This window comes from Acidovorax sp. DW039 (assembly GCF_037101375.1).
GTDB lineage: Bacteria > Pseudomonadota > Gammaproteobacteria > Burkholderiales > Burkholderiaceae_C > Acidovorax.
This window is the reverse complement of sequence record NZ_AP029019.1, coordinates 4,383,810-4,441,480: the sequence shown is the minus strand read 5'-3', so window position 1 is coordinate 4,441,480 and position 57,671 is coordinate 4,383,810. Positions and strand designations below refer to the sequence as shown.

The 57,671-nt window shown below is 64.5% G+C and carries 47 protein-coding genes (2 of these 47 cut by a window edge); 26 read left to right on the top strand and 21 right to left on the bottom strand.

Going from position 1 to position 57,671, the window contains the following annotated elements; translation table 11 throughout:
- On the top strand, window positions 1-801 hold the 3' portion of the coding sequence (locus AACH87_RS19900; RefSeq protein WP_338796306.1) for a LysR family transcriptional regulator. It extends 123 nt beyond the left edge of the window; 801 of the gene's 924 nt are visible here — the last part of the coding sequence; its start codon lies off the left edge, out of view; it ends in the stop codon at window positions 799-801.
- Between the two features lie 48 nt (window positions 802-849).
- The gene (locus AACH87_RS19895) at window positions 850-1,518 is read left to right on the top strand and encodes a response regulator transcription factor (RefSeq protein ID WP_338796304.1); all 669 of its coding nucleotides are present in this window, start codon (window positions 850-852) and stop codon (window positions 1,516-1,518) included.
- 92 nt (window positions 1,519-1,610) lie between these two features.
- On the opposite strand, the gene AACH87_RS19890 is transcribed toward AACH87_RS19895, so the two are convergent.
- Window positions 1,611-4,298, bottom strand: coding sequence for a PAS-domain containing protein (locus tag AACH87_RS19890; RefSeq protein ID WP_338796303.1), 2,688 nt, complete (start codon window positions 4,296-4,298; stop codon window positions 1,611-1,613).
- 239 nt (window positions 4,299-4,537) lie between these two features.
- Between AACH87_RS19890 and AACH87_RS19885 the strand changes: the two genes are divergently transcribed.
- Window positions 4,538-5,905 carry a dicarboxylate/amino acid:cation symporter gene (locus AACH87_RS19885; RefSeq protein WP_338796302.1) on the top strand — a complete coding sequence of 456 codons (1,368 nt, stop codon included), beginning with the start codon at window positions 4,538-4,540 and terminating at the stop codon, window positions 5,903-5,905.
- A 173-nt stretch (window positions 5,906-6,078) separates the two neighbouring features.
- Entirely contained in the window at window positions 6,079-6,525 is a 447-nt protein-coding gene (locus AACH87_RS19880; RefSeq protein WP_338796301.1) for a DUF2214 family protein, read from the top strand.
- A gap of 91 nt (window positions 6,526-6,616) precedes the next feature.
- Here AACH87_RS19880 and AACH87_RS19875 read toward each other — a convergent pair whose 3' ends face one another.
- Entirely contained in the window at window positions 6,617-7,018 is a 402-nt protein-coding gene (locus tag AACH87_RS19875; protein ID WP_338796300.1) for a PsiF family protein, read from the bottom strand.
- Window positions 7,019-7,298: 280 nt separating this feature from the next.
- Here AACH87_RS19875 and argS point away from each other — a divergent pair, with 280 nt between their 5' ends.
- From argS to AACH87_RS19845, 6 genes are all read left to right on the top strand, one after another.
- Window positions 7,299-9,008, top strand: coding sequence for an arginine--tRNA ligase (gene argS / locus AACH87_RS19870; RefSeq protein WP_338796299.1), 1,710 nt, complete (start codon window positions 7,299-7,301; stop codon window positions 9,006-9,008).
- 11 nt (window positions 9,009-9,019) lie between these two features.
- The gene (locus AACH87_RS19865; RefSeq protein WP_338796297.1) at window positions 9,020-9,700 is read left to right on the top strand and encodes an SPOR domain-containing protein; all 681 of its coding nucleotides are present in this window, start codon (window positions 9,020-9,022) and stop codon (window positions 9,698-9,700) included.
- A 96-nt stretch (window positions 9,701-9,796) separates the two neighbouring features.
- A complete protein-coding gene (locus AACH87_RS19860) occupies window positions 9,797-10,453 on the top strand; it encodes a thiol:disulfide interchange protein DsbA/DsbL (RefSeq protein WP_338796296.1) in 657 nt (218 codons plus the stop codon).
- 101 nt (window positions 10,454-10,554) lie between these two features.
- The gene (gene lptA / locus AACH87_RS19855) at window positions 10,555-11,211 is read left to right on the top strand and encodes a lipopolysaccharide transport periplasmic protein LptA (protein ID WP_338796295.1); all 657 of its coding nucleotides are present in this window, start codon (window positions 10,555-10,557) and stop codon (window positions 11,209-11,211) included.
- 11 nt (window positions 11,212-11,222) lie between these two features.
- The gene (lptB, locus tag AACH87_RS19850; protein WP_338796293.1) at window positions 11,223-11,990 is read left to right on the top strand and encodes an LPS export ABC transporter ATP-binding protein; all 768 of its coding nucleotides are present in this window, start codon (window positions 11,223-11,225) and stop codon (window positions 11,988-11,990) included.
- Window positions 11,991-12,102: 112 nt separating this feature from the next.
- Window positions 12,103-13,728 (top strand): RNA polymerase factor sigma-54, encoded by a 1,626-nt coding sequence (locus AACH87_RS19845; protein ID WP_338796292.1) that lies wholly within the window; start codon window positions 12,103-12,105, stop codon window positions 13,726-13,728.
- A gap of 101 nt (window positions 13,729-13,829) precedes the next feature.
- On the opposite strand, the gene AACH87_RS19840 is transcribed toward AACH87_RS19845, so the two are convergent.
- Window positions 13,830-15,677: a methyl-accepting chemotaxis protein gene (locus AACH87_RS19840; RefSeq protein ID WP_338796291.1), complete on the bottom strand. Its 1,848-nt coding sequence runs from the start codon at window positions 15,675-15,677 to the stop codon at window positions 13,830-13,832.
- A gap of 190 nt (window positions 15,678-15,867) precedes the next feature.
- On the opposite strand from AACH87_RS19840, the gene AACH87_RS19835 reads away from it, so the two are divergent.
- Together AACH87_RS19835 and AACH87_RS19830 are read left to right on the top strand one after the other, a co-directional pair.
- Entirely contained in the window at window positions 15,868-17,160 is a 1,293-nt protein-coding gene (locus AACH87_RS19835; protein ID WP_338796290.1) for a THUMP domain-containing protein, read from the top strand.
- A complete protein-coding gene (locus AACH87_RS19830) occupies window positions 17,150-17,608 on the top strand; it encodes a putative toxin-antitoxin system toxin component, PIN family (RefSeq protein WP_338796289.1) in 459 nt (152 codons plus the stop codon). The genes AACH87_RS19835 and AACH87_RS19830 overlap by 11 nt, the downstream gene beginning before the upstream one ends.
- Window positions 17,609-17,951: 343 nt before the next feature.
- Here the strand turns inward: AACH87_RS19830 and AACH87_RS19825 are convergent, their stop codons facing one another.
- From AACH87_RS19825 to AACH87_RS19815, 3 genes are all read right to left on the bottom strand, one after another.
- Window positions 17,952-19,934, bottom strand: coding sequence for an IPTL-CTERM sorting domain-containing protein (locus tag AACH87_RS19825; protein ID WP_338796288.1), 1,983 nt, complete (start codon window positions 19,932-19,934; stop codon window positions 17,952-17,954).
- A gap of 393 nt (window positions 19,935-20,327) precedes the next feature.
- Complete coding sequence (locus AACH87_RS19820; protein ID WP_338796287.1) at window positions 20,328-21,161, bottom strand: hypothetical protein; 834 nt, start codon at window positions 21,159-21,161, stop codon at window positions 20,328-20,330.
- Between the two features lie 18 nt (window positions 21,162-21,179).
- Complete coding sequence (locus AACH87_RS19815; RefSeq protein ID WP_338796286.1) at window positions 21,180-22,841, bottom strand: FMN-binding glutamate synthase family protein; 1,662 nt, start codon at window positions 22,839-22,841, stop codon at window positions 21,180-21,182.
- Between the two features lie 211 nt (window positions 22,842-23,052).
- Here AACH87_RS19815 and AACH87_RS19810 point away from each other — a divergent pair, with 211 nt between their 5' ends.
- The 7 genes from AACH87_RS19810 to AACH87_RS19780 all read left to right on the top strand — a co-directional run bounded on the left by AACH87_RS19810 (window position 23,053) and on the right by AACH87_RS19780 (window position 30,985).
- Entirely contained in the window at window positions 23,053-23,898 is an 846-nt protein-coding gene (locus AACH87_RS19810) for a UPF0149 family protein (protein ID WP_338796285.1), read from the top strand.
- Between the two features lie 125 nt (window positions 23,899-24,023).
- The gene (locus AACH87_RS19805; RefSeq protein WP_338796283.1) at window positions 24,024-25,538 is read left to right on the top strand and encodes a SulP family inorganic anion transporter; all 1,515 of its coding nucleotides are present in this window, start codon (window positions 24,024-24,026) and stop codon (window positions 25,536-25,538) included.
- Window positions 25,539-25,772: 234 nt separating this feature from the next.
- On the top strand, window positions 25,773-26,075 hold the full coding sequence (locus AACH87_RS19800; RefSeq protein WP_338796281.1) for a hypothetical protein: 303 nt from the start codon (window positions 25,773-25,775) through the stop codon (window positions 26,073-26,075).
- 1 nt (window position 26,076) lies between these two features.
- Window positions 26,077-26,505 (top strand): sterol desaturase family protein, encoded by a 429-nt coding sequence (locus AACH87_RS19795; RefSeq protein WP_338796280.1) that lies wholly within the window; start codon window positions 26,077-26,079, stop codon window positions 26,503-26,505.
- 275 nt (window positions 26,506-26,780) lie between these two features.
- Complete coding sequence (locus tag AACH87_RS19790; protein WP_338796279.1) at window positions 26,781-27,302, top strand: sigma-70 family RNA polymerase sigma factor; 522 nt, start codon at window positions 26,781-26,783, stop codon at window positions 27,300-27,302.
- 29 nt (window positions 27,303-27,331) lie between these two features.
- Entirely contained in the window at window positions 27,332-28,351 is a 1,020-nt protein-coding gene (locus tag AACH87_RS19785) for a FecR domain-containing protein (protein ID WP_338796278.1), read from the top strand.
- A gap of 99 nt (window positions 28,352-28,450) precedes the next feature.
- A complete protein-coding gene (locus tag AACH87_RS19780; RefSeq protein ID WP_338796277.1) occupies window positions 28,451-30,985 on the top strand; it encodes a TonB-dependent receptor in 2,535 nt (844 codons plus the stop codon).
- A 30-nt stretch (window positions 30,986-31,015) separates the two neighbouring features.
- Here AACH87_RS19780 and AACH87_RS19775 read toward each other — a convergent pair whose 3' ends face one another.
- From AACH87_RS19775 to AACH87_RS19750, 6 genes are all read right to left on the bottom strand, one after another.
- Window positions 31,016-32,617, bottom strand: coding sequence for a hypothetical protein (locus AACH87_RS19775; RefSeq protein WP_338796276.1), 1,602 nt, complete (start codon window positions 32,615-32,617; stop codon window positions 31,016-31,018).
- A 93-nt stretch (window positions 32,618-32,710) separates the two neighbouring features.
- On the bottom strand, window positions 32,711-33,199 hold the full coding sequence (locus AACH87_RS19770) for a nuclear transport factor 2 family protein (protein WP_338796275.1): 489 nt from the start codon (window positions 33,197-33,199) through the stop codon (window positions 32,711-32,713).
- Window positions 33,200-33,292: 93 nt separating this feature from the next.
- Complete coding sequence (gene ssuD, locus AACH87_RS19765; protein WP_338796273.1) at window positions 33,293-34,441, bottom strand: FMNH2-dependent alkanesulfonate monooxygenase; 1,149 nt, start codon at window positions 34,439-34,441, stop codon at window positions 33,293-33,295.
- A gap of 186 nt (window positions 34,442-34,627) precedes the next feature.
- Window positions 34,628-35,188 carry a CinA family protein gene (locus tag AACH87_RS19760; RefSeq protein ID WP_338796272.1) on the bottom strand — a complete coding sequence of 187 codons (561 nt, stop codon included), beginning with the start codon at window positions 35,186-35,188 and terminating at the stop codon, window positions 34,628-34,630.
- Entirely contained in the window at window positions 35,185-35,730 is a 546-nt protein-coding gene (locus AACH87_RS19755) for a phosphatidylglycerophosphatase A (protein WP_338796271.1), read from the bottom strand. The genes AACH87_RS19760 and AACH87_RS19755 overlap by 4 nt, the downstream gene beginning before the upstream one ends.
- Window positions 35,727-37,283, bottom strand: coding sequence for a DUF4139 domain-containing protein (locus AACH87_RS19750; RefSeq protein ID WP_338799028.1), 1,557 nt, complete (start codon window positions 37,281-37,283; stop codon window positions 35,727-35,729). The genes AACH87_RS19755 and AACH87_RS19750 overlap by 4 nt, the downstream gene beginning before the upstream one ends.
- A gap of 335 nt (window positions 37,284-37,618) precedes the next feature.
- On the opposite strand from AACH87_RS19750, the gene AACH87_RS19745 reads away from it, so the two are divergent.
- On the top strand, window positions 37,619-38,914 hold the full coding sequence (locus AACH87_RS19745) for a ferric reductase-like transmembrane domain-containing protein (protein ID WP_338796269.1): 1,296 nt from the start codon (window positions 37,619-37,621) through the stop codon (window positions 38,912-38,914).
- 24 nt (window positions 38,915-38,938) lie between these two features.
- On the opposite strand, the gene AACH87_RS19740 is transcribed toward AACH87_RS19745, so the two are convergent.
- The gene (locus tag AACH87_RS19740) at window positions 38,939-40,735 is read right to left on the bottom strand and encodes a pectate lyase (RefSeq protein WP_338796268.1); all 1,797 of its coding nucleotides are present in this window, start codon (window positions 40,733-40,735) and stop codon (window positions 38,939-38,941) included.
- A gap of 446 nt (window positions 40,736-41,181) precedes the next feature.
- Between AACH87_RS19740 and AACH87_RS19735 the strand changes: the two genes are divergently transcribed.
- The gene (locus AACH87_RS19735) at window positions 41,182-42,132 is read left to right on the top strand and encodes a TRAP transporter substrate-binding protein (protein ID WP_338799026.1); all 951 of its coding nucleotides are present in this window, start codon (window positions 41,182-41,184) and stop codon (window positions 42,130-42,132) included.
- 20 nt (window positions 42,133-42,152) lie between these two features.
- Here AACH87_RS19735 and thiL read toward each other — a convergent pair whose 3' ends face one another.
- Entirely contained in the window at window positions 42,153-43,139 is a 987-nt protein-coding gene (thiL, locus tag AACH87_RS19730) for a thiamine-phosphate kinase (protein WP_338796267.1), read from the bottom strand.
- A 34-nt stretch (window positions 43,140-43,173) separates the two neighbouring features.
- On the bottom strand, window positions 43,174-44,082 hold the full coding sequence (locus tag AACH87_RS19725) for a LysR family transcriptional regulator (RefSeq protein WP_338796266.1): 909 nt from the start codon (window positions 44,080-44,082) through the stop codon (window positions 43,174-43,176).
- Between the two features lie 112 nt (window positions 44,083-44,194).
- On the opposite strand from AACH87_RS19725, the gene AACH87_RS19720 reads away from it, so the two are divergent.
- On the top strand, window positions 44,195-44,596 hold the full coding sequence (locus tag AACH87_RS19720; protein ID WP_338796265.1) for a tautomerase family protein: 402 nt from the start codon (window positions 44,195-44,197) through the stop codon (window positions 44,594-44,596).
- Between the two features lie 20 nt (window positions 44,597-44,616).
- Here the strand turns inward: AACH87_RS19720 and AACH87_RS19715 are convergent, their stop codons facing one another.
- The 4 genes from AACH87_RS19715 to apaG form a co-directional block, all read right to left on the bottom strand.
- Window positions 44,617-45,741, bottom strand: a complete 1,125-nt coding sequence (locus AACH87_RS19715; protein WP_338796263.1) for a YbdK family carboxylate-amine ligase — start codon at window positions 45,739-45,741, stop codon at window positions 44,617-44,619.
- Window positions 45,731-46,987, bottom strand: a complete 1,257-nt coding sequence (locus AACH87_RS19710) for a cation:proton antiporter (RefSeq protein WP_338796262.1) — start codon at window positions 46,985-46,987, stop codon at window positions 45,731-45,733. Before AACH87_RS19710 ends, AACH87_RS19715 begins: the two co-directional genes overlap by 11 nt.
- Window positions 46,988-47,379: 392 nt before the next feature.
- A complete protein-coding gene (locus AACH87_RS19705; RefSeq protein ID WP_338796261.1) occupies window positions 47,380-49,359 on the bottom strand; it encodes a site-specific recombinase in 1,980 nt (659 codons plus the stop codon).
- Window positions 49,356-49,763 carry a Co2+/Mg2+ efflux protein ApaG gene (apaG, locus tag AACH87_RS19700; RefSeq protein WP_338796260.1) on the bottom strand — a complete coding sequence of 136 codons (408 nt, stop codon included), beginning with the start codon at window positions 49,761-49,763 and terminating at the stop codon, window positions 49,356-49,358. Before apaG ends, AACH87_RS19705 begins: the two co-directional genes overlap by 4 nt.
- Window positions 49,764-49,852: 89 nt before the next feature.
- Here apaG and rpe point away from each other — a divergent pair, with 89 nt between their 5' ends.
- Window positions 49,853-50,536, top strand: a complete 684-nt coding sequence (gene rpe, locus AACH87_RS19695; RefSeq protein ID WP_338796258.1) for a ribulose-phosphate 3-epimerase — start codon at window positions 49,853-49,855, stop codon at window positions 50,534-50,536.
- 49 nt (window positions 50,537-50,585) lie between these two features.
- Here the strand turns inward: rpe and AACH87_RS19690 are convergent, their stop codons facing one another.
- Window positions 50,586-52,730, bottom strand: coding sequence for a HAMP domain-containing sensor histidine kinase (locus AACH87_RS19690; protein WP_338796257.1), 2,145 nt, complete (start codon window positions 52,728-52,730; stop codon window positions 50,586-50,588).
- 15 nt (window positions 52,731-52,745) lie between these two features.
- Window positions 52,746-53,465 carry a response regulator gene (locus AACH87_RS19685; protein WP_338796256.1) on the bottom strand — a complete coding sequence of 240 codons (720 nt, stop codon included), beginning with the start codon at window positions 53,463-53,465 and terminating at the stop codon, window positions 52,746-52,748.
- A gap of 230 nt (window positions 53,466-53,695) precedes the next feature.
- Here AACH87_RS19685 and AACH87_RS19680 point away from each other — a divergent pair, with 230 nt between their 5' ends.
- The 3 genes from AACH87_RS19680 to AACH87_RS19670 all read left to right on the top strand — a co-directional run.
- On the top strand, window positions 53,696-55,102 hold the full coding sequence (locus AACH87_RS19680; RefSeq protein ID WP_338796255.1) for an SPFH domain-containing protein: 1,407 nt from the start codon (window positions 53,696-53,698) through the stop codon (window positions 55,100-55,102).
- Between the two features lie 2 nt (window positions 55,103-55,104).
- Window positions 55,105-56,676, top strand: coding sequence for a hypothetical protein (locus AACH87_RS19675; RefSeq protein ID WP_338796253.1), 1,572 nt, complete (start codon window positions 55,105-55,107; stop codon window positions 56,674-56,676).
- Between the two features lie 436 nt (window positions 56,677-57,112).
- Window positions 57,113-57,671 carry the beginning of a glucose-1-phosphate adenylyltransferase gene (locus tag AACH87_RS19670; protein ID WP_338796252.1) on the top strand. It continues 755 nt past the right edge of the window, so 559 of the gene's 1,314 nt are visible here — the first part of the coding sequence; it begins with the start codon at window positions 57,113-57,115; the stop codon falls past the right edge of the window.

Here is a 57,671-nt window from a genome sequence, read left to right as displayed (position 1 = left end):
GCCCACCTGGGCGTGAAGCTGCTGGTGCGTACCACCCGGCGCATCAGCCTCACCCACGAAGGCAGTGCCTTTTTGGACGACTGCCAGCGCGTGCTGGCCGATGTGGCCAATGCGGAAGCCAGTGTGTCCGAGGGCGGTGTGAAGGCCACCGGGCATCTGCGCATCACCGCCCCAGCGGGCTTTGGCCGCCGCCATGTGGCTCCGCTGGTGCCGCGTTTTCGTGAGCTGCATCCGGATGTGACCATCTCGCTGAACCTCAGCGACCGCGTGGTGGACATGGCTGGCGAAGGCTATGACTGCGCCGTGCGAGTGGGCGACCTGCCCGATTCTTCGCTGGTGAGCGTGCGCATTGCCGACAACCGCCGTCTGTGCGTGGCCACCCCCGCCTATTTGCAGCGCCACGGCACTCCGCGCCATCCCAACGATCTGGCGCAGTTCGATTGCCTGATGCTGTCCAGCGAGGCCTCGCAGGTGCGTGGCTGGGCCTTTCGCATCCCGCTGGAGGATGGCGGCAGCGAGGTCGCCTACCTCAAGCCCGGCGGGCCGCTGGATTGCTCGGACGGACAGGTGCTGCACGACTGGTGCCTGTCGGGCTACGGCATCGCCTGGCGCAGCACCTGGGAGGTTGAGGCTGAGATCGCCGCCGGGCGCTTGGTAGAGGTGCTGGGCGAGTTTGCTGCCCCCCCTAACGGCATCTACGTCGTCTTTCCGCAGCGCAAGCACATGCCGCTGCGGGTGCGGTTGTGGATCGAATACCTCAAACAGCAATACGCGCAGCCTGCGTTCTGGCAGGGGCGGTGATGCCCCTTCTTCACACACAGGCAGCTCGTGCCGTGGCAGACTGCGCCCATGTCCGAGCCCACGCTCCTCGTCGCTGACGACCATCCCCTCTTTCGCGCTGCCGTGCTGCACGTGCTGCGCGAACGCTTTCCCCAGTTCCGCACGCTGGAGGCCGCCAGCGCCGCCACCTTGGGCCAGGCGCTGCAAGAGCACCCCGAGGTGGAGTTGGTGCTGCTGGACCTGAGCATGCCCGGCACGCGGGGCTTTTCGGCACTGCTGCATGTGCGCGGCGAATACCCTGAACTGCCCGTAGTCATCATCTCGTCCAACGACCACCCACGCGTTATTCGCCGGGCGCAGCAGTTTGGCGCAGCAGGGTTCATCCCCAAATCCGCCCCCGCCGAGGCGATGGGCGACGCCATCCAGGCCGTGCTGGATGGAGACAGCTGCTTTCCTCCCATCGCTGCCGAGCGCTCCGAGGCCGACGCCGAGCTGGCCGCCCGCCTGGCCCAGCTCACCCCCCAGCAGTTCCGCGTGCTGCTGTGCCTGGCCGACGGCCTGCTCAACAAGCAGATCGCCGCAGAGCTGGGGCTGGCCGAGAACACCGTGAAGGTTCACGTCACCGCGATTTTGAAAAAGCTGGAGTGCTACAGCCGCACGCAGGCGGCGGTGTTAGTCAAAAGCCTGGAGGCGGAGGATGGGCTGCCAGCTGAAGCGACGCCCACAGGTAGGGAGTAGTCTGCAACTTGCGGGATAGCGCTTATGGAATAAGCGCAGGCAGCTATCAAATCAGGAGCAAAAGGCATCGCCCAAGTCCCTTGCTGCCTTGATCAGGAAGACGAGCCTGGGCGAAGGCGTAGCAAGGTCTGGCTGACCAGTGCGCGCAAAGCGGGCGCCCTCACCGGTTTTGCTAGAAAGCCCCAGCCCCGCTCTGCCGCTTGGCGGCGCAAGGTGGCGTCGCGCTCAGCGGTGACGAGGATCACCGCCGGGCTTTGGCCCCAGCGCTGGCATAGCTCGGCATAGACATCTGGGCCGTGCTGGCCCGCGCCGAGGTGCACGTCCAGCAACACCAGCTGCGGTGCTTGGCCGGGTTGGGCCTGTTCCAGGGCCTCCAAGGCGCCGCCTGCCAGGGGGACGGCGCAGCCCCAGCGCTGCAGCAAGGCCTGGGTGGCCGCGGAGGTGGGGCCGTCGTCTTCAATCACCCAGGCGCTGCTGCCTTGCAAGGGGGCATCCTCTGCGGGCTGCTGGGTCGTGGCGGGTGGGGTGGCAGGGTGGATGGCTGCGGGGCTGCCCAGCGGCACGCACACCCAGAACACGCTTCCGCGCCCAAGTTGGGAGCGCAGACCGATCTCGTGCCCCAGCAGGCGGCCCAGGCGCTCGACAATGGCCAAGCCCAGGCCCGCGCCTCGGTCATCGGCGCGGCCCTCGTCCAGGCGGCGGAATTCTTCGAAGATTTCGCGCTGCAGCGCCTCGGGGATGCCGGGGCCCTGGTCGTGTACTTCGATGCGCAGGTGGCTTGCGCCCACCTTGCGACATCCCACCACGATGCGCCCGCGTCGGCTGTAGCGGATGGCGTTGGAGACAAAGTTCTGCAGGATGCGGCGCAGCAGGTTCTCGTCCGTGCGCACCACGGCGCGCGTGGGCACGCAACTGAGCTTCAGGCCCTGGCTTTCGGCCAGCACGCCAAAGTTATGGCCCAGCACCTGCAGCAGCGGGCCCAGGGCCACGTCGTGGATGCGCACATCGAGCTGGCCTGACTCCATGCGCGAGATGTCCAGCAGGCTGTTGAGGATGGCGTCCTGTGCGGCCAGTGCGCCTTCGATGCTGTCTGCGGCATGCTGCGCAGCATCGCCCTGCAGGTGGCTGCGCAGCAGCGAGGTGAACATGCGCGCGGCGTTCAGCGGCTGCAGCAGGTCGTGCACGGCGGCGGCCACAAAGCGGGTTTTGGATCGGTTGGCGCGCTCGGCCTCCTGCCGGGCCGCCTCTAGGTCGCGTGTGCGGTCGGCCACCCGCTGCTCCAGCGCATCGGCCAGCGATCGCAATTCGCGCGCGGCGTTCTTGTAGCTGGTGATGTCGGCATAGCTGGTCACAAACCCGCCTTCGGGCAGCGGGTTGCCGCGGATCTCCAGCACGGTGCCGTCGTCTTTGGCACTTTCATGCAGGTGGGGTGTGCCGCTGCGCAGGTGGGCCAGTCGGCGGGCAATGGCTTCTTCCACAGGGCCTGAGCCCAGCAGCCCGCGGCGGGCGTTGTGGCGCAGCAGGTCGGCAATGGGGCGGCCCACCTGCATCAGCTCGGCGGGGTAGCGAAACAGCTGCACATAGCGCGAATTCCAGGCCACCAGATTCAGGTCGGCATCGATGATGACCACGCCTTGCGGCAGGTGCTCCAGGCTGCGGGAGAGGCCTGTGTCGGTTTGCTGCGCTGCTTGCTGCGCGGCCTGCACGATGCCGTCCTGCGCGGTACGCAGCTCTTGTGCGTGCTGCCGCAGCACGGTTTCCAGCTCCTGGCGGCTGCGCTGGCGCAGCCGGGCCAGCCGCTGGCGCTGGCGGACAAACATCACCAGCAGCGCCACAGCCAGCCAGCCCCCTGCCCCGGCGGCGGCGGCCCAGCGGCTGTCTGTCACGCTGGTGTGGGTGTCGTGCACCAGGTGCAACTGCCAGGGGGTGCCGGGCAGAGGCTGTGTTTGCCATAACACCCGGCCGGGCAGGGCGGGTATGCCATGCAACGCTTGCACGCGCACCAGTCGCCCGCCGTTGTCCATGTGGTCGTCCACCCGCAGGTCCAGCGGGCGCAGGGGTTGGCCTGCATACTGCCGTGTGGCGTTGAGTTCACGGCGTTCCTCGTCGTCCAGCGGCTCCAGCAGGCGATAGCGCCAGGCGTCCTGACTGGCCAGGAAGACCACCCCGTGCGCATCTGACGCCAGCACGATGTCCGGTGTCTGCAGCCACTCGCGTTCCAGCTCCTGCAGGGCAATCTTGATGGCTACCAGTCCCAGGGTGTAGCCGCTGTCGTCACGAATGGCCTGCGACAGGAAGTACCCCGGTTCCCCCGTTGTCACTCCAATGCCGTAGAAGCTTCCCCGCCCTTGTGCCAGGGCCTGCTGCACGTAGGGGCGAAAGCTGTAGTCCTGCCCTACGTTGCTGTTGGCCGAGCGCCAGTTGCTGGCGGCCACGGCCAGACCATCGCGGTTGAGCAGGGTAAGGGTGGAAGACTGGCTCGCGCCATTGGCCCGCTCCAGCTTGAGGTTGAGGGCTTCGACCTCGGCCGTGCTGAGGGGGTGCAGCAGAGCGTCTTGCAGTTGTGCGTCCAGCGCCAGCACTTCGGGCAGGGTGCGGTAGCGGTCAATGCGCTGAGCCAGCGTCTGCCCGTACAGGGCCAGCTGGCGCTGCACGTTGTCACTTTCGTTGTGCAAAGACCGCTGCCAGGCCCACTGGCCTGCACCCAGCATGCAGGCCACGGTGCCTGCAAGTAGTACGAGCAGGGTCCAGAGTTGGCGGCGATAGGGAAACAGGGGCATGGTGGCGGGCGGGATTTCAAGCGTCAAAAAAACCCGGTAGGTGCTATCAGGCGGCGGGTGCACCGGTTTGGTAACTAAGTGTTTACCCTAGGTTTGAAGAGTGGTTCTCCTATGGAGACGCCTGCGCCTAATACCAATAGGTTATCGGCTGAAACAGAGTGCAACGGTACAAACGGCACCCTTGACGCGCGCCGGGTGCACCCCGGTGGTGCAGCCCCCCGATTTCTGGAGACCGTTCCATGCACATCCCATCCGCTCCCGCAGCCCCCGCCGTGCGGCTGCCTTTTTATCGGCAACTGTACTTCCAGGTGGTGTTGGCCATCGTCCTGGGCGTGTTGCTGGGTCATTTTGAACCCGCTTACGGCGAAGCGCTCAAGCCACTGGGCGATGCCTTCATCAAGCTGGTCAAGATGATCATCGCCCCGGTGATCTTTCTGACGATTGTCACCGGCATTGCCGGTATGTCTCAGCTGAGCGCGGTGGGCCGCGTGTTCGGCAAGGCCATGGCGTATTTCCTGTTCTTCTCGACGCTGGCCCTGGTGGTGGGCATGGTGGTGGCCAACGTGGTCCAGCCCGGGGCAGGCATGAACATCAACGTGGCGGACCTGGACCAGACGGCCGTGAAGGGCTACGTGGCCAAGTCGCACGAGATGACGCTCACAGGCTTTGTGATGGACATCATCCCCAAGACGCTGGTCAGCCCCTTCGTCGGCGACAACATTCTGCAGGTGCTGCTGGTGGCGGTGCTGTTCGGTGTGGGCTTGGCCATGGTGGGCGAACCCGGCCGCCCCGTGCTGAACTTTCTGGATGCGCTCACCACTCCCGTATTCAAGGTGGTTGGCATCGTCATGAAGGCCGCTCCCCTGGGCGCTTTCGGTGCCATGGCGTTCACCATTGGCAAGTTCGGCCTGGGCTCCCTCGTCAACCTGGCCTGGCTGGTGGGCTCGTTCTACATCACCTCACTGCTGTTCGTGCTGGTCATCCTCGGCTTTGTGTGTCGGCTGTGTGGCTTCTCGGTGCTCAAGCTGTGCCGTTACCTCAAGGCCGAGCTGATGCTGGTGTTGGGCACTTCTTCGTCCGAGTCGGCCCTGCCTTCGCTGATGGAGAAGATGGAGAAGGCTGGTTGCAGCAAGTCGGTGGTGGGTTTGGTGGTGCCAACGGGCTATTCGTTCAATCTGGACGGCACCAACATCTACATGACGCTGGCCGCTTTGTTCATTGCGCAGGCCACCAATACCGAGCTGACGCTGGGGCACCAGATTGCACTGCTGCTGGTGGCCATGCTATCGTCCAAGGGCGCAGCGGGCGTGACCGGCGCTGGCTTCATCACCCTTGCGGCCACCCTGGCGGTGGTGCCTGAAGTGCCTGTGGCGGGTATGGCGCTGATTCTGGGCGTGGACCGTTTCATGAGCGAATGCCGCTCGCTCACCAACTTCATCGGCAATGCCGTGGCGACGGTGGTGGTGTCCCGCTGGGAGAATGCGCTGGATCATCAGCGCCTGGATGCCGCACTCAATGGGCGTGCGTTGCCCGAACCCGTCGTGGCTGCCGCACCCGTGGCCGATGTCGCCGTGCCTGTCGGCGCAGCCACTCGCACAGCGGCCTGACGGTTTCTCGGTCGAACTTCCAAGCGGCGCATGCCTTGAGGGTATGCGCCGTTTCTTCTTTTGGGGACCTCCTGCTGAAGGGCGGGCTCATTCGGCTCAAGCACAATCACTACCCAGTGGCCGCAACAGCGGCTCCACCCATGGTGCCCGTGCTGATTTCCCAGGAGCTTTTCATGACCCTCGAAGCCTTTCTCGCTGCTTTTCACTTGCTGGCCATCCTCACCCTGGTGGTCTTCCTGACCAGCGAAGCCGCGCTGTGTCGCTCAGAGTGGATGAATGCGGCGGTGGTGAAGCGTCTGGCCCGGCTGGACCTGATCTACGGCATCACGGCCATCGTGTTGCTGGCCACAGGACTGGCGCGCCTGTACTTTGGCGTCAAGGGCGTGTCTTGGTATGTGTCTCAGCCGCTCTTTCACATCAAGGTGACCCTGTTCGTGTTGATGGGGCTGATCTCCATCAAGCCCACGCTCACCTTCCGCCGCTGGCTCAAGGCCTTGAATGCCACAGGCGCGTTGCCTGCTGAGGCGGAGGTGTGCAGCACCCGCCGCTGGGTGATGGTGCAATCCCACATCCTGCCTGTGATTGCGGTGATCGCAGTCTTCTGGGCCCGCGGCTGGTAAGCAGAATCAACGCTCAAAAAAAAGCCCGCCAGATTTGCGCCTGGCGGGCTTTTCTGTGTGGGTGGGCGGCTAGTGGGAACCGCCCAGTCCATCACTTCTTCAGGCACTCGCTCATGAAGGCCTTGCGTTCGTCGCCCTTGAGGGCCTTGGTCTTGGCATCAGCGTTGCAGGTTTTCATCTTGTCTTGCTGTGTCGCAGGCTTGTTGCTCAGGCAGCTCTTCATGAATGCCTTGCGCTCATCACCCTTCTTGTCGCCTGCTTCGGCGTTGCAGGTGGCCATCTTCGATTGCTGCTTGGTTGGCGTGGCGGCAGGGGCCGATGCAGGTGCTGCTGCAGCAGGTGCAGCTGTGGTGGTTGCTGGAGCCGCGGCGGGTGCTGGAGCAGTCTTGGCTGCAGGTGCTGCGGCCGGAGCAGCGGCCGGGGCGTCGGCCGCATGGGCTGCGCTGATCGAAAGGGCCAGGCTCAAGGCTGTCAGGGAGAGAAGCTTCTTCATAGGGGCTCCAGTAGGTAGGTCAACATCAAAACCAATCCGGTACGGATGGTAGGGTTTTAACGTGGCGTGGTTGCCGTCGGCTGACAGGCAAAACAAGTATCTCGCGATTTATTACGTTCTGTTGCGGCTGGGTGGCTTGCGTTGCAACTGTGAAGATCCTGTATCGCGACAAGCCACATGCCGCTCGGGTGGACGTTGCGGTTCGTGAGAACGGCGCGGTGTTGCGTGCATGCTCACAAGCCAAATCGTGCAGGCAGGGGCGGCCCCGTAAAATCCACCGATGCTCTCTGTCAAAAACGAACTCCTGGCTACCCTTGCTACCGCGCTGGATGCCCTGTCTCCTGGCGCTGGCGCAAAGGCCGCTTTTGAATCCCCCAAGGTGGCCGCTCATGGCGATTTCGCCTGTACGGCTGCCATGCAATTGGCCAAGCCTCTCAAGCTCAACCCTCGTGCTCTCGGCGAGCAACTCAAGGCCACGCTGGAGGCCACACCAGCCTACCAGCGCTGGGTTGAGGCCATTGAAATCGCCGGTCCTGGCTTTCTGAACATTCGTCTGAAGCCCGCTGCCAAGCAGGAAGTGGTGCGCGAGGTGCTGGGGGCGGGTGAGCGCTTTGGCTTTCAGCCCAGCAACGGTCAGCGTGTGCTCGTGGAGTTTGTCTCTGCCAACCCCACCGGCCCCTTGCATGTGGGCCATGGCCGCCAAGCGGCGCTGGGTGACGCCATCTGCAACCTGTTCGCAACGCAGGGCTGGAACGTACACCGCGAGTTCTATTACAACGATGCCGGTGTGCAGATCGATACGCTCACAAAAAGCACGCAGCTGCGCGCCAAGGGCTTCAAGCCCGGTGACGACTGCTGGCCCACCGACAGCGACAACCCGCTGGCCAAGAACTTCTACAACGGCGACTACATCGCCGACATTGCCGAAGCCTTCAAGGCCAAGGCTACCGTGAAGGCCGATGACCGCGAGTTCACGGCCAATGGCGATGTGGAGGACTACGACAACATCCGCCAGTTTGCCGTGGCCTACCTGCGCAACGAGCAAGACAAGGATTTGCAGGCCTTCAATCTCCACTTTGACCAGTACTACCTCGAGTCCAGCCTCTACACCAGCGGCCGCGTCGAAGCCACGGTGAACAAGCTCGTGGCCAACGGCAAGACGTACGAGCAGGATGGCGCGCTGTGGCTCAAGAGCACGGACTATGGAGACGACAAGGACCGCGTCATGCGCAAGCAGGACGGTACGTACACCTACTTCGTGCCCGATGTGGCTTACCACATCGCCAAGTGGGAGCGCGGCTTCACCAAGGTCGTCAACATCCAGGGCACAGACCACCACGGCACCATCGCCCGCGTGCGCGCCGGCCTGCAGGCGGCCGATGTCGGTATTCCGCAGGGCTACCCCGACTACGTGCTGCACACCATGGTGCGCGTGGTGCGCGGCGGCGAAGAGGTCAAGATCAGCAAGCGCGCAGGCAGCTACGTCACGCTGCGTGACCTGATCGAGTGGACGAGCAAGGACGCCGTGCGCTTCTTCCTGCTCAGCCGCAAGCCTGACACCGAATACACCTTCGATGTGGATCTGGCGGTCGCCCAGAACAACGACAACCCGGTGTACTACGTGCAGTACGCCCATGCGCGCATCCAGTCAGTGCTGCGTGCCTGGCAAGAGGCGGGTGGGAGTGATGTGGCTTCGCTCAAGGATGTTGACCTGTCGGCGCTGGAAGGCCCTCAGGCCCAGGCGCTCATGCTGCAACTGGCCAAGTACCCCGAGATGCTGACGGCCGCCACGCTGGGCGAGGCTCCGCATGACGTGACTTTCTACCTGCGTGACCTGGCCTCGGCCTATCACAGCTACTACGATGCCGAGCGCATCCTGGTGGACGATGAAGTCGTGAAGAAGGCCCGTCTGGCCCTGGTCGCTGCCACCGCGCAGGTATTGCACAATGGCTTGGCGGTGCTGGGTGTGTCGGCCCCAGCCAGAATGTGAACGAGAAAACTATGAAGAACCATCAGCGGGGCGGAACCATCCTGGGCTTTATTTTGGGGGTCATCGTGGGCCTGGGCGCGGCGCTGGCTGTGGCGGTCTACGTCACCAAGGTGCCCGTGCCTTTCCTGAACAAGGGCGGGGCACGAGGGGCAGACCAGGATGCCGCGGAAGCCCAGAAGAACAAAGACTGGGACCCTAACTCCCCGCTGCGGGGCAAGTCTGCCAAGCCGCCTGTTGCGGCTGCCTCGGCAGCGTCGGCACCAACCCAGTCCGGTGCGGTCGTTCAGCCTTCTACGCCTGCCACTGCGGCAGCAACGCCTGCGGACCCCAAGGCCGCTGCTGCTTCTGCCCCCAAGGTGGCGGCCAGCAAACCGGAAACTGGCAAGCCTTCGGCCAGTGCTGATCCTCTGGGGGATCTGGCCAAGGCGAAGGCGGCAGAGTCGGGCAGTGCTGACCCGTATGACTATTTTGTGCAGGCAGGTGCCTTCAGGACTCAGGCCGATGCGGACGCCCAGCGCGCCAAGCTGGCCATGATGGGCTGGGAGGCGCGCGTGAGTGAGCGCGAACAAAACGGTCGCCCCGTCTTCCGCGTGCGCGTGGGCCCGTTTGCCAAGCGTGATGATGCTGCAGCGCTGAAAGACAAGCTGGATGACACCGGCGTGGAGTCGGCGCTCGTGCGTGTCCAGCGCTGATCTGCGGACGCACTGACTGCTTTGCCCTCGGGTGATCTGAACTTTTTGACCCGCCTTCGCTCACACCCCCAAGACCAGATAAGGAGTGTTCTTTTCATGAAACGTCGCGAGTTTTCAATGTCCGCCGCCACTGCTGTGGCCGCATCCGCGGTCACGTTGCCTCTGGCGCTGCCTGCACAAGCCCAGGTGCGCCAGTTCAAGGAAGGCAAGGACTACCAAAAGCTTTCCAAGCCCGTCGCGACCGATGTGCCAGCAGGCAAGATCGAAGTGATCGAGTTCTTCTGGTACAGCTGCCCTCACTGCAATGCGTTTGAGCCGACCTTGGAGAGCTGGATCAAGGCTGCCCCCAAGGATCTGGTGATTCGCCGGGTGCCTGTGGCCTTCAATGCCAGCTTCGTGCCCCAGCAAAAGCTTTATTACGCCCTAGAAGGTATGGGCAAGTTGCCCGACCTGCATGCCAAGGTGTTCCGCGCCATCCATGTCGAGAAGCAGAAGCTGGCCAAGGACGACGAAATTTTTGAGTGGATCGGCAAGCAAGGCGTGGATGTGGCGAAGTTCAAGGAGGTGTACAACTCCTTCAACGCCGGCAACCAAGCCCGGCGTGCCGCGCAGTTGCAAAACGATTTTGGTGTGGAAGGCGTGCCCTCCATGGGTGTTGCTGGCCGCTATTACACCGACGGTACTATGGCGGGCAACATGCAGACCGTGCTGCAGGTGGTGGAGTACTTGGTGAGCACCGTTCGCAAGGGTTAAGCCCCTTCTGACATAACTCAGACACAGCCAAGCCCGCGCAAGCGGGCTTTTTCGTTTCTGGGCCAATGCATGGCTACAATGATTGCAAGATTCGTGCCCTCATGAAACATCGCATTACCTCCCTCTTCGTGCTTGCAGCCTTGACGTGCGCCATGGGCGCTGCACAGGCTGAAAAAGCAGACCGCGCCAAGCCCATGAACATCGAGGCCGATGCGCTGCGGCATGATGAAGTCAAACAGACCAGCGTGTTCACCGGCCGTGTGGTGATGACCAAGGGCTCCATCGTGCTGCGTGGTGCACGGCTGGATGTGCGGCAGGACGCCGATGGTTACCAGTCGGGCGTGGTCACTGCCGAAGCGGGCAAGCGCGCCTTCTTCCGCCAAAAGCGCGACACCCTGCCCGGCGCGCCCGAGGAGTACATCGAAGGCGAGGGCGAAGTGATCGAGTACGACGGGCGTACCGACAACGTGCGCTTCATCACCCGGGCCGAGTTGCGCCGCTATCGGGGTGGAGCGCTCAGTGACGAAATTTCCGGAGCGATCATCGTCTACAACAACCTCACCGACGTGTTCACGGTGGATGGGCAAAAGCGCGCGGTGCCTTCTGGCAGCGCAGAGGCCCCTGCCAGCGGCGGCCGGGTGCGTGCGGTGCTTGCACCCAAGGAGCCTGCTTCGGGCGCATCTGCCCCCGCTCCAGCAGCGCCCGCATCCGGGCCTGCGCTACGCCCCAGCAATTCTTTGGGTGGTGGCAGCCAGTGAGTGATTCCTCTGTGAATGCCCCCTCTCAGGGGCAGCCTTCCAGTCGGCTGGAGGTCTCTCATCTCGCCAAGTCCTACGGCAGCCGCAAGGTGGTCAAGGATGTGTCGCTTGTCGTGCAAAAAGGCGAGGTGGTGGGCCTGCTGGGCCCCAACGGCGCTGGCAAGACCACTTCGTTCTACATGATCGTAGGCCTGGTGCGCAGCGATGCCGGAGACATCCGCATTGACGGCCAGTCTGTGGCCCACATGCCGATTCACCGTCGCTCCCGTCTTGGCCTGTCGTACCTGCCGCAGGAAGCCTCCATCTTCCGCAAACTCTCGGTGGAAGAAAACGTGCGCGCCGTTCTGGAGCTGCAGCGTGACGAGCGTGGTGCACCCTTGTCCAAGGCAGCCATTGAGGATCAGCTGACCTCCCTGCTGCAAGAGCTGCGGGTAGACCATCTCCGCGCCTCACCTGCATTGGCGCTGTCGGGTGGTGAGCGCCGCCGGGTGGAAATTGCCCGTGCGCTGGCCACGCAGCCGCGTTTCATTCTGCTGGACGAGCCCTTTGCGGGTATCGACCCCATTGCCGTGATCGAGATCCAGCGCATCATCGGCTTTCTCAAGGCGCGGGGAATCGGTGTGCTGATCACCGACCACAACGTGCGCGAAACGCTGGGTATCTGCGACCACGCCTTCATCATCAGTGATGGGCGCGTGCTGGCACAGGGCACACCCTCGGAGATTGTGGACAACGCTGAAGTGCGCCGGGTGTACCTGGGCGAACACTTCCGCATGTGATGGCGTTACATGAGACTGCCGACATGGGCTTGAAGACGAGGGCGGTTCTGCGGGTACGAGGTGGTGGTTTTGCCATCGGTATGGCTCGCGGCCCCGCTGCAGGAGGTGCTGCTTGAAGCCCGGCCTGTCACTGCGTGTCTCGCAGCATCTGGCGCTGACGCCGCAACTGCAGCAGTCCATCCGCCTGCTGCAGCTGTCCACGCTGGAGCTGGGGCAGGAAGTCGAGCAGATGCTCGACGAGAACCCCTTCCTTGAACGCAATACCGACGAGGCTCCGCGTGAGGAGTTTGGCCTGGAGCAGGCCGATGCGCCGCCCCAGGCGGATGACTACAGCGCGGATGATGCTATTTATTCAGGAGCTGCCAGCGCTTCATCCACAGGCGCCGAAGCCACTTTGGATACGGGTTCTGAGTCCGCGCCAGACGCCGACTACGCCAGCAGCGGTGCCGAAGAGCCCGACTGGGGCGGAGACGGCTCGGTGGACATGGCCCCCAACGACAGCGAGTGGGGTGGAGACGCCCCCGCGCGCACCCGCAACGACACCGAAGGGGATGAGGCCGACGCGACCGAGCTGGCGCGCTCTCAGGAATCCCTCACGGCCTATCTCCACCGCCAGGCGCTGGCGCTGCGCCTGTCTGAGGTGGACAGTGCTGCATTGCGCTTCCTCATCGAATCGCTGAACGACGACGGCTACCTGGAAGAGTCTCTGGAAGAGCTTGCCATCACCCTGGCTGGTCCGGATGACCTGGAGCAGATCGAAGAGCTGGTGCACCGCTTTACCGTGGGGCTGCGTCTGCTGCAGACACTGGAGCCGGTGGGCGTCGGGGCGCGCAATCTGGCGGAATGCCTGACCTTGCAGCTGAGCGCGCTGGCAGCAAATGGTGTCAGCGATGTGCCCGAGCCTGTCATCCAGACGGCGCTGCGCATTTGCCAGCAGCCTCTGGAGATGCTGGCCCGCCGCGACATCAAGCGCCTCACCCAGGCCTGCAGCGAGGGCGGAAGCGCTGGCGAGGAGCGGACCCGTGCCGCCATGGCGCTCATCGCCCGCCTGGAGCCGCGCCCGGGCCGCCGCTTCACGGACGTGGAGCGCAACATCATCATTCCCGATGTCATCGTGCGCAAGGCGGGGCGTGCCAACGGCAACAGTGGCCAGCACAACTTCATCGTCAGCCTCAACCCCGACGTCATGCCGCGCCTGCGCGTGCACGATGTGTATGCGGGGGCTCTGCGGGGCCACAAGGGGGGCGAGGGTCACCAGGGGCTGCAGCAGCGCCTGCAAGAGGCGCGCTGGTTCATCAAGAACATCCAGCAGCGCTTTGACACCATCTTGCGCGTCTCGCGTGCCATCGTCGAGCGGCAGAAGAACTTCTTCACCCACGGTGAGCTGGCCATGCGCCCGCTGGTGCTGCGTGACATTGCGGACGAACTGGGGCTGCACGAATCCACCATCAGCCGCGTGACCACGGCCAAATACATGGCGACCCCGATTGGCACCTACGAGCTGAAGTACTTCTTTGGTTCAGGCCTGGGCACCGAGACCGGAGGCAACGCATCCAGCACGGCGGTGCGCGCGCTCATCAAGCAGTTTGTCTCGGCAGAGAATCCCGCCAAACCGCTGTCAGACAGCCAACTGGCCGAGATGCTCAAGGAGCAGGGCATCGAGTGCGCACGCCGCACGGTGGCCAAGTACCGCGAGGCGCTCAAGATCGCGCCTGCCAATTTGCGCAAGGCGCTGTAGCGCAGGCGGGGAGATGGGGCGCAGCCTGCCCCACGTCCCGTCCATCAGATGGCGCACCCAGCCCCACTCGTTGTGTGGGGCCAGAAATGCCGAAATGCCCTTTAGCGCAGGCGCGCCATCGGCTTGGATGCCGGGGGCAGGGATGCATGGCCCCCGTGGTCTAGCTTGAACCCCGCCACAATTTCCGCCAACTGTGCCGCTTGCTGCTGCAGTGCTTGGGCGGCGGCCGTGGCCTCCTCCACCAGTGCGGCATTCTGTTGTGTGCCCTGGTCCATGTGGCTCACCGCGGTGCCAATCTCAGCAATGCCGGTGCTTTGCTCCTGGCTGGCATTGCTGATCTCGCTCACGATGGAGGTCACTCTGCGCACGCTCTCCACCACCTTCTCCATGGTGGCCCCCGCGTTCTGCACCAGCTGGCTGCCAGCGTTTACTTGGCTGACCGAGTCATCAATCAGCGCCTTGATTTCCTTGGCCGCTGTTGCACTGCGTTGTGCCAGGGTGCGCACTTCTGCCGCCACCACCGCAAAGCCCCGGCCTTGCTCGCCAGCGCGGGCGGCCTCCACGGCGGCGTTCAGCGCCAGGATGTTGGTCTGGAAGGCGATGGAATCGATGACGCCGATGATGTCCACAATCTTGCGTGCCGAGCTTTCGATGCCGCCCATGGTCTGCACCACCTGGCCCACCACCGTGCCACCGTGGCTGGCCACCTGCGATGCTTCAGACGCCAGTTGATTGGCCTGCCGGGCGTTCTCGGCGTTCTGCTGCACCGTGGCCGTCAGCTCCTCCATGGCGGCGGCGGTTTCCTCCAGGGATGAGGCCTGCTGCTCGGTGCGTGAGGACAGATCCTGATTGCCGCTGGCGATTTCGCTGGTGGCCAGTTTGACCGACTCAGAAGCTTCGCGGATACGCACCAGCACCACGGCAATCTTGTTGACGAAGTCGTTGAAGGCCTGCGCGATTTGCGCCAGCTCATCGCTGCCCTGGGTGTCCAGTCGCCGGGTCAGATCGCCTTCACCCGAGGCAATGTCGGTCAAAGCGTCGCGCACCTCTGCCAGGCGGCGCAACTGGCGGCTCACCGCCACGGACAGCAGCGCCACAGCCAGAGCAATACACAGCACCGTAATGATGGTGGCCACCTGCAGCAGGTCGCGCACGGCGGCAGTGGCCTGGGCGCGGTCAATGGCAATGGCCAGAATCCAGGGCGAACCCTCTACTTTGGCGGCATACACCAGTTGCTGGGTGCCGTCGATGGCCAATTCGCTGCGCTGGCCATCCTCGGCCAGTTTGCGCAGCAATGCCATGTCCAGCTGCGGGGTAATCGAATTGGCAGGCTTGAGGGCCAGATCGGCCTTGGGATGGGCCAGGATGTTTCCTTCGCCGTCCAGCAAAAACGCAAAGCTCTGCGCAATGGGGCGAATGCCGTTGACCATGCGGGTCACCGTGTCCAGGTGCATGTCGCTGCCGATCACCGCCGTGGGCTGCCCCTGCGGCCCTACGGGCTCGACAAAGCTGATGGTCAGCTTGCCGGTGCTTGCGTCCACATAAGCGGGTGTCAGTGCCGGGCCACCTGTTTGCACGGCCTGCTTGTACCAGGGGCGCGATGTGCCGTCGTAGCCCTCAGGCATGGGGTGGGCAAAGATGTTGCGCTTGTCCGCGTAGACAAAATAGGTGTCGTCAAACGCCCCGGCCTGCTTGGCTGCCAGAAGGAAGGGCACGGGCTCAGCCTGCCCCACGGCCAGCTTCAGCGAGCTCGTGATGCGCTGCTTTTCCTTGATCCAGGTGGTCAGTTCGTTGGCGTGGTTGCGCGTGAGCTGACCCATGCGTTCATCAATGCTGCTCAGTGTGTTGTTGCGCACCACCACAAACGTCGCCAGAGCCAGGGCGAACAGGGCGGCGACGGTGATGGCAACGCAAATCCCGATCAATCGGGCGCGCAGGCTTTGGAACATTGTTATCCCCTTGTGAACTGGAGCGGTGGATAGAGAGAGTGAATGCTGACGCTCTCTTTATCGGTAATCCGGCAGGGCAAATCAAGCGGTTCTTTGTAGAGTGTGGGCGGCTTTCCACAGCCTCTCACACCGTTCGTCCCTAGCGTTTTGTCCGCCTGGGGGCCGGTGGGCTTATCCTCGGGGCCTTCCTATGAATTCACTGCAAATATTTCTGCCCTGCGCCGCTGGCGTCGAGGGATTTCTGGCCGATGAGGTCCATCACATCACGGGCCTGACCGGGCATGACCTGCTGGTCGGGCGGGGCGGCGTGCTGCTGCGCGCTTCCTGGCGGCATGCGCTGCTATTGAACTTGCACAGCCGCCTAGCGCAGCGCGTGCTGGTGCAGCTGGCGCACCGCATGTACCGCTCTGAAAACGACCTGTACGCCTTGGCCAGCGATGTGGCGTGGGAGATCTGGTTCACCACGCGCCAAAGCTTCAAGATCGAAGTGACGGCGCAGCACAGCCCGCTCAAGAGCCTGAACTTCGCCGCCCTCAAGGTCAAGGACGCGGTGGCTGATCGCTTCCGCGCCAAGACCGGCGTGCGCCCCGATGTGAACACTCAGTGGCCCGATGTGCGCATCCACATGCACCTGACCACCGATGAAGCCACGCTGTACATCGACACCTCGGGCGAGCCGCTGTTCAAGCGCGGCTGGCGCGAGGACAAGGGCGACGCACCGCTCAAAGAAACCCTGGCCGCCGCCATGATCGCCGCCAGCGGCTGGGACCCGCACGGCGACAACCCCCAGCCCCTGTACGACCCCTGCTGCGGCAGCGGCACCATTGCGGTCGAGGCCGCGCAGATCGCCTGCCGCATCCCGGCGGGCATGCTGCGGCGCTTTGCATTCGAGAAGCTGCTGCCGTTCCAGGCCCATGTCTGGACTGCTATCAAAAACGAAGCTGAAAGCGCAATACAGACCAGCGCAGTGCCCATTTTTGGCAGTGATGTGGCCTTCCGCATGGTCGATTTTGCGCAGCGCAACGCCGAGCGCGCAGGCGTGGCCCAGGCCGTGCAGCTGCGCGGCGGCGACGCCCTGCAGCGCATGCCGCCGTGTGACCAGCCCGGCGTGATGCTCCTGAACCCGCCCTACGGCGAGCGCATTGCCGCTGCAGGCAGCGCAGGCCGCAACGCCAGCGAGCGCGCCGCCGACCGCGCCCAGGGCATGGCCGTGGGCCGCGAAGAAGCGCAGACCGAAGATGGCGGCGAGTTTTTCAGCCAGTTGGCCACGCACTGGAAGAAGAACTACAGCGGCTGGACGGCCTGGATGCTCACGCCCGACCTGAAACTGCCCGGCAAGATGCGCCTGAAGGAATCGCGCCGCGTGCCCATGTGGAACGGCCCGATCGAATGCCGCATGTTCCGCTTCGACATGATCAAGGGCGCCGTGCGCGAGCGGGCGGCCAAGGCAAACCCCGATAACAGCCTGCGAAATGAAGGTTGAACTGCACCTGCCCGCCGAGGCCCCGGCGGGCGAGCCCGCGCGCCAGGTGGTGGTGGACACCAATGTGGCGCTTGATCTGCTGATCTTCAGCGACCCGCGCACTGTGCCGCTGCGCACGCTGCTGGCCCAAGGGCGCCTGGCCTGGATCGCCACGCAGGTCATGCGCGACGAGCTGGAGCGCGTGCTGGCCTATCCCCACATCGCCGAGCGCATGGACTACTACCGTGTGGATGCCGCGCAGGTGCTGGCCGCGTTTGATGCGCAGGTGCGGCTGGTGGACATTGCCCCCAAGGTGGCCTATGTGTGCAAGGACGCAGACGACCAGAAGTTCATCGACCTCGCAGCGGCGCACCGGGCGATCTTGCTGAGCAAGGACAAGGCGGTGATCTGCATGCGCAAGCGGTTGTTGGGGTTGAGCGCTGATGTTGCCACCGAACTGGTTTTGTAGGTTGCCGGGCACTGAGTCACGGCTACAGCGTATGCGCATTCCTTGCGCGCGGAACTTGCATGAATGGATGGCCTGCCGTGGTGACTAGCGTGCTGTCCTGTAGATAGCTGCGCACAATGTCGTGTCGATGGACTCGCGCCTTGGGAAAGGCTCAAGTCCGCCCCGGACACCACATGTTGTCACGAGAACACGTAACGTATCCCATTGTTTTCAGGCTTGAGACGCGATGTCATACGCAGTTATTGCTTCGTGGCAACGGCATTTTTTGTGCGCAGGCCGTCTATCGACTGACAGAGGCGCTGGTCATCATATGCGCCGCATGCTTTTGCGGTGCGGCTTCACTTCATTGGATTGCGCGCCGTCGTGACGTATGGGCGCCCAAGCCTGCAAGCACGAGTGCAAGCCCCACCAAGGCCCATTCGGAGAGTGTTGGAATGGATGCAGTGGCCAGTGGTAGGGCCAGGGCGACCGGGTCAACGATGCGTCCGTTTTTCATCCCGTCGTCGTCGCCCGACTCGCCGTCCCTGACGGAGTAGGTGATGGTATTTCCATGGACGCTGGCGTTCACAGGGAACCACCGAGGGGTTGCGTTGGGGCTGTACTTCATCAGCACAGCATTGGCTGGGATGGCGGAGGGGTATTCCAGCGTCACCGTCAGTGTGCTGTCGACGTCGCAGCTGTCTGCCGTGAAGTCGAACATGCCCTGCGGGAAGGTATAGCCTGTTGGTGGCGCCGTGGCCACCGCTTTGACATCGGTGAACCGCCGCTGGGTAAACGTGCACTGTGTGCCGCCGCCAGTGAATGACGCCGTTGCCATGCCGGTGCCGGTGCTAGTGGGCGCGGTGTAGCGGTTGTCTGGGATGACCACGGTGAATGTGCGTGAGGCAGAGAAAGGGGCACCCGTGCCGGTGGAGCTGTCCGTTGCAGAAACCGTAAAGGTGTAGCTACCGCCTGCCGTTGGCGTGCCGCTGATGATGCCGGTGTTTGCCGACAATGCCATCCCTGGCGGCAGACTTCCAGAGGCAATGGTAAACCGGTAGGGTGCATTGCCTCCGGTAGCTGCGACGGCCTGACTGTACGCCACCCCGCGGATGCCATTTGGCAAGCTGGCTGGGGACATACCGATAGTGGGTGCGCTCACGGTCAGCGACAGATGGCCGCTTTGGACGATGAAGGGCCCTTGACCCGTGCTGCTGTCGGTGGCGCTGACCATGAATTGGAAGGTGCCTACTGCTGTGGGCGTGCCGCTGATCGTGCCGGAAGACGATAGGCTGAGCCCCCCGGGCAGTGCGCCGGAGGCCAATAAATAGGTGTAGGGCGCCCTGCCTCCGCTGGCGGAATTCAGGCTATGGCTGTAGGTTGCGCCAAAAGACGCATTGGCTGGCGCCGTTGGCGAGAAACTGATGGTAGGCGACGCCACCATGATCGATTGCGTCGCGGCCATTGAGCTGCCCGCGATGTTGGAGACCGAGTAGGTGAAAGAGTCAGCGCCTGCATAGCCGGTCGTGGGTGTGTAGCTCACGCTGGCGCCAAACACCGCCAAAGTCCCATGTGTGGGTGACGCATGCACCGCGAGCGAGGTTGCGGCGCCGCCCGAGAGGTTCAAGGAAATGGGGGCGTTGTTCGCGCCGTAGGGTACGGAAGAAGAGGCGTCGGCGCTAACCGGCGGTGCTACGTACGTATAGCGCGACGCAGTCCTGGCAACGCTGGTCCCGCTAGGGGTCGTGGCCGTGACGTCTACAGTGCCCGCAGCCTGCGCAGGCGCAATCGCCGTAATGGTGTTGGCATCCACGACCGTGAAAGAGGTTGCGCTGATGGCTCCAAATTTGACATTGGTCACATCGGAGAGATAGGCCCCCGTGAGCGTGAGGGAAGTGCCGCCCGCCACGGGGCCTTCGACGACCGACAAGGTGCTGATGGCGGGCAGCAACTCGCCTTCTGCCTTGGCATGAAACAGACCGTTCGGCACGGGGCCTGTGACGCCAGGCGCGCTCACGCCGCTGTTGAAATAGAGACCATACCCATCCATGCCAGAGCACGTGCAACTGAACACTACAGACACGGTCGTTCCCGCTAGCGCGGTGTAGTTGCCGGTGAAGGTGTTCAGCCCTGGAGTAATCGGGCCGGATGCTGTGAACGTCTGGCAGTTGGCTCCATTTTGGTCGCACAGATTGACGAATGGCGTGACCGATCCAAAGCTGTCATAGACATCCGCTGTGACGCTTGTGACGCGCACGTCTTCGGAGCCCACCGCAAACTTCTGCGTGCGCCGGTGGTTCTCGCCCACCCAGACGTTGCCGGCATGCCCCAGATACAGCGTATCCATGAGGGTTTTTGTGGTGACGGCGTTGGCCGGACTGACAGAAAAAAGCGCGAGTAATAGTCCGATGCGAAGGAGGCTGGCGCATGCGGCAGCGTAGAAGGAAGGAGATAAATGCACGGAGAGACTGTTATGAATGACCGATTGACGGACTGATCCTAGTGTGAGAGCAGGCCTGCAATTTGACTGCGCGTCTCAGCCGTTTTGCTTGTGCGTTCCGGGAGACCAGAATCCAGACACGGAGTTGGTTCGAGTAGCGAGCGCCGGTTGGGTATGGCTGCGCATTTCACGGGTGCGCACCATCGCAGCGGCCAGCCGCTTGATGGCTGCGGCTGGCCGAGGCAAACCCGGCGGTCAGAAGTTGGCTCTAAGCGCCATCTTCAGGCGGTCACATCAATGTCAGGCCAGCAAGTCATACGCCGCCCGCACGCGCTGCACATCGCGGCCCAGCTTGCGGCTCTGGGGCAGATGGCGTGCGGGGCTCAGGCGGCGCAGGGTCTGCGCCATCACCCCCTGCAGCGCCGGGCCGCGTGAGCGAATCCACTGCGCCCACAGCGCCCGCGCATCCTCCAGCGCTCCGCTTTGGCGCAGGTAGATGGCGGTGGAATGCGCATAGCACAGCGCATCCCGCGCATGGCACAGCGGCAGCGGCAGCACGGCCGTGGGGTCGTCTTCAAAGTCCACATAGCCCACCACCCCATCGGGGCAGCGCACCAGGTTGCGGGCAAAGGCCTGGCTCAGGCAGGTGCCCTGGTTGTGCACCAGCTCCATGGCCCGCAGGCCTTGCGCCCACAGGCGCAGAACGGCCTCGGGCCCCGCGGGCACCGCCGCTTCGATCTCGTTGCCCAGCGAGGGCGTGTTCTGGCCAGGGCGGCCCAGGTGGCGCATCAGAAAGCCGTTGTCCTGCGCGGCCAGCACCGTGGGCACCCGCAGGCCGCGCGCGGCCAGGTCGCGAAGGCGTTGCACTTCGGTGGCAATGGCGATGTTGCCGCCCACGTTGGGCACCGGTTGCAGCACAGGCAGGCCAAACAGCAGGGCCAGGGCACCCATCACGCGGTAGCGCGCCATGCCATGGGGCGTGTTGGCCTTCTTGACCCACACCTGCTCGTCTCCGAGCTGGTAGCACGCGGCGTTGAACTGCTGCGTCTGCAGCTGGCGGGCCAGGAATCCGGCGTAATCCACGGCGGGGGCGGGCGGCACCTCCGGGTGCTCTGTAATGGGGGGCAGGTTCATGAAAACGCGAAACGCAGGCTACACCGTGTGCGCCTGAAAACTGTGAGGATTGGCCAGCGGCCAGTATTGGCGAAAGACATTGTGCTGCCCTTCCAGAGGCCCCAGCAGCGCGCCGGGTTCCACGCGTGCAATCAGGTTGGAGAGCAGGCGCACCTCGGTGTCGCTGATGCGGCGCACGATGTGGTGGGCGGTGATGTCGCTGGGGTGGGTGAGCCCGGCGGCCTGCACCAGTTCCTGCAGCGCATGCAGCGTGCTGCGGTGAAACTGCGCCACGCGCGTGGCCTTGTCGGGCACCACCAGGGCCTGCTGGCGCTGCTTGTCTTGTGTGGCCACGCCGGTGGGGCAATGGCCGGTGTGGCAGTTTTGTGCCTGGATGCAGCCCAGCGCCATCATGAAGCCGCGCCCCGCGTTGCACCAGTCGGCCCCCAGGGCCATCATGCGGGCAATGTCAAAAGCGCTGATCACCTTGCCTGCGCAGCCAATGCGCACGCGGTCGCGCAGGTTCACGCCCACCAGCGTGTTGTGCACCAGCAGCAGGCCTTCCTGCAGCGGCGCGCCCACGTGGTCGGTGAATTCCACCGGGGCTGCGCCTGTGCCACCTTCTGCGCCGTCCACCACAATGAAGTCGGGCGTGATGCCAGTCTCTAGCATCGCCTTCACGATGGCAAACCATTCCCACGGGTGGCCCAGGCAGAACTTGAAGCCGGTGGGCTTGCCGCCCGAAAGCTGCCGTAGCCGTGCGATGAAATGCATCATCTCCACCGGCGTGTTGAACGCGCTGTGCCGTGCGGGCGAGATGCAGGCATAGCCCTCGGGAACGCCCCGCGCTGCGGCAATCTCGGCGGTGACCTTGGGGCCGGGCAGCACGCCGCCGTGGCCCGGCTTGGCGCCCTGGCTCAGCTTCAGCTCGATCATCTTGACCTGCGGGTCGGTGGCGTTGGCGGTGAAGCGTTCGGCGTTGAACGTGCTGTCATCATTGCGGCAGCCAAAGTAGCCCGAGCCAATTTCCCAGATCAGATCGCCCCCGTGCACGCGGTGGTGGGCAGATATGGAGCCTTCGCCCGTGTCGTGCGCAAAGCCGCCGTTCTTCGCGCCCAGGTTCAGCGCCTTGATGGCATTGGCCGACAGCGCACCAAAGCTCATGGCCGAGATGTTGAACACGCTGGCCTGATATGGCTGCGTGCATGGTGCGGCGGAGGGCGAGGGTGCATCCGGGCTGCCGCCAATCCACACCCGAAAGTCGTGCGACGCCAGCTGCGTGGGGGCCATGGAGTGGTTCACCCATTCGTAGCCCTGCGCCCCCACATCCAGGTGTGTGCCAAAAGGCCGGTTGTCCGGGTCGCCCTTGGCGCGCTGGTACACCAGCGAGCGCTGTGCACGCGAGAAAGGAGCCGCCTCGCTGTCGCTTTCAATGAAGTACTGCCGCACCTCGGGCCGGATGTATTCGAGCATGAAGCGCAGGTGCCCGATCACCGGGTAGTTGCGCAAGATGGCGTGGCGCGTCTGCCGCATGTCGTAAATGCCCAGCACCACCAGCGCCGCCAGTACCAGCAGCAGTGCCAGCCCCCAGGGGTTGCTGTCCCACCAGAGCAGCGCTGCGGCCTGCGCCACCAGGGCCAGGGCACACAGCCCCAATGCGGTGTAGCGAACCGGGTACAGTTGATTGAGTTGATGGATCATGGCGTTGGCTCTGCTCACAAGGCCCACAGGGGTGGACTGAAAGGGGTTGGCTGGCGGCGGCTACACTCGCCGCCTTGGCGCGGCGCATGCCTGCCGGGTTGCAGCCCCGCCAGGCTCTTGCCTTCAGGCGTTGCAGGCCTTGGACTGCAGACCGGCCCCAGGCATCATAAGAGCATTACCGCCCGCCCGCGCCCTCTACCGGAGCCCCTCCATGACCCCCACCGATACCGGCAACCTGTCTGCCGACAACACCCCCCAGAACCCCGTCACCGGCCTGGGCCCTGAAGAGCTGGAGGAGCTGGACAACCTGCTCGACGACCTGCGCACGCGCGGCGAAGAAATCCCGCAGTGGGAGTTCTGCGATGGCTTCATGACTGCGCTGATCTGCAGCCGCCGCCCTATCCCGCCTGCCGAATACCTGCCCATGCTGCTGGGCGACGGCGCTGCGCTGGATGTGGCCGAGGGCGAACCCCTGCCCGTGCTGCCCGCCTTTGCCAGCGCAGACCAGCAGGCCCGTTTCATCGAGCTGTGGATGCGCCGCTGGAACGAAGTGGTGAGCCAGCTCGATACCGATGTGAAGACGCTGGACGACGAGCGCACCTTCCAGCCCGAAGCCATGGACATGCGCGGCGCAGTGGCCAGCCTGCCCGAAGCAGAGCGCGCTGAAATGGAAGGGCAGGAGATCCCCTCCTTCGGTCAGGTGTGGGCGCTGGGCTTCATGTTCGCCGTGGAAAACTGGCCCGAAGACTGGGCTGCCCCCCGCGACAAGGAAGCCGCCCGCTGGCTGGACGACGCCCTCGACAGCATCGTGGCCCTGACCGAGGACGATACCGGCAAGCCCGCGGTCTGCATGTACAACGAAGACGGCCCCCCCAGCACCAGCCAGGCGCGCGTGGAAGCCTTCGGCGAAGCCATCTGGGCCGTGTACGACCTGCGCCAGCTGTGGAAGAGCATCGGCCCCCGCGTGGAAACCCTGCGCAAGGCCCCCGAGCCCGGCCGCAACGACCCTTGCCACTGCGGCAGCGGCAAGAAGTACAAGAAGTGCCACGGCGCTTGATGTCTGTTTGCTATTGAATGGATAGCTGCCTGCGCTTATTCATCAAGCGCTAGAGGCTGTTTTTGTTTGGATCTTCACGCGCCTTCGGGCGCGTTGTTGTTTGACACCCCAACGACTTGTTTTTGATGTCTTCCTTTCTGACCCGCCTGCGCGCCGAATGGGCACCGAGCATTCCGCGTGAGCTGCTGGCCGGGGCCGTAGCCACGTTTGCGCTCATCCCCGAGGTCATTGCCTTCTCCTTCGTAGCGGGTGTGGACCCTTCGGTGGGGCTCTTTGCCTCGTTTGTCATCAGCGTGGTCATCGCCTTCACCGGCGGGAGGCCCGCCATGGTGTCTGCCGCTGCGGGTTCGGTGGCGCTGGTGGCCGCGCCGCTGGTGCAGTCGCACGGGCTGGGCTACCTGTTGGCGGCAGGGCTGCTGGCCGGGGCCGTGCAGGTGGCGTTTGGGCTGATGAAGCTGGGCGTGCTGATGCGCTTCGTGTCCAGCTCGGTACGCACCGGGTTTGTGAACGCGCTGGCCATCCTGATCTTTGCCGCGCAGCTGCCGCATCTGCAGGGTGCCAGCACGGCCACCTGGGGCGCGCTGGGGTTGGGGCTGGCGCTCATCTATGGCTTGCCCTGGCTGGCCCAGCGGCTGGCGTGGCCTGCACTGTCCGTGATTCCGTCACCACTGATCTGCGTGGTGGTGCTCACGGCGCTTGCGTCCGCGCTGGGGCTCAAGCTGCCCACCGTGGGCGACCTTGGCCAACTGCCCGATGCGCTGCCCATGTTCGCGCTGCCGCAGGTGCCCGTGTCGCTGGACACGCTGCGCATCATCCTGCTGCCCGCGCTGGCGATTGCCATGGTGGGCCTGCTCGAATCGGTGCTCACCGCCGCTGTGGTCGATGAACTGACCGACACCCCTAGCGACAAGAACCGCGAATGCGCGGGCCTGGGGTTTGCCAACATCGCAGCCAGCCTGTTTGGCGGCATTGCGGGCTGCGGCATGATCGGCCAGGCCGTAGGCAACGTGAAGTACGGCGGGCGCGGTCGCCTGTCCACGCTGTTTGCCGGGGTGTTTCTGCTCATCCTCATGGTGGCGCTCAAGCCTTGGGTGTCGCAGGTTCCGGTGATTGCGCTCGTAGCCATCATGGTCATGGTGTCGGCCGAGACGTTCGACTGGAAATCGCTCGGCGCGCTGGTGCGCCATCCGCGCCTGTCCAGTGCAGTGATGCTGGCGACGGTGGTGGTCACCATTGCCACGCACAACCTCGCTGCCGGGGTGGCCGTGGGCGTGGTGCTCAGCGGCGTGTTCTTTGCGTTCAAAGTCTCGCGCATGCTCGACGTGCGCGTGCATGACGATGCCCCAACCGGCCAGCGCACCTGGCATGTGTCCGGCCAGGTGTTCTTTGCCTCGGCCGATGCGTTCATTGAGGCGTTTGACGTGCTGGGTGCCGAAGGCCGCGCAGTGATCATCGACGTGACGCACGCCCACTTCTGGGACATCACCGCCGTGGCCGCGCTCGACAAGGTGGTGGAGCGCCTGCTGCACCACGGCTGCACGGTGCAGGTGCAGGGGCTGAGCGAAGCCAGTGCCGTGCTGATCGACCGCCTGGGCGACGAAGCCGCAGCGGCGCGCTTGCGGGCACCTTGCCGCCCATGACCACTCCCAGGACGCTCTCAATCACGCCAGAAACAGAATAGAAACGGAACGCCTTGTGCGGGTGGGGTGGCTGCGCTGTGTGCACGCCTGGTTTTTGGATGCAGCGTTGCTCTGACCCCCGTGCCGTTCCTCGGCGCGCCGATCCGCCACGATCCACCCTAACCCGTCGTTGCGGCCCCGCTGATAATGCCCCGTCGTTCGCGTTGATGTGAACCCTTCACCCCGGACCCGTTCATGGCCGAGCTCTACGCCTACCCCGTCATCGCGCTCCTGTTTGTGGGCATCTTTTGCCGCGAGGTCATCGCGCCCGCGTCGCGCAATGACTGCGATCACCGCTGGCTGATTCTGTCGACCGCGCTCGGCTTAGCCACCGTGGTGGTGACGTTGGGCATGGGCTATGTGTTTGGCGCAGTGATCCGGCGCAACGCCCTCTTTCCCGCCGCCACGCAGTGGGCACCTTACTGGGTGGGGGGGGCTCAGCTTTTTCCTGACCAGCTTCATCTTCTACTGGTGGCACCGGGCGACGCACAGGTTTGACGTGCTGTGGCGCATCTTCCATCAGCTGCACCACAGCGCCAAACGGGTGGAAGCCCTCACGGCCTTTTATGCCCACCCCTTGGATTCGGCGGCCGCGGTGCTCATCAGTTGCTTTACCAGCTACCTCATTCTGGGCGCTTCGCCGGTGGCCGCAGCCATTGCCATCGCGTTGACGGGCGCGTTCGATCTGTTCCTGCACAGCGACCTGCGCACACCCCGGTGGCTGGGCTATTTCATTCAGCGCCCCGAAATGCACACCGTGCACCACGCGCTGGACCACCACGCGCAAAACTACGGCCTGCCCCTGTGGGACATCCTGTTTGGCACCTGGGTCAACCCGCCAGAGCGGTCGCTCTCGCTGGGGTTTGAGGGGGACAAATCGCAGCGCATCGCCGACATGCTCTTGTTCAGGGATGTGCACAAGTCGTAGCGCACGGTGGGCATTCCGTCTCCAAAGCCGTCAGTGATCCCGTGTGGGCTGATTGCACCGGAAGTATCAGAAGCGCCAGAGCTGCCCTGTGGTTTGATGTTTGCTATTGAAGTAATAGCTGCTTACGCTTTCTGGATAAGCGCTAGAGGCATTTTTGATGTGTAATATTTTCCGGCGTAGGCTCGGCTGCGCATCCATCTTGAGGTGATTAATCTATAAAATGAGAACCATTCTCAAAAAGTGACAGTGATCTGTCACCGGGCTTGGAGGTTCTCATGGCGCTGGCCGGGGCAGTTCTGCAGCAGCAACTGCAGGTGCTGTATCGCGAACATCACGGATGGCTGTTTGGCTGGCTGCGCCGCAGGCTGGGGTGCGGCCACCATGCGGCCGATGTGGCGCAAGACACCTTTGTGCGCATTCTGGGTTCGCGCGATGCGCTGCTGGGCATGCGTGAGCCGCGTGCCTACCTGGTCACCACGGCCAAGCGGCTGTTGATTGACGAGGCCCGCCGCCGCCTCATCGAACAGGCCTACCTGGCTGAACTGGCCGCCGTGGCGGCCGCCTGCCGCGAGGCAGCGGCGTCTGCCGAAGAAGTGGCGCAAACCATAGAGGCCCTGCTGCAGATCGAGCTGGCGCTGGATGGGCTGCCGCCCAAGGCGCGGCAGGCTTTTTTGCTGTGCTATCTGGAAGGCCACACCCATGCCGTGGCTGCTGAGGCTCTGGGCGTTTCCACCAAGATGGTGCAGAAGTACCTGATCCAGGCACTGGCCCACTGCCAGCGCGCAGTGCAGGGTTGATGCCTGTGCCTACGCGTACATCTACGCCCATGCGCCCGTGGGATGCATCACCCCCCGCAGATCTGGCCGAAGAGGCGGCTGTCTGGATGGTGCAGCTGGATAGCGACGACCCCGCAGAGCGCGCCGCCGCACAGCAGGGCTTTGCAGCGTGGCGTGCGCAAAGCCCCCGGCATGCCGAGGCCGCAGAGCGCCTGGAGTCCTTCATTGGCCGGGTCAAGCAGGTGGGCGCAGGCGCTGGCGATGCCCGTGCAGCCCGCGCCGCACTGGATGCCGCGCAGCAGGGCGTGCGCCGCACGCGCCAGCGCTGGGCCGTGGGCCGCGCTGCAGGGGCGCTGGTGCTGGCCGCGCTGCTGGCCCTGCCAACATGGCTTGCCTTGCACCAGCACCCGCCTGCGCACCTGTGGGCGGATGTGCGCAGCAGCAGCGGGCAATGGCAGCGGCAAACGCTGAGCGATGGCTCGCAGGTCACCCTCAGCGGTGTCACGGCCATCCAGTGGCGCGCGGACGAGCGCGAGCGCGTGGTCGAACTGCTGCGCGGCAGCCTGCTGGTCGAGGTGGCCAAGGACGCCACGCGCCCCTTCTACGTGCAAACGCCGCTGGGCCGCATTCGCGCCCTGGGCACGCGCTTCGCGGTCACGTATGGCGACGGCGGCATGACGCTGGAGATGCTGGAGTCGCGCGTGGCGGTGCAAGGCGCTGATGCGGCCCAGCCCGTGGTGGTGGCTGCCGGGCAGCGCTTGCATGTGGATGCCCGTGGCATGGGTGCGGTGGAGGCTGTGGACGCAGCCAGCGTGGAGCAGGGTTGGCAAAGCCACCAACTGGTGGTGGACGACAGGCCGCTGCCAGAGGTGCTGGACCGGCTGGCTGCCCACCACGCCGGACCCCTGTATTTCGACCGCGCCGCGCTGGCGGGCATTCGCGTCTCGGCGGTTTTGCCCTTGGACGACACCGCGCAGGCCTTGCGCCTGCTGCAGCAGAACTTCCCGCAGTTGCGCCTGCGCTCCGTGGCGTCGCGCTGGGTCTGGGTCGGTCTGCAACCCGCGCCGTGAGCATTTCCTGAAAAAATGGGGCGTGGCTGGTTCCACTTTTCCGTTTGCTGTTCGTCAAGGCGATGAACTCCTCAGAACACGGAAAAAGGAACCCTTCCCATGCATACACAAGGCTTCACAAAGCGATTCAGCCCGCAAGGCTGCCTGTCCCCCCTCGCACTCTCGTTGTCACTGGCCCTGTCCACTTTGTCGGGTGGGGCTCAGGCTCAGGCATCGGGCGCGGCCAGCCCGCAGGTCTTCCACATTCCGGCAGGCCCGCTGGCACCGGCGCTGACCCGCTTTGCACAGCAGGCCGGTGTCGCGCTGGTGGTAGACCCCCAGCGTGTGGCGGGCCTGCAAACCCAAGGGATCAGCGGTCGCTTTGGCGTCGAAGAAGGCTTTGCCCGGCTGCTCCAGGGCACAGGCGTGTCCATTCAAAAAACCGGGGCGGGCTACCTGCTGGCACCTGCGTCAAACGCTGTGCCGGGCTCGCCCGTATCGCAAGCCGTGCCGGGGGCTGTGCCTGCTGAGCCAGCCGCTGGCGCGGGCGCGCTCCCCTTGGTGGCCGCCGCACCAGAGACCGCTTTGTCCGCTCCTGCAGCGCCTCGCAGCCCTGCGCAAGGCGAAGCGCTGGAGACGGTCGTCGTGCAGGCCTCTCGCTCCAACATCGAGGCTGACAAGGCCCCGCAGACGGTGCAGATCATCAGCAAGGCCGATATTGACCGCCAACTGGCGCTGTCCACCAACTCGTCGGATGTGCTGAGCAACCTGATTCCGTCGTACACGCCCAGCCGCGGCAAGATGAACGGCAGCGGCGAAACCCTGCGGGGCCGCACCCCGCTGATCCTGATCGACGGCGTGCCGCAGTCCAACCCCATCCGCCCCACGGGGCGCGAGGCGCACACCATCGACTTCTCCATGGTCGAGCGCATCGAGGTCATCCAGGGAGCCAACGCGGTCAACGGCCTGGGGGCCACGGGCGGCACCATCAACCTCATCACCAAGCGGTCCGAAAACGGTGCCTTCAACCAGCATGTGGATGTGCAGGCCACTATGCCCACGTCCCACATCGGGAGCGACGTGATGGGCTACAAGACCACCTACCGTGCCAGTGGCCGCCAGGACCGGCTGGACTATCTGTTTGCCATTGCGGCAGAAGACCAGGGGCTGTACCGTGACGCCAAGGGGCGGTCGATTGGCGCAGACAACACCCAGGGCGACCTGATGGATTCGCGCAGCTACGACATCCTGGGCAAGATCGGCTGGTGGCTGGACGATAACCAGCGTCTGCAGTTTTCGCTGAACCGCTACCAAATCAAGTCCGAGGCCAACTACCTGGCGGTGGCAGGCAACCGCACCACGGGCCTGCCCACCACCTCGGTGCGCGGAACACCCCCAGGCACCCCGCCGTGGAACGACGTGTGGACTTCCAGCGTCAGCTACAACCACTACGACCTGGCGGGCATGGAGCTGTCTGCGATGGTGTTCCACCAGGACTTTGAAGGCCTGTTCGGCGCCGACAGTTCGGCCACCTTCCAGGACGCCACCATCGCCCCCGTGGGCACGCTGTACGACCAGTCGCGGGCCGTGTCCAAAAAGCTCGGCAGCAAGGTCACGCTGACCAAGGCCGACTTGCTCGACAGCCGGCTCAAGCTCACCGCTGGCTTTGACACGCTGGTGGACAAGGGCAAGCAAGATCTGTATGGCACGGGCCGCACCTATGTGCCCGAGTCCGAGTACCGCAACCTGTCGCTGTTTGTGCAGGGCGAATACAAGCCGCTGGAGAAGTGGACGCTGCACGGCGGCGTGCGCCGCGAGTTTGCCGATCTGCGCATCGACTCCTACCGCACCCTGGCGCGCTACAACCGCGTGGCGGTGCAGGGCGGCACGCTGGACTTCAACGAGACGCTCTACAACGCAGGCATCGTCTTTGAGCCCACCCAGAACTGGAACCTCTTTGCCAGCTACTCCGAAGGCTTTGGCATGCCCGACGTGGGCCGTGTGCTGCGCGCCATCAACACGCCCGGCCAGAATGTGGACGACATGCACAGCCTGAGCCCCATCGTGACCCAGAGCATGGAGCTGGGCGCGCGCTTCAAGCGCGGCCCGTGGGAGGCCGAGGCGAGCTGGTTTCGCTCGTCCTCAGATTACGGCAGCCGTGTGATCCGGGTGAACGATGCCTTCATGCTGGCGCGAGAGAAGAACCAGATTGACGGTGTGGATGCAGGTCTGGCCTACCGCTTCAATCGTGCCCACAAGGGCAAGCTGTCGTACGTGCACACCCGTGGGCGGTACGACAGCGACGACAACGGCAGCCTGGACGCGAAGCTCGACGGCCTGAACGTGGCACCGAACCGGCTGATCGCCTCCTGGACGGCGCAGTGGGACGAGCAGCTGTCGTCCTTTCTGCAACTGCAGCACGCCTTCAGCAAAGACTTTGGTGACCCGGCCAGAAAGTTCACCGGCTACACCCTGGTGGACGCAAGCCTGAACTACAAGCTGCCTGGCAAGCAAGGCACCCTGCGCCTTGCGGTGGCCAACCTGTTCAACCGCAACTACATCACCTACTACTCGCAAAGTGCGCTGGTGGAGCCCTTGCGCTACTTTGCGGGGCGCGGGCGCACGCTCACGGTGGGCTACTCCATCGACTTTTGAGAGCGCCGGGCGCGGGTAGCCGCCCGGTACTCACACCAGCAGCGTCACCAGCCGCTGGTGGTTCGGCGTTTCGTGTCGCTCCATCACGCGGTGTTTCACCAGCATTTCCTCGGTTTCCAATTGCCGGGTGTCCGTGCTACGCACGGCCTCGGCGATCTTGCCCTTGGCCACGTTGATCGCGATGGTGGTCGTGTTGCTGTCCTGAATGGTGTGCCGGTCATAGTTGCCAGATGACAGGTCGAGCATGCCGCCATGGCGCGCCTTGGCGTAGGTGGACTGCAGCTGCTCGTTCTGCACCTGGACGATGGTGGCGGTTTTCTGCTTGTCATCTGCTTCCACCTTGGTCTTTTGGCTGATGGCGTACTGCGCATGGCCTTGTTCATTGGTGCTGCCCCAGCGGTTGGCGCGGGTGAAGTCGCCGCTGAAGCTGGCTTCAAAATCCACCAGCCCGCTGAGCATTGCCTGGGCGTCGTCGGCCACGCCTGCATCCATGGGGCCGGGGCTCTCCAGCGGCTTTTCGGCGGGCTTGTTGGGCGCGACGCCATGCAGTTGCGAAAAGCCGCTTTTGAACAAGGCCACCAGCTTTTCGTCGGCATGGCTGCGCGCGGCGGCCGCATCGATGCGCAGCAATTGCAGTGCAATGGCCGCCTGCCGCTGCTCTGCGCTGCCTGTTGGCAGCAGTGGGGCCGCATCCAGACGCAAGTCCAGCTTGCCCGCTTTCCCTTCGTAAGACAGCGAGTTCCCGCCGTCACCCAGCTTCAGCGCAAACGCACCCAGCGCCGCCGATGGGGTGGGGTTCTTGATCTCCAGGCTGAGCTGCGAGAACACGCCGCGGTCATAGTTCAGAAGGCCGGACAGTTTCATTTCCAGTTTCTGGTCGCTGCCCAGCCCTGCCAGCGCTTCTTCCAGCCCGTCTGACAGGGTCGCCAGCGCTTGCCGTTCGGTATCGCTCAGCGGTGCTGAGGTGTTCAGGCTCACCTGCAGGCCATGGCTGCTGGCTTGGCCCAGCTTTTCGGGCTGGTTGTTGACTGCAATCTGCAAATCGACCGTCTGTCCTGAGCGGGTCTTGATCTGCAGATGGACAGTGGTGGCTCCGTGCTGTAACTGGGCAAATTGCGCCTTCAGCGGCTGTGAGGGGTCTGCTGCCGAAAGATAGGTTTGCTCGTACTGCAGCGGCCCTTTGGAAGGTGCAGACGCCCGCGATAGCAGGGATTTGCCCAGTCCGTTCCACTGCCCGGCGAGATCGCCCGTCTTGCTGCGTGTGTAGTTGCGTTCCATCAGGCTGCTGGTGGCGTCATCAGCCGGGGCCTGAGACCAAGCCGGTGCCAGCTTGGGGAAGAGGGCAGAGAGATCGTCTGGCGGGGCAGACGCTGGCGTTTGAGTGATGCTGAACAATCCCGATGCACCGTAGGTGTTGTCGGGTGGCACCACGCGGTCTGCAGGCAATGCACTCCAGACCAGCGACGGCGCAGAGCTGGCGAGGAGCGCTGCCGGGGCGGAGGCTCCTGATGCATCAGGAGCGGTGGATAGCTGTTTCGCAGCAGCCTCTTCCACCCGTTGGCGCAGTGCCCCTGCATCCGCGTTGACCGTAGTGGTGGTGCGCGCAGTGGCGAGCGACGACAGCTGCGTCACGGGCATTCCCTCCCTGTGTTGTTGACAAATAGTTATCTATTTATCGGCCCTCCACAGGAAATCTGAAGCCCCCGATGCCCCGGGGGCGCAAGATCACCCTTGGGCGAGAAACTTCTTCAGATTGGCCGCCGCCGTGCTGCGCACCTTGCGCTTGAGTGAGGGCGACCAGCCCAGCAGCAGCCCCGGCGTGCCCAGGGCCTGGCGCGACCAGCGCCAGAAGTTGAAGTGGTCACGGTGCGTGGCAATCAGCGCATCGGGCGTGAAGGTGAAGGTGCCGTCGATGATGTTGTGCACCGTGCGGCCCGTGGCGCTGAAGAGGTAGTGTGCCTCCCAGTGCGCCCGCCCGCCATTGGCGTCGGCCTGAATGCCGTTGAACTCCAGCTTCCAGTGCTCCTGCGCGCCGGGTTTTTGCGCAGCACTGCACAGCATGCGCCACATGCCACCGATCTGCTCACGACCCTGGAGCGAGAAGGCTTCGTCGTCAAACCGGGCATCAGGCGCATAGCAGGCCGCCATGGTGGCGTGGTCGAGCTGGCTGAAGGCGTTGTAGAAGCGGTGCAGGGTCTGGGCGTTGGGATGCATGCGGTCTCCTCCTGAATGTGGGCGTTCATGCTACACCCCGCCCCTGTGGTGTGACTGCCGCCTGGGCGACGTTCACACCACCCGTCGGCTCGCTCAGCTTTGGGCCACTTTCAGCCGCGGCACGGCACCGTCTGCGATCGCTTCGCCAAACGGGCTCAGCAGCGTGGCTCCTACCTTTTCTTGCACTGCCACAGGGAGCAGAGGAAAGACCAGCTCGGCAAAGCGGTAAGCCTCTTCGAGGTGGGGGTAGCCCGAGAGCACAAACGTGTCGGCCCCCAGCGCGGCGTACTCCTTCAGCCGGTCTGCCACCTGCTGCGGGTTGCCCACCAGCGCTGTGCCTGCGCCACCGCGTACCAGGCCTACCCCGGCCCACAGGTTGGGACTGATCTCCAGCTTGTCGCGCTTGCCGCCGTGCAGTGCGCTCATGCGCTGCTGGCCTTCCGAATCCAGCCGTCCCAGCGCCGCTTGCGCACGGGCCACGGTGTCGTCGTCCAGCTCGCAGATCAGGCGGTCGGCAGCGGCCCAGGCTTCCTGCTCGGTTTCGCGCACGATGACGTGCAGGCGCACGCCAAAACGCACGGTGCGGCCTTGGGCAGCAGCGCGGGCACGGACGTCTGCAAACTTGGCCGCCACATCTTCGGGGCGCTCGCCCCAAGAGATGTACAACTCCACCTGCTCGGCGGCCAGGTCGTGTGCAGCGGGCGATGAGCCGCCAAAGTACAGCGGCGGGTGCGGCTGCTGCAGCGGAGGAAAGAGCTGGCGTGCGCCTTTGACCTGGATGTGCTCGCCTTCAAAGTCCACCGTCTCGCCCGCCAGCAGGCCTTTCCACACTTGGAGGAACTCACGCGCATGGTCGTAGCGTGCAGCGTGCGAGAGGAAGGTGCCATCGGCCTCCAGATCTCCCGCGTCGCCTCCGGCCACCACGTTGATGAGCAGGCGCCCGCCTGAGAGGCGATCGAGCGTGGCCGCCATGCGCGCATTGGCTGTGACGGAGAACGTGGAGGGTCTCAGCGCCACCAGAAACTTGAGCGTGCGCGTGACCGCTGCCAGATTGGAGGCAACGACCCACGAGTCTTCGCACGAGCGCCCCGTGGGCACCAGCACACCGCCGTAGCCCAAGCGTTCAGCGGCCTGGGCAATCTGCTGCAGATAGGTTTGATCGACGGCCCGCGCTTGTTGCGTGCTGCCAAGGTAACGGCCATCGCCGTGGGTGGGAAGAAACCAGAAAACGTTGAGGCTCATGAGGGGCTTTCAGCATCAGGAATGAAGGAAAGCCCCATTGTTCGAATGCGTCTGCACCGGCGTTTGATCTGCCGCAAACCCGCATGGGCGCTGGGTTTGCTTGCATCGGATGGTGCATATGCATGCTCGTTTTACGCATAAGCAACCTGCGCCGGGTGCGCTGGGCAGACGCTGAAGCGAAGGGTGTCAGTGGCCTGCGTTGATGAGTGCATTCAACCGTTCGCACGCCCACGCCAGCGTCTGCTGCCGCACGGCTGCGCGGTCTCCGTCAAAGCGGCGGGTGGCGGTGGTGATGTGGCCGTTCACGGCCCAGCCGAACCAGACGGTGCCCACGGGCTTGTCGGCACTGCCGCCGGTGGGGCCTGCAATGCCGGTGACGGCCACGGCCACCTGGGCGCGGGAGCGGGCGACTGCGCCTGCTGCCATGGCGTGGGCCACGGGTTCGCTCACGGCGCCGTGGGCGGCGATCAGCGCAGCGGGCACGCCCAGCAGGTCGGTCTTGGCCTCGTTGGAATAGGTGACGAAGCCCCGCTCAAACCACTGGCTGGAGCCTGCCAGGTCGGTGCAGGCTGCGGCAATCATGCCGCCGGTGCAGCTCTCGGCGGTGGCCAGCATCCAGCCGCGGGCGAGCAGGGTGGAGGAGATTTGAGTCAAATCGGCCTCTAGCGCTTGATGGATAAGCGCAGACAGCTCACTTTTTGGTAGCAAATCCGTAGCCGGGGCGCTGGGCGTGTGGGTGGTGCTCATGCAAAAAATCTCCACAGCGCAATCACCAGCAGCGTGCAGAAGGCGGCCACAAAGTCGTCAAACAGAATGCCCCAGCCCCCGCGCCAGCCAAAGCCTTTGAAGAGGCCATCGGCCCAGCCCACCGGGCCGGGCTTGGCGGCGTCAAAAAAGCGGAACAGGGCGAAGGCCACAATCTGGCCCGACAGGCCCATGGGCATGGCCAGCCACAGCACGAGCCAGAAGGCGACGATCTCGTCCCACACGATCGCGCCGGGGTCGGCCACGCGCAGGTTGCGCGCGGTGGTGGTGCATGCCCACCAGCCTAGCAGGGCTCCGCCCGCAATCAGTGCGCCCATTTGCCAGGCCGTCAGCCAGGGCTTGAGCACCAGAAACGACATCCAGCCCCACAGCGTACCCACGGTGCCGGGCGCGATGGGCGAGAGGCCTGAGCCAAAGCCCAGCGCAATGGCATGGGCCGGGTGGGCCAGCATGAAGGCGGCGCTGGCGCGGCGCGGGGCGGCCACGCCGGTGGCTGCTGCAGAAGTCGGGGAATCAAAGGTCATTGGCGTTCCTGCACGTCCAGGTCTTTGGCGTAGCGGATGGTGTGTTCGGCGCTGAACTGCGCGGTGGCCCCTGCCGCCAGCGGCTGTTGCCAGGCCACGGTGCCGGGTGTGCGGTTCCAGGCCTGGTCGGCAGGCTGGGGCTGGTAGCGCGATTCGACCTCGATCTTCTCGTTGCGCGACTGGGGCGCGGCATGCAGCACCTGCAGGGTGACGGGCGTCTTGTGGCGGTTTTCTACCGTGTAGGCGCGGCGGGTGCGGCGCTCCACGCGCGAGCCGGTAAAGCCCGCGCTGCTGGTCAGGTCCTGCACGGGCTCGGCGCGCACGGTGATCAGTTCGTCGCGCCCAAAGGCCAGGCTGCTGGTGCCATTGGCACTGGTGGCCGCTGCAAAGTCGATGCGCCCGGTGCCCACAAAGGCCCCATCTCGGTACAGGTTGGCAGTGCCCACGGGCCACACGCCGGGGGGCGGTGCCAGCTCGGCCACCAGGTAGGCTGCTTCTTCCACGGCGGGGGCTGTGCGGGTAATGAGGGTGACCGGGGCGGTGTAGTTGCCCAGCGCCAGCGTGACGCGCTGGCCGTTGGAGGGCACGGTGATGCGCTGCGGCACCGCAAATTCAGTGGCAAAGGCTTTGTCCGTGGTGCTCACTTCAAAGCTGGGCAGGGCATCCTCGGCCACGCCGCGCCGTGCGACGGGCGATGCGGGCGCCGGTGCCGACATCGCCATAGCGACAGCCGGAGCCGACTTGGGGACGGGCGGGGCGATATCCAGCGTCCAGGGGCGGGGCAGGCGGCCCTGGGTGGCGCGGCCGGGCTGGCCGGTGGAGAGGGTGAGCTGCACGTTGCTCCAGTCTTCGCCGCTGTTTTGCGCCACCAGGGCCTGGCGCTCCAGCAGCACGCTGGGCTTGGCAGCGTCGAGCGTGGCGCGGTAGGTGGGCTGCCAGCCTGTGCCGCGCACCTGGTAGGACAGGCGCAGCTCGGCCTCGCGCTCGGTGGCCAGGGTGACGGTGACAGAGACCACCTGCGCGCGCTGGCTGGCGGTGCGTTCACGCTCTGCCGTCAGGGGCTTGAGGGCGAGTTCCAGAGCCTGCTGCTTGCGCTGCAGCTGGTAGGCGCGGGTTTGTGATTCTTGTGCCGACTTGCGCAGTGTCTCTGCGGTGGCGGTGATCTGCGCGGGTGTGGCGGCTTGCGGGCGGCCGCTGGGCGTCTCAAGCCCACCACCCGCCGTGGCCACGTTTTTGAGGTAGCCGTCCACCAGCTCTAGCGAGGCCGCCTCGGCCTTCAAGGCGGCGATCTGGTCCTCCAGCTCGCGAATGCGCCCGTCGAGCGGGCTGGCGCACGCTGCCACCACGTCGCGGTCTTCGGTGCGCACATTGAACTCGCCCACGCGCACGGCGGGGTCGGCGTTGATCTGCAGGCTTTGCGCATCCAGCGATGCGGGCAGGCAGCCCAGCGTGATGCTGCGCGCACCGGCAGGCACCTTGGCCACGCGCTCTACCGTGGCGCTGCCGGGGTAGACGGTGACACGGGCGATGCGCGAAGCCGTGTCCTGCGCCATGGCAGGGGACGCCGCTGCGGCCCACGCCGCCAGCGTGGCTGCCGCCAGCACCCCAAGGCGCGGGCTGCTGGTGGTTGTTGTGGTGCGGGTGCCTTGCGTGGCGGAGGATGCGCGTGGAATGCGTGAAGGTGTCACGAGGGGCTCCTGGTGTAGGCAGGTGAGACATGGAACCCGTGTTCACGGGTGGTCGAATCCTAGCAGCCGCGTTCAGCCGCGTTCGCATGTGTCTTCCCGTTCTTTACGCCTTGTTTATGTTGGATTAAGGATGGCTTCATCCCCGAGGGCTATCGTGGGCTCCGATACCAAAAACGTGCCGCTTGGTGGCACCCCGGATGATGAAAAAAGTTCTCGCAAGCGCTTTGGCGCTGGCCGCGTTGGTGTGGGCGCTGACCGTGCCCTGGCAAGGCCCCGCCATGAATGTGTGGGCCTGGCGCAACCAGATTCTGCTGCTCACCGGGCTGGGGGCCTGGGTGCTGATGTCCCTGATCATGGTGCTGTCGCTGCGGCCCGTATGGTTGGAGCGGCCTTTGGGCGGCATGGACAAGATCTACCGCCTGCACAAGTGGGCTGGCATTGGGGCCGTGGTGCTGTCACTGCTGCACTACGGCACGCAGTTGTCCAAGAGCGTGCTGGTGGCTTGGGTAGGCCGCCCGGTGCGTTCGCCGCGCCCTGACTGGTGGCTGAACGTGTTTCGCCATTCTGCTGAGGAAATGGGTGAGTGGGCCGTGTGGTTCCTGGCGGCCATGCTGGTCATCACGCTGTGGCAGCGCTTTCCGTACCATCTCTGGCGCTACCTGCACAAGTTGCTGGCGGTGGTGTACCTGGTGCTGGCCTTCCATGCAGTGGTGCTGGTGCCGCCCGACTGGTGGGTCCAACCTGCCGGTGCGCTGGTGGCTGTGTGCACGCTGGCAGGTGTGGTGTGCGCCGTGCGTTCGCTGGGCGGGCGCATCGGGCGCAGCCGCCGCCACCCTGCGCGGGTGGTGGATGTGCAGGTGCATGCCAGCGGGGTGGTCGAGCTGGAGTGCCAGGTGGAAGGCACATGGAGCCACCGGGCCGGGCAGTTTGCGTTTTTGACGGTGAGCCAGGCCGAGGGGCATCACCCCTTCACCCTGGTCAATGCCGACCAGCGCGACGGGCGGGTGCGGTTCGCCATCAAGCCGCTGGGCGATTACACGGCCCGGCTGGCCCAGCGCGTCTCTGTGGGCCAGGCGGTGTGGGTGGAGGGGCCCTATGGCCGGTTTGACTTCCGCCGCGACAAGGCCCCCGAGCAGGTGTGGGTGGCTGCGGGCATTGGGGCCACACCTTTTGTGGCGTGGCTGGAGTCGCTTCAGGCCGCGCCTGAGCAGGCCCCGGTGGTGCAGTTGCACTACTGCGTGCGCAATGAGAACGAGGCGGTGTTTGCGCGCCGCATGCAGCAGCTGTGCGCATCGCTGCCCCGCGTGACCCTGCACATCCACTACAGCGACACCCAAGGCCCCGTGGCGGCAGACGCCCTGCTGGCCAGCGCAAGCCCGCGCGCCAGCGTGTGGTTTTGCGGGCCGCAAGGGTTTGGGCAGGCACTGCGCTCTGCCATGCAGCGCCTGGGGCGCAGGCCCCGCAGCTTTCATCAGGAGCTGTTTCAGATGCGATGAGTGGGCGGGGCTCTGCGCAGGGGCTCAGGCCACGGGGGTGAGGTAGGCGATGAGCCGGCCCATGCGGCGAATCCACTCGGACGTGACGATGAACTGCGGCTTCTCACGCTTCACGTAGGGCTCGATTTCGGGCGGGTTGTCGGCGGGGTAGGGCGAGGTGTCGTACACATCACCCACATGCTTGCTGCGGTAGGCCGTGCCCGTGTAGGCGGTGCTTGGCCCGTCGCCCTTGTAGGGGTTGACGATTTCTGGCACGGGCGAAGTCCAGTAGCTTTTGCTGCCCAGCTCTGCCAGCAGGGTTTGCGCTTCGCTGTCGGGCACGGTGGGCGTGGTCATCACGGCCCCTGCAAACAGGTCGGGGAAGTCCACCTCACGGATCGAGAAGTACTTGGGCAGCTCACGGGTGCCGCTGGTCTTGAGTGGTGACTTGGCCACCATGGCGGCAATCTCTGCGCTGGTCATGCTGTTGAGCTTGTTGTAGGTGCTCTCCAGTGCAGCGATGTTGATCGTGCGGCCTGCCGAGTAGTGGCTGATGGTGTTGGTGTAGTCCTTGTCGGCGTAGTAGGCACCGTTGTGGATGTTGGAGCCATAGCGGTGCATGTACAGCCCGTCGTTGGTGCCCAGCTCGATGAAGGTGGGGTGGGTGCGGCCACCGCCGAGCAGCGGGTTCTTGGTGGCTGCGTCGGCGGGCAGGGGGCAGCTCTTGAGCCAGGCAATCGCCTCGGGGATGCGGGCCAGGTACTTCTTGTCGCCCGTGAGCTGGAAGTAGTTGAACAGCTGGTTGATGTTGGTCTGCGTGGTATGCGTGGCCAGCGAGCGGGGCTCGTAACTGCGTGCCCCCGCGGGCGCGCCAGCGGGGCGGCCATCCGTGGGGCGCGAGAGGTGCTGCAGGCTCCAGCCTGCCTGGGGGCCGGGCTGCTGCATCAGGCGCATGCATTCCATCGCGCGCTCGATGTTGCCGATCAGGCGCGTCTCGCCCAGGGCAATCACGCACAGGGTCAGGAACTTGATGTTCTCGCCCATCACGTCATCGTTGAAGGTGACGTGCAGGGTGTAGTCGCCATCGGCCATGCCCGCAATGCCGCCGGGCGGAATCTGCCCTGCATTGGGCAGCGGCATGCTGCTGACCGAGCCGGGGAAGTGCGGAAAGCGCTGCGGCCAGCCACCGTTGGCAATACCGTACTCGGGGCCAAACTGGGCCTTCACCACAAAGTCGATGGCTTTTTGCAGTGGGGCCAGAAAGCGGGCGTCGCGCTTTTCCACATACATGCGCAGCAGCAGTTGCGATGCCACTGCCGTGCCAGCATCGTCAAACGTGGCGTTGCCGTAGTAGTGCTGGAACTCTTCCAGCCGCCAGCCGTTCTTGCCAATGGTGTCGTACCACTTCTTGAGCGAGTCTTCGCCCGCAAAGTCGTGGATGTAGTTCCAGCCGCCCGAGCTGTGCTGGGCCGCGATGATGGCCAGGGTGGTGCGCTCAGCCGCCTGGTAGTAGCGCTCGTCACCGGTAGCGTGGTAGGCGTCCAGATACACATGGCCCACCGAGGGCGTGCCGGGTGGCTGAATCCAGCACATGGTGCGGTAGGCCTCCATTTCGCCAAAGGTCTGCTTCAGGTCAGGCGAGTAAGACCACACGTAGCCGCCCTGGTACGACACCACCTCGTCCATGTACTGCGCAGCGCGCTTGAGGCCCGCGGCCGCCTCGGCCTTGGCTCCTGTGAAATTGATGGGCTCCACGCCGCCACTGCTGCCGCCCCCTCCGCCGCAGGCTGTCATCAGCAGGGGTGACAGGGCGGCGGTCAGGGCAAAGTCTCTGCGTTTCATGTTTTTCAGTCTCCTCGGTGAATGGATATGTGACAGCACAGGCGCGCAGCGCCCGCTGGCCGGTCTGTCTGCCGGCAGAGTTGTCTAGCCAAGAAAAATGACGTCGTACAACTACGTGTATTCTGAGGAGATGAAACAGAAGGGCGGGATGGCGTTTACCCGGATGGCTGGTTAGTAAATGTTGCAGAAAATCAAGACGTATTGACGATCAAAGCCTCTGATTTTCATGATTTTTGTAGTCTCTTCGAGTTGCTTGCGCGTGAATTGTCAACTGACAACGGGGCGAGTTGATGGTCATCAAGAGTGGATGAGATATGTATGAATTGATCGGATGTCGTATCAATAAGTGATAACCGAGGCTGGGGGTGGGCCGCCATGAAAAAAGGAGTGAGGAGATGACAAACACCGCAAAACGGTATTGGGGGTACGTCTGCCGGGGCATCGCAATGCTTGCGTTGGGTGGGGTTCTGGCTGCGCCCGCTGTGGCGCAGACCACGCTGAGGGCGTGGAACATCCACCCCGATGGCTACCCAGTGACCGAGGCCATGAAGAGCTTTGCCGACCAGGTGGGCAAGGCCACGCAAGGGCGCTACAAGGTTGAGGTGTTCTCCAACGCCGTGCTGGGCGATCAGCCCAAGGCGGTGCAGATGCTCAAGACTGGCGAGCTGGACATTGCGGAGTTCAGCTCGGGCCCACTGTCAGACGCCGTGCCCGGCATCAAGGTGCTGAACCTGCCCTTCCTCTTTACCGACTCGGCCCACATGTTCCGCCACCTGGACGGCAAGCTGGGGGAGCGCTTTGCGTCCAACCTCAAGACCGCGGGCTTCGTGGTGCTGGGCTGGTACGACGGGGGTGCGCGGTCGTTCTACTGCGCGGGGCGCAGCCCCTCCAGTCTGCGGGATCTGGCGGGCGCATCCATCCGGGTGCAGCAGTCTGAAATCTATGTGGAAATGGTCAAGCTGCTGGACGCCAAGCCCGTGCCGCTGCCTTTCAAGGAGGTGATGGCGGGCTTTGAAAAAGGCGCGATCGACTGTGCCGAGAACAACATGCCCTCGTACGAGGCCACAGGCCACTACAAAGTCGCCAAGAGCGTGTTTGTGACCAACCATGTGGTGTCGCCCGAAGCGCTGGTGGTTTCATCTGCCCTGTGGGCCAAGCTGTCTGAGGCAGACAAGACCGCGTTTCAGGAGGCGGGTGCGCGCTCTGCGTTGCTGATGCGGGAGCTGTGGAACAAGCGCGTAGCCCAGGCGCAGGACACCACCGCCAAGCAGGGGGCCCAGTTTGTGCGGGTGAAGGATGTGTCGCCCTTCGTGCGGCGCATGTCCCCGCTGTACGCCAAATACATGAACGACCCCACCACGCGCGAGGAGCTGCTCAGCATCATTGCCAACAAGTGAGGGAAAACTCCCGCAGCCAATCAGGCAAAGTGGTCAAACGATGCGAAGCGGTTCTCCACGGGTTGGCCCTGCGCATCCTGTAGGCGCAGGCCGGGGGGCGCCTCCACCTGCCCAATGCGCGTCACGCGTGTCTGGGCTTGGGTGGATGCGGCTTGCACGGCCTCGCGTCGGTGCGGTGGGGCGGTAAAGATCAGTTCGTAATCGTCCCCCCCCGCCAGGGTGCACTGGTGCAGGAGTGATTCGGGGAGGTTTTGATAAAAAGAGGCTCCAGCGCTTGCTGTATCAGCGCAGGAAGCTATCAATTTGATAGTTTCGTGGGTGTGGATGCTGGCCCCCACACCCGAGGCCTTGAGGATGTGCCCAAAGTCCCCCAGCAGGCCATCGCTCACATCCATGGCGCTGCTGGCAATACCGCGCAGCGCCATGCCCAGGGCCACGCGTGGGGTGGGTTGCTCCAGCCGCTGGCGTGTCTGGGCCAGCACGGGGGCGGGTAGCTGGACATGGCCCAGCAGCGCCTCCAGCGCCAGGCGCGCATCGCCCAGCGTGCCGCTTACGTAGATGTCATCCCCTGCCCGTGCGCCGCTGCGCAGCAGGGCTTGCCCGGTGGGCACTTCACCAAACACGGTAATGCAGATGTTGAGCGGGCCCTGCGTGGTGTCGCCGCCGATCAGCTCGCAGCCATGGGCGTCGGCCAGCGCCAGCAGGCCCCGCGAGAAGCCCGCCAGCCAGGGCTCATCCACGCGCGGCAGGGCCAGCGCCAGCGTAAAGGCCAGCGGCCGAGCCCCGCAGGCCGCCAAGTCAGACAGGTTGACCGCCAGTGCCTTGTGCCCCAGGGTGACCGGTTCCACATCGGCAAAAAAATGGCGGCCCTCTACCAGCATGTCGCTGCTGATGGCCAGTTGCATGCCTGCGCGCGGAGCCAGCAGCGCACAGTCGTCGCCCACGCCCAAAGCGGCGTGGCGCACAGGGCGTGTGAAGTAGCGTGCAATCAGGTCGAATTCACCCATGGTGTGGTCCATAGTCCAAAAAGGGCCGAAGCCATTACGTGCGGCTTGGGGCTGGAGAAAACCACTTCGCCCAGTGGTCGATGCAGGCCTGTATTTTGGGGAGCCGATGCCGACGGGAGAGTGTGATGGCGTAAATGGGGGTGGGCTGTAGGTCAACGCAACCAGCCAGCACCGGAGCCAGTAGCCCTTGGTGCACCAGGGGCTCGGCCACCACCGTGGCCAGCCGCGCAATGCCCAAACCTTGCAGGGCCAGGCGCGCCGTGATGGCCGTGCTATCAGAGCGCCAATGCCCCTCAGCCACCAGTTCCTGGGGCTGGCCGTCGACCAGAAAGGGCCAGTGGTTCAAAAAGGCCACGGCGCTGTTGGTGATGAGCCGGTGTTTGCGCAGGTCGCCGGGCTGCTGCGGCACACCGTGGGCCTGCAGGTAGCCAGGGGTGGCGTACAGCGCGCGGGCCAGCGTGCCTAGCGGGCGTGCCACCACGGTGTCGGTCAGCGGCGGGCCAGTGCGAATGGCGATGTCGATGCCATCGCGCGCCATGTCGGCCATGCGGTCGTCCACCACCAGTTCCATACGCAGTTGGGGGTGCTGTTGCTGCAGGCTCTCGAAGCTGGGAATCAGAAGGTACTCTGCCACGACCGAACTGGAGGCCACGCGCACCCAGCCGCCGGGCTGGCCGCTGTGCGCTGCGAACTCGCCTTCGAGTTCATCGAGCGCACCAGTGATGCGGCGGCAGTAATCCAGAAAGGTCTGCCCCTCGGCCGTGAGCGTGAGGCCGTGGGTGCTGCGGTGCACGAGCCGCGCACCGCAGGACTGTTCAATGCGCGCCAGCGTGCGCGAGACCTGGCTCACCGGCGCATCGCGCTCGCGCGCCACGGCCGACAGCGAGCCCAGGTCGGCCACGCGGGCAAACAGGTGCATGTCTTCAAAGCGGATGTCGCGCATCGGGCAATGGTAACTGCGGGCCTTTGCATGCCGCGCAAAACGGTATTGCCCTTCGGGCCGTTTCCACTGCGTGTTGCGCTGCCTACAGTGGCTCCCACCTGAAAGGAATGCCATGCCCACCCTTGTCCTGAAACTGACCCCCTTGCAAAACCCCGAGCGCTATCGGCAACTGGCCGTGGCGCTCACCGATCTGACCGTGCGCGTGCTGGGTAAACGCCGTGAGGTGACTGCTGTGGTGATCGATGATCTTCCTGCGGCGCGCTGGCACATTGGCGCAGAGTCCGTGCAGCAGCCCACCGCGTTGCTGGAGATCAGCATCACGGCAGGCACGAACACTGCAGAGGAAAAAGCCGCCTATGTGCAAGCTGCCTACGCAGAGCTGGAGCGGCAACTGACGGCGGGAGGCACCCTGGCGCAAGCCAGTTACGTGATCGTGCGTGAACTGCCTGCCAGCGACTGGGGCTACGGTGGCCGCACGCAACTGGCCCGCAAGCAAGCGCTGCAAGTGGCTTAGGGCGCCGCCAGGTCAATGACTCAGGCAGGCGTTCCGCGAAAGCGCTGCGCCGCCTGCCTGCTGACTTCGGCTAGTAGTTGCTCCTGCCGCTGCCGCTCGCGCAGCCAGCGTGCATCGTTCTGGCCCGCTTCGGTCTCGCGCCGCAGCAGATGCATGGCGTTGGAGGCACCCTGCGCAGCAGCGTGGCCCGCAATGCGGTCCATGGTCATGAGGATGTGCTCGCGCAGCGGCATGTGCTCGCCCGTGGCGGGGTCTACATAGACCGCGTCCATGCCAAAGCGGCAGGCCTGAAAGCGGTTGTAGGTGTAGACCAGATAGTCATCTTCCTGCGGAGTGAAAGGCTGGTCTGCCAGAAACCATGCCCCCAGCGACTGCACATAGCCCGCCAGTGCGGCAGCACGTTCAATGGTCAAGGGCGTATCGAACACTCGGATCTCGATGGTGCCGAACTCGGGCTTGGGGCGGATGTCCCAGTAGAAGTCCTTCATGCTGCGCACCACGCCCGTGCGGGTCATCTTGTCGAAGTACTTGCCAAAATCGTCCCAGGTCAGCACAAAGGGAGCTCTGCCCGACAGCGGAAATGCAAACACCGAGTTCAGCCGCGCGGAGTCAAAAGCGGTGTCCTGCCCCTGCACGTAGGGGCTGGACGCCGACAGCGCAATGAAGTGCGGGATGTAGCGGCTCATGCGGTGCAGCATGAGCAGCGCAGCGTTCGCATCGGGGCAGCCAATGTGCACGTGCTGGCCGAAGATGGTGAACTGCTTGGACAGGTAGCCATACAACTCGGACAGCTCACGAAAGCGGGGCTTGTCGTAAATGCGGCGCTCATGCCACTGCTGGAAGGGATGGGTGCCACCTCCCACGACGGCGATGTTGAGCTTGTCGGCACTCTTGACCAGCGCATCACGGATGGGCGTGAGTTGCCCCAGCACCTCGCTGGCCGAATGGCACACGGCGGTGGAGATTTCGATCATGCTGTTCGTCATCTCGGGCACCACGCTGCCGGGCAGGGGTACCTTCTTCATCAGGCGCAGCATGTCTTCTGCATACGGTGCCAGGTCATAGTCGTGGGTGTTGACGAGTTGCAGTTCCAGCTCGACGCCCAGTGTCAGCGGTTCGGAATGGGAGAAGGCTTCAAGACTCATTGGATTCTCCGGCACGGCCACGCTGCAGCGGGGCCCAGGGTTTGGAACTTTCGCCTGCGCGGTAGATGGCCACAGTGGCAATCACGGCCCCCAGAATCTCCATCAGCAAGATGGCAGGCAGTGCGATGCTGGCAATACGGTAGCCCGTGGACGGCGAGGCCACCACGAACTGCGATGCAATCAGCAAGGCAATGGAAGACATGGGCGTCATGGCGCAACCGACCCACAGGGCCTGGCGCCAGCTGGCACCGCTACCCACGTTGCCAATGGCCACGCCCAGCGCCTTGGCCACCAGCCGCACGCCAATAAGGGCCAGCACAGCGCCTGCCACCGGCCCGCTCCAGTCGGCCTGCGCGGCCACGGTGGAAACCAGCACAAACATCAGCATGGTGAGCAGCGAGGATGCGTTGCCCAGCTGCCGTGGCCAAGCCCAGGGGCGCGGATTGAGCTGCTTGAGCAGAATGCCTGCCAGCAGCGCAGCCAGCGGGGCCGATCCACCCATGTGGGAAGCCACTGTAGACCCTGCGGCAATCAGCGCCAGCAGCAGCATGGAGGTGTTTTCGCTGGTGGGGCTCATGAACCGCAGCGCCATGCGCAGCACCAGCGTTAGCACGGCTGCTACCAGGATGGAGACACCCAGCACGACCACTGCGGGAGAGATCGCATCCAGCAGGGTGGCCGCATGCCGGTTCATCTGCTCGGACCAGGCCGAGCCCAGCGTCAGTGCGTACAGGGTGGACAGCGTGGCCAGCACCACCGCCCGCTCCGTCACCGGGCCTGCGGCCCGCGTATCGGCCACCACGCGCGTCAGCACCGCGGGTGATGCTGCCAGGGCCACCAGGGCCAATGGGCCAGCCACCTGCGTGGGCTGGTCCAGCCACACCAGCGTCCAGTACACGGCAAAGTAGGTCAGGGCCGATTCGGCAATGCTCTGCACCAGGACCATGGGGTTGTGCCGGAACCAGCGCAGTGAAATGCGCCCCCCGCACTCAAACAGCACGATGGCAATGCCCAGCTCCACCAGGAACAGGCCAATGCCCTGCAAGGGCCAGACGGCACCGTTGAAGCCCGCCAGGCCTGCCAGCGTGCCCACCAGCGTATAACCCACCACTTTGGGCAACCCGGTGTGCCGCTGGCACAGGTAACCCACGACGGCGGCAGCCGCCAGCAGCAGCGACCATTGCACCGTGGGAAGGCCCGCCGATGGCCGCAGCCATTGCGACCAGAAACCAAAAAGTTCATTCATGTCATGCGACCTCGTGTGACAAAGGGCAGGGCCCTGAGGTTGAGAAACGATGCGCTGTTGAAGGCGGCAAGCCACCTGCCTCAACGCACCATGGCCCCGGTGCATGCCATGGCATCCACATGCGGTAATCGCCTGAGGGAGCGTTCGCGAAGGGAGAAGGAGGCGCACAGCGCCACTGCGCGCCCGCTGGAGGCCGGTCCATGAAGCATGGCAGGCTGCAGCAGGGCTACAGGTTGCAGGAGCAGAGGGAGCGCAGATCTTCTCCTTGTCTCCTTGAATTGATTCCCCTCGTGAATTTCAACAGGCGATTGAGGCCACGCCTCAATTTACCTGCTGAAACATGATGGCTGTGTAGGACAGACCCGGGAATTGAGCCAACGATGTCTATCGAGCTACGGAGCTGTGGGGCGTGCGGGCACAAAGAAGCTCAGGGGGGCCGTGCGCAGGCGCTTGCGAATGGCGGCGTAAATCAGCGAACGATCCACTCCACTGACATTGCGCGCACGCATGGCCACGCTGAAAGCGAAATAGAAGCTCACCCCCACATTGAACGCGCCCAGCAAGGGCAACGTAGCCACGGCCCACCAGAAGGCGGGCATGTGCAGCACGGCGGGCCCCAGCGCGGCGCTGGCTGCACCGATCTGGCCCGCGGACAGGGTGACGTGCCGCACATCCAGCCCCAGGCCGAAGAAGGTGGCAATGACGGGCACCAGCCCCAGCATGAAGCCCAGGGAAATATTGGCCGCAAAGCCCGAGATGTTGTCCCGCAGGAATTGGGCCCAGCGGGCGGCGCGGGGCTCGCCCAGCAGGTGGGTCAGCCGTGGGTTGTACTGGATGGCCGAGTCCAGCCGGGCCAGCACAAACCAGTTCTCAGCCCAGCCCGCAATGATGCTGGAGGCGAACAGCAGCACGCCGGTGAACGCTGCAAAAAACACGGACGGACCAAGCAGGTGCAGGGACTCCAGCACATGCAAGGCCTGCTTTTCGCCGATGGGTGTCTGCCCAAAGGTATGGAGCATCAGCAGCGAGATGCCCAGCACGACCGGATACACCACCAGCACATTGCCCAGCACCGCTGCGACCTGCGAGCGCACCAGATGGGTGATCTCGTCCACAAAGGACTCGATGGCTTCTCCTGAGCCCAGCTCCTTGAGCTTGGCGGCCATGGCGGGTGCCGTCATGGCTGGTTGCTTAGTGGCTACGGTGAAGTGCAGCAACTGCACCAGCACAAAGCTCACGGCGTAGTTGAACCCCGCCCAAAAGCCTGCCCAGAATGCAGAGAGCGCCAGCGCATACAGCGCAAACTTGGCCAGCGTTGTGAAGGCAATCACCAGCCCCCCGCCTGCCGCCTTGCGGACCATGGACCGGTACTCTGCCGGGGTGCGGGTGATGTAGTGCTCACCCGTTTCTGCGCTGCGCTCGGCCACCTTGGCGGCCACCAGCGACGAGTTGGACGCCAGCAGCGCCCGCAGGCTGCGGCGCTCTTGCCCCACCTGTACCAGGGTAGTCATCAGCCGGGCCGCGGCGAGCGCGGGCTTGGGCGACAGCAGGCAGTCCAGCAGCAGCCGCACCCGCAGGATGCGCTCACGCAGCTGCCTCAGGCGAAAGACCAGTCCCACCGAGATACCGTTGTCCTCAAAATGGGTGTAGACCGTGGAGGCTGCGGCGCGGCAGGCTTCCAGACGTTCGCGCAGGCGCTGTGCTGCATCGTTCAAGCGGTCTGGCGTGCGCAGGGCATGCTGCACCTCTATCCGCAGGCTCTCCACGTCGCGGATGAGGGCGTGGAACGGCTGGGCATCGCGGGCGGCTTCGCTCATGCGCAGGCGCAGTTCGGGCGCGAAGCCGGTGGAGAGAATCTGCCCAGCGCAATAGGTCATGGCGTTGAGCAGTGCCTTGTGCCAGGGGGAGAGGCCGCCTTCTTCCATGGGCTCCAGCAGCCGCGCCAGTCGGTCAAGCTGCGATTCGTCCAGCGCCCCCACCCACTGCGCGTCGAACGCGTGGGGCATGGCCAGTACGAACAGTTCTGAGGCGTCAATGGTGTCAGGCGTGCCAGGCAGCCACTTGGTGCGCAGGCGTGCGGCCAGTTCGCTCATCAGCGCTGTGCGAGGCGCAAATCCAAAATCTGCGAGCAAGGTGGTGATGTCCACCGTATGCATGAGCTGGGCCCACCACGCTCTCAATCTGGCTTGCAGCTCTGGTCGCGCTTCGACCGCGTCCAGAAAGAGCTGGAATCGGGCTACCGCTGCAGGCACTGAATCGCGCTTGCCCCGCACCCAGTCCAGCAAATGAATCAGCCACAGGTGGCGGCGGGCCAGGTCTGCCTGCGGCTGCAGTGCCGTCAGGATTTCTGCGAGATCGGTCGGTCGGCTCAATGCAGAACCCTTCCACCCAAGGGTTGGCCGGAAGGGCCGTGGTGGATGGCCTCCAGCACGAACAGGGGCACGGGGGTGTCAAACGGCTCCCCGTCTTCAGCCACGCAGTGGAATGTGCCGTGCATGGTGCCGCTGGCCGTGCGCAGGCGGCACCCGCTGGTGTACTGGAACGACTCGCCCGGCTTGAGCAGGGGCTGGTGCCCCACCACGCCCAGACCTTTGACTTCCTCGGTATGGCCCCGCGCGTCGCTGATGATCCAGTGGCGCGAAATGAGCTGTCCGGGCGCATCGCCGGTGTTGGTGATCGTGATGGTGTAGGCGAAGCTGAAAACCTCCTGCTCGGGCTCGGATTGCTCGGGCAGGTATTCGGGCACAACTTCTACCGCAAACTGGTACTTTGGCATGGGGCGGATGGTAACCGTGCAGTCAGGTTTTGTGGCGGCGGGTCACCCCGAAAACCCCATGCAGGCCGAGCTTTGAGACAATCGGGGGTATGAGCCCCACATACCGCATCGCCCCTTCCATCCTTTCTGCCGACTTTGCCCGTCTGGGCGAAGAGGTGCGCAACGTGATTGCCGCTGGCGCCGACTGGATCCATTTCGACGTGATGGACAACCATTACGTGCCCAACCTCACCTTTGGCCCCATGGTGTGCCAGGCGCTGAAGCCCCACGCCAAAACCCCTGCGGGTGTGGCCGTGCCGATTGATGTGCACTTGATGATCCAGCCCGTGGATGCACTGGCCGCCGCGTTTGCCGAAGCGGGTGCGGATTACATCAGCTTTCACCCTGACGCCTCGGGCCACGTGCACCGCAGCATCCAGGCCATCCGCTCCAAGGGCGTGAAGCCCGGTCTGGTGTTCAACCCCGCAGAGCCGCTGGATGTGCTGGACTGGGTGATCGAGGACATCGACCTCATCCTCATCATGAGCGTGAACCCCGGTTTTGGCGGCCAGAGCTTCATTGACTCTGCCTTGCGCAAGATCGAAGCCGTGCGCAAGCGCATCGACGCCTCGGGCAAGGACATTCGCCTGGAAGTGGACGGCGGTATCAAGGCCGACAACATCCGCCGCGTGGCCGATGCCGGTGCCGACACCTTCGTGGCGGGCAGCGCCATCTTCGGCAAACCGGACTACAAGGGCGTGATCGACGCCATGCGTGCCCAGCTGGCCGCCTGAGCCTTTCAGGGAGTGGCGCCTCGGGAAGCGTTCCCCCCTTCGGTGGGGCTTACCCGAGCCGCTGAAAGGTCAGCACGAACGCCACGCCATCGTCGGTGTTGCGGGCGTTGATCGTGCCCCCCATCTTGGCCATATAGGTTTTGGCCACAAAAAGGCCTTGGCCTCTGTGCTCTCCTTCTCCGGCAGGAAGGGGCAGGCTGGGGTCTGACACCCCCAGTTCAAAAATCCGCTCCAGCAGGTCTTCCGCGATGGTGGAGCCCTGGTTGTGCAGGGTAGCGCTGGCGGTGGATTCCGATGCAGTCAGGCTGAGCGTGATGGGCGTGCCTGCAGGCCGGTAGCGGTCTGCATTGCGCAGGATGTGCGTCACCACATCCTCCAGCGCAAACTCGTCCGCCCGCACGATGACTGCTCCTGCTGTGTGGTTCGGTGGCACGTACCGCACATCCAGAATCCCCGCAAAGTGGGCGTTGTCGGCCACGTTGCGCAGAAAGTCGTGCAGATCCAGCCGACCTTCAGGTACGTTGGCGGCCTGCAATGCCTCTGCTGGCGAGGCGGTGCCGTACAGCACATGAATGGCTTGCTGCATGCGCTGGACATAGCGGTGGCCTGGGGTCTCCGGGCCGTGCAGGGCCATCAGCGATTGCAGGGGCGACATGATCTCGTGGCCCACGGCATGCCACATGTCACGTTCCTGCTGGGCGCGTAGCTGTTCTCGCTGCAGATCGTCTTTGACCCGCTGCAGCAGGTCGGCCAAGCCTCCGGCCAGAATGCCCAGCTCATCGGAGCCTCGCAGGTCGGACACATCCAAATCTCCGAGCCGGGGTCCGATGTGCCCCGGTTGCACGTTGTACGACACAGCAGCCGCGCGGCGCGTGAGGGCTGTCACCCGGCGTATCAACCCCACCTCCACGATCAACCACGCAAGAGCGATGGCCCCCAGCATGGCCATCAGGTACCACGACATGCGCGTGGCCACCGCCGCCAGGCCATGTTCCACGCCGCGCAGGTTGCCCGTGAACTTCACCACGTAGTTGCCGGTGGGGGTGTCCAGAATGTCGAGTCCTTCAGGGGCCGCGGGCAGGGGCTCGGTGCTGTCCAGTGGCAGCCAGCCAATCAGGCGAATCAGCCAGGGCGAGGAAGGTTCCGCATGCACGTCCGAACCCTTGAGGGTGAGTGCGGTAGCCTCATCCGCTCCCATCTTGCGGATCTGCACCCGCTCCCCCTGCAGCAGACTGCGGGAAACCTCGGTCAGCGATGCCGTCAGTTGCGCGCCCGAAGTGTTGCTGTCAAACAGCACGGGAGACGACTCCCCGGCACCCAGCATTTGCACGTGCAGGCGCATGTGCCCCAGGTCTTCGGGGGGCCAGATCAGCTTCTCGTCCTTGCGAAAGAGGGCTTCCCGAAACACTTCCACTGGAAGGCGGACGGAGTAGAAGGTCCGCCGCAGGCAGTCGGGCCGCACGGTGCTGCCATCGCGGCATTGTCCGTTTTGCCAGAGCCAGCCGCGAAAGTCACGCACCGGGCGGGCGCGAACGTCCAGCTGAGGGGCTCCGGTATCCACAAACCCGGTCAACCGGCCGCGGGCTCCGCCGGGGCTCCCAAGGCTGGACATGGCCTCGAACGGTGCGACCCACTGGTAGCTGGTGCCCCGTATGTCCAGCGAGATGCGGGCGCGGTGGGCCTCTGCCAGCACCAATGCCCCGCGCTCGCGCGGCACCAGCTCACCCGCATAGAAGCTGCCCACGATGTAAATGAAGCCCCCGGCGTACGGGTTGTTGCCGATCGCCGCGCACACCGAAGAACCGTCGGGGTACTGCACCGAGCAGCCCGCCATCTCCACTGCCTGCTGTGATTTGTGCGGATCATCAAAATCAATGGCTGCGTAGGGCAGCAGCAAGGGCGCCAGAGGGGTGACCCCTTGGGCCTGGTGGCCGGCGTTGAGCAGTGCCAGTTGACCCGACGGATGACGCAGCCGCGCCATTACCTCCGCCTGGCTGCGTTCAAACCCATGCTGGTAGCTTTTCCAGGCTCGCTCCTTTTCCTCTCGCAGCAGCACCACGCTGAGCGCCACGGTGGCAAAAGCCAGCAACAGAAACACGCTGCGCACCAGAATACGCAGACGAAACGCCCGCAAACCCAGGCGCGGCATTTCCAGACGCGGAAGCTCCAGGCTGGAGGGCAGCAGGCGTTTCATGGCGGTGTGAATGGTCTACCCACGGGAGGCCGCCCGGCCCACCCAGCGAAAGCCCCGCATGGGCACGTTTTCAATGCCCTCAAAGCTGGGGTCCACCTCGCGCAGCGCCTCGCGGATGGTACTGACATGCTTGCGCACGTTGTCGCGGTTGCGCCCGCTTTTGACCACCTCAAACAGCTCGTCGTAAGACACCACTTCGCCCCGCCGCTGGTACAGCGTCGCCAGGATGCGCTGGGCCGTGAGGGGCAGGTTGATGCGTTCACCCTGCCAGGTGGGAGTGCGTTGCCATAGTGGGTCTAGCACCAGCGGCTCTGCGGCAGGTGCCGCTGCGGCCGCCGCCGGGGCTGTGGGGGTGCGCTGGGTAGTCCGCAGAATGTCGAGGAAGGTTTCGATGAAGTCGGCTTCTTCGAACGTCGTCTTTTGCAGGTAGTCCCAGGCGTCCAGCGCCTTCATGATGCTGCGGTAAATGGCCGCAGGCATGGCGGACACCACCAGCACCGGCGTGCCCTGGCGCAGTTTGTTGATGGCGTTGATGAGGGCCACGCCCGCATGCCGCTCGCGCCCCAGTTCAATGTCCAGTACCACCGCGTCGTAATGCTCGCGGGCCAGCGCTGCTTCGGCCTCATCGCGGGTAAACCACTGGTCAATCACGATGCCGCTGCGGGCACTGCGAATCCACCCGGCCAGCTGGTTGCTGGTGGGCAGGTCATCTTCGACGATGGCAATACGGGTCATGCAAGGCTTTGTATGCGACGGGATCGACGCATTATCCCGACCGGCAAGACCTCCTGGTGTGAGTTTTTCTTCCGGGGTCGGAACATTCGTGCTGCCAGTGTGAGCGCAATGACCGTGGTGCCGCATTGTTGCTTCCGGGGTGAATTCGAACAATCTGTCTTCAATGAGCCGCCCTTCCCGGGATGGCCAGAAACAGACAACAAACCGTCAATCACCCAAGAGAGGCCACCATGAAATTCACCTGGAACCGCATCGTGCAGACCCTGAAGGGTCGCAAATCCCCATCGCTGCAGGGCGACAGCGCGGACCCCGTTCTGGATGCCGAAACATCGGCCACGGCGCAGGATGCTTCGCCAAGCCCTTCTCACCCTGTTCCAGGCAGCGATGCGTCCGGCACCCAGCGAGCCATGCCCTCGGTCGCCCGCATCCAGTGGTCTTATCTTTTGCCTACGGCCCGCACGGTACGCTGGCTGGCCGTGGGCACGGCCATTGCGGCCGCAGGCCTCATGGTGTATCGCCACCCGCCCGTGCAACACCTCGCGCAGGGCGAGCTGGCCCTGAGGCTGAACCAGTTCACTGGCAGCGTCAGCCTGTGGCGCGATGGCTCTGTATGGGTAGTGCCTGGTTTGCACACCGTTCGCATTTACTCCCTGCGTGACCAGAGCTACCGCCCCGAGGCCATGCGGCAGGCCAATGGCAGCGCACCGTTGCAGTCTGTGGAAGGCCTGTCGTTCGGCCTGGACCTGAGCGTGCGCTATGCCCTGGACCCCGCATCGCCCGCGGTGAAGGCAGGGAACCTTCCTGAAAACGTCGGTGTGGACGTGGTGGAGCCTGCTGTGCAAGGTCTGGTCTACAAGGTGTTTGCCCGCTACACGGTACGGGAGATTTTCTCGACCAAGCGCGCAGAGATCGCCCAGACCATCGAGTCCGAACTGCGCACCCGCCTGGCTGCCGATGGTGTGACCCTGCGCAGCATCCAGATCGGCAAGGTCGATCTGCCCGCCGAGTACCGCCGGGGCATGGACAGCCTGCTGGCCGAGGAACTGGCTTCGGAAAAGATGCGCTACACCCTGGAGCTCAAGGACAAGCGCGTCAAGGAAACCGAACTGGACGCTGCCGCCGAGAAGGTGCGCCGCGAAGTAGCGGCCGAGGCCGCTGCCCGTGAACAGGTGATTGCGGCCCGCGCCCAGGAAGAGGCCATGAAGCATGTGCTGCCCTTCAAGCAGCGCCAGATCGAGCAGCGCCAGCTGGAGGCCGAAGCCGAGCGGGTAGCCCGGGTGAAGGCCGCGGAAGGTGCGGCCCAAGCGCGCCGCATTGAAGCCAACGGCGAGGCAGACGCACGTCAGAAGCTGGCCGAGGCTGAGGCCTACCGCATGGACCGGATTGGCAAGGTGAACGCCGAGCAGATGGCGCGCGAGGGCGCCCTGGTCACCAAGCATCCGCTGCTGATCCAGAAGACCCTGGCCGACAAGCTCTCGGACAAGATCCAGGTCATCATCGCGCCGCCCCCTGCCAATGGCGATTTCATCGGCGCAGCGTTGCTGGGCGGCAGCCGCAATGCTTCGGCGCAAGCCCAAACTGCCCCAAACGCAGCTGTGGCTGAAGACGCCTCTGCCAATGCCACGACGGAGCAATGACCATGCAGATCACCACGCTCACGCTCGTTGCAGCGATTGCCTGTGCTGCCGTTACCGTAGCCTCGGCGGCGACACCTCCTGCATCGGCCCCTGGCGCATCGGCACCAGTATCTGCACCGGTATCGACAACCACGTTGGGCACTGCCATCGTGGTGCAGGACCAAGCCACCCTGCGCGCCGCGCCGCGCGACGGTGCCCAGCAGCAGGCGAGCCTGTGGCAGGGCGAAGTCCTGGAAGTGCGGGCCGAGCGCCTGGACTACCTGCAGGTGTGGGACCACAAGCGGGAGCGGGGTGGTTTCATCCGCGCCAGCGATGTGCGCAGGCTGGCGTTAAATGAGGCAGAAGGCCCCGGCTTGCTGGCGGTGCTGCGCTTTGTGCAGGAAACACCGGGAGCCGAGGCTTTGGGGATTGGCCTTACCGCCGCCTATTTGCAAGCTGCGCCCGCCAAGGTATTGACGGGCATCGAAGGCGCCCAGGCCCTGGATGCCCTGGGCACCTTTGCGGATCGACTGGCGCGCCGTGCATCGGTGGCTGTGCCAGGCAAGGCGTCGGGCGCAACGCTGTCGGCCCATCTGGATGTGGCCAGCGGCTATGGCGTGCGGTTTGCCACCTACGAGGTGGAAGGGCGCATGCAGGTGTGCTACGAAGGCGAGGCCTTCCGTCGCCTGCTGGCCATGCCCGCGTCGGATGCGGAGCAACGGGCCCGCGCAGCGCTGGCGTTGACGCGCCCCGAGTGCATCAACCCCGATCTGCCCGCCCATGAACGCGCCAAGCTGACCTCCTGGCAGGCGGATGTGCTGGAGCGGGTGGATGTGGCGGGGTTGCCTGGCTACCTGCGCAACCGTGTGCAGATGCGCCGCGCCAGCGTGTGGGGGGCCATGGCCTTTCAACAGGCGCGCAAGAGTTCCGCGGGCCCCGGCGCCGACCCCGCAGTGGCGGCGGCCGCAGCGCGGGCTCTGACCGAGCTTTCCGGGGTGAGTAAGGTGGACCTGCCGGATGACGACCAGAGCACCTACAACGATGCCGCCATGCGCGTGAGTGCCGTACGCTTGGCCCTGATTCCCCCGGTGACTTCCCAGGCTGCAATCGGCGCTCGCCCCACGGTGCTGACGGAACCTGGAGCACCCGGCGAAACCTGTGTACTGCTGGTAGACGCCCTGCATGGTGCCAAGGCCCCCCTGCTGCGCCGCTGCACCTATGGGGTGGTGTGGACCGCTTCGGCAAGCACCAACCGGGAGGGCACCGCCGTGGCGTTGGCAGTGCAACCCATGGAGGGATGGCGCGAGTTGTGGGTGCTGCGCAAGAGCGAAGGTGGCTGGGTAGCCGACGTGTTGCCGCCCGCCGCCACCACCCCCGAAACGGGTGTGTCTGAATGGGCGGGCTGGGTGCCGGGCGGTCAGCAGATGCTGGTGTCCAAGGAGGCCCGCGCCCAAGGGCGTTACCGCAAGAGCTTTGAAGTGGTGCGACTGGACGGATTGACCACGGAGCGCGTCACGGGTGATGTGGCTGCCTTGCCGCTCTTTCAGCGCTGGCAGGACCCTGCCTGGAAGCGGCAGACCCTGAGCCTGCGATAAGAAAGGCTGTTCCGTCACGGGCCTTGCACCCAGAGTGCAGGGCCCGTTTGTTTTTGGGCTGTTTGAACACGGATGCCCGCTGCGTTCTCACTGTCCAGGTAGGCATGCACCTACAGGTTGTTTGTGTAAATCCCTGCAACCAGGTGTACAGGCGCGGCAGACCATGGGGCTCCTTTCGGGTCCTGTCCATGCCAAATTCCTGCATCTCACCCTCTTGCTCCACCTGCGCCCGTCGCATGGCGCAGTCGTCCTCCGATCTCTCCAATGCAGACCTTGAATCTCGGGGTTGCAAAGGCCATGGAGTCGCCCGTTCAGACGAAGACGCGTCCGCAGGCCGCGTGCAGATGGACGTACCCACACACGTCGTCTCTTTTCCCGGTTCTTCCCCGGCTGCCTCCTCGGGCAGCTCCACCTGACCTCAGCACTGGAGTCCCCCATGTCACGCACCCGCAACGTACTTGCCATCGTCATGGCCGGAGGAGAAGGTTCCCGCCTTCACCCATTGACGGCTGAGCGCTGCAAACCTGCAGTCCCCTTCAATGGAAAGCACCGGATCGTCGACTTTGTGCTGTCGAACCTGGTCAATTCAGAGATTTATTCCATCTACCTGCTGGTGCAGTACAAATCGCAATCGCTCATTGAGCACATTCGCCAGTCCTGGACCATGACCCGGTTCATTCCCGAGCACTTCGTGACGGTGGTGCCTCCGCAAATGCGCAATGGGCCGGAATGGTTTCAGGGTACGGCCGACTCGGTTTACCAGAACATCCACCTCATCGAGAACTTTCAGCCCGACATCGTGGCCGTGTTTGGAGCCGATCACATCTACCGCATGGATGTGCGCCAGATGGTGGACTTCCACATCAGCAGCAAGGCCCATGTGAGCGTGGCTACCTTGCCCGTGCCGCTGGCGCAATGCAGCCAGGTCGGCATTGTGGACATTGATGCGCAGCACCGCATACGGCAGTTTGTGGAAAAGCCTGCGACCACCCAGC

Coding starts and splice junctions, on each gene's coding strand:
- AACH87_RS19895 (WP_338796304.1), top strand. CDS start 850: ATGTCCGAGCCCACGCTCCTCGTCGCTGACGACCATCCCCTCTTTCGC.
- AACH87_RS19890 (WP_338796303.1), bottom strand. CDS start 4,298: ATGCCCCTGTTTCCCTATCGCCGCCAACTCTGGACCCTGCTCGTACTA.
- AACH87_RS19885 (WP_338796302.1), top strand. CDS start 4,538: ATGCACATCCCATCCGCTCCCGCAGCCCCCGCCGTGCGGCTGCCTTTT.
- AACH87_RS19880 (WP_338796301.1), top strand. CDS start 6,079: ATGACCCTCGAAGCCTTTCTCGCTGCTTTTCACTTGCTGGCCATCCTC.
- AACH87_RS19875 (WP_338796300.1), bottom strand. CDS start 7,018: ATGAAGAAGCTTCTCTCCCTGACAGCCTTGAGCCTGGCCCTTTCGATC.
- argS (WP_338796299.1), top strand. CDS start 7,299: ATGCTCTCTGTCAAAAACGAACTCCTGGCTACCCTTGCTACCGCGCTG.
- AACH87_RS19865 (WP_338796297.1), top strand. CDS start 9,020: ATGAAGAACCATCAGCGGGGCGGAACCATCCTGGGCTTTATTTTGGGG.
- AACH87_RS19860 (WP_338796296.1), top strand. CDS start 9,797: ATGAAACGTCGCGAGTTTTCAATGTCCGCCGCCACTGCTGTGGCCGCA.
- lptA (WP_338796295.1), top strand. CDS start 10,555: ATGAAACATCGCATTACCTCCCTCTTCGTGCTTGCAGCCTTGACGTGC.
- AACH87_RS19840 (WP_338796291.1), bottom strand. CDS start 15,677: ATGTTCCAAAGCCTGCGCGCCCGATTGATCGGGATTTGCGTTGCCATC.
- AACH87_RS19835 (WP_338796290.1), top strand. CDS start 15,868: ATGAATTCACTGCAAATATTTCTGCCCTGCGCCGCTGGCGTCGAGGGA.
- AACH87_RS19830 (WP_338796289.1), top strand. CDS start 17,150: ATGAAGGTTGAACTGCACCTGCCCGCCGAGGCCCCGGCGGGCGAGCCC.
- AACH87_RS19825 (WP_338796288.1), bottom strand. CDS start 19,934: ATGGATACGCTGTATCTGGGGCATGCCGGCAACGTCTGGGTGGGCGAG.
- AACH87_RS19820 (WP_338796287.1), bottom strand. CDS start 21,161: ATGAACCTGCCCCCCATTACAGAGCACCCGGAGGTGCCGCCCGCCCCC.
- AACH87_RS19815 (WP_338796286.1), bottom strand. CDS start 22,841: ATGATCCATCAACTCAATCAACTGTACCCGGTTCGCTACACCGCATTG.
- AACH87_RS19810 (WP_338796285.1), top strand. CDS start 23,053: ATGACCCCCACCGATACCGGCAACCTGTCTGCCGACAACACCCCCCAG.
- AACH87_RS19805 (WP_338796283.1), top strand. CDS start 24,024: ATGTCTTCCTTTCTGACCCGCCTGCGCGCCGAATGGGCACCGAGCATT.
- AACH87_RS19800 (WP_338796281.1), top strand. CDS start 25,773: ATGGCCGAGCTCTACGCCTACCCCGTCATCGCGCTCCTGTTTGTGGGC.
- AACH87_RS19790 (WP_338796279.1), top strand. CDS start 26,781: ATGGCGCTGGCCGGGGCAGTTCTGCAGCAGCAACTGCAGGTGCTGTAT.
- AACH87_RS19785 (WP_338796278.1), top strand. CDS start 27,332: ATGCGCCCGTGGGATGCATCACCCCCCGCAGATCTGGCCGAAGAGGCG.
- AACH87_RS19780 (WP_338796277.1), top strand. CDS start 28,451: ATGCATACACAAGGCTTCACAAAGCGATTCAGCCCGCAAGGCTGCCTG.
- AACH87_RS19770 (WP_338796275.1), bottom strand. CDS start 33,199: ATGCATCCCAACGCCCAGACCCTGCACCGCTTCTACAACGCCTTCAGC.
- ssuD (WP_338796273.1), bottom strand. CDS start 34,441: ATGAGCCTCAACGTTTTCTGGTTTCTTCCCACCCACGGCGATGGCCGT.
- AACH87_RS19760 (WP_338796272.1), bottom strand. CDS start 35,188: ATGAGCACCACCCACACGCCCAGCGCCCCGGCTACGGATTTGCTACCA.
- AACH87_RS19755 (WP_338796271.1), bottom strand. CDS start 35,730: ATGACCTTTGATTCCCCGACTTCTGCAGCAGCCACCGGCGTGGCCGCC.
- AACH87_RS19750 (WP_338799028.1), bottom strand. CDS start 37,283: ATGGCGCAGGACACGGCTTCGCGCATCGCCCGTGTCACCGTCTACCCC.
- AACH87_RS19745 (WP_338796269.1), top strand. CDS start 37,619: ATGAAAAAAGTTCTCGCAAGCGCTTTGGCGCTGGCCGCGTTGGTGTGG.
- AACH87_RS19740 (WP_338796268.1), bottom strand. CDS start 40,735: ATGAAACGCAGAGACTTTGCCCTGACCGCCGCCCTGTCACCCCTGCTG.
- AACH87_RS19735 (WP_338799026.1), top strand. CDS start 41,182: ATGCTTGCGTTGGGTGGGGTTCTGGCTGCGCCCGCTGTGGCGCAGACC.
- thiL (WP_338796267.1), bottom strand. CDS start 43,139: ATGGGTGAATTCGACCTGATTGCACGCTACTTCACACGCCCTGTGCGC.
- AACH87_RS19725 (WP_338796266.1), bottom strand. CDS start 44,082: ATGCGCGACATCCGCTTTGAAGACATGCACCTGTTTGCCCGCGTGGCC.
- AACH87_RS19720 (WP_338796265.1), top strand. CDS start 44,195: ATGCCCACCCTTGTCCTGAAACTGACCCCCTTGCAAAACCCCGAGCGC.
- AACH87_RS19715 (WP_338796263.1), bottom strand. CDS start 45,741: ATGAGTCTTGAAGCCTTCTCCCATTCCGAACCGCTGACACTGGGCGTC.
- AACH87_RS19710 (WP_338796262.1), bottom strand. CDS start 46,987: ATGAATGAACTTTTTGGTTTCTGGTCGCAATGGCTGCGGCCATCGGCG.
- apaG (WP_338796260.1), bottom strand. CDS start 49,763: ATGCCAAAGTACCAGTTTGCGGTAGAAGTTGTGCCCGAATACCTGCCC.
- rpe (WP_338796258.1), top strand. CDS start 49,853: ATGAGCCCCACATACCGCATCGCCCCTTCCATCCTTTCTGCCGACTTT.
- AACH87_RS19690 (WP_338796257.1), bottom strand. CDS start 52,730: ATGAAACGCCTGCTGCCCTCCAGCCTGGAGCTTCCGCGTCTGGAAATG.
- AACH87_RS19685 (WP_338796256.1), bottom strand. CDS start 53,465: ATGACCCGTATTGCCATCGTCGAAGATGACCTGCCCACCAGCAACCAG.
- AACH87_RS19680 (WP_338796255.1), top strand. CDS start 53,696: ATGAAATTCACCTGGAACCGCATCGTGCAGACCCTGAAGGGTCGCAAA.
- AACH87_RS19675 (WP_338796253.1), top strand. CDS start 55,105: ATGCAGATCACCACGCTCACGCTCGTTGCAGCGATTGCCTGTGCTGCC.